Here is a 57,671-nt window from a genome sequence, read left to right on the forward strand (position 1 = left end):
AGGGTTCAGTAAAAGGAAAAAAACTATTACGAAAACGTATCTTCAGCCCTTTATCTCCAAAAAACTTATTAAGGAAGTGATGAATAGTAAATTTTAACTGGCCCATATTGACGTTTTCATCGACATATAACCCTTCTATCTGGTGAAACATAGGAGTATGAGTTGCATCAAAGTCATTTCTGTATACCCTACCAGGGGCTACTATTTTAATTGGGAATTTTTTTGTTTTTTCCATGGTTCTAATCTGTACAGATGAGGTGTGAGTGCGCAGTACCATTCTTTTATCATCTATTTTATTCTTTAAGTAGAAGGTATCTTGCTCCTCTCGTGCAGGATGATGACTTGGAGTATTCAGTGCATCAAATACATGAAATTCATCTTCAATGTCAGGGCCATCAACTGCCTTAAAACCCATATGTGCAAAAATAAGCTTTACTTCATTTAGAACCTTACTGAGTGGATGGACCTTGCCAATTTTTTCTGGCCTCGCAGGCAACGTGATATCAACTGCCTCGTTCTGCAATTTAAAGTTAACTTCTTCGGCTTTTAGTATATTCTCCTTATTCATTATAAGCTGATCTAGCTTATTACGTAAAACGTTGATAACTTCGCCTAAATTGCGCTTTTTTCCTGCGTCTTCTATCTCTTTTAAGTTGTCAAAATAAGCTTTAATTACACCCTTTTTTCCCAAATATGATAGCCTAACTTTTTCTAAATCTTGTAAAGAAGAAGCATTCTCAATTTCGGAAACTGCTTTATCTTCAAGTGAAAGTATGTCATCTAATAACTCTTTATTCATCTTAAAAACGCTGGCTTAAACTTTCATTATAGTGAAATTTTAAATATCATCAACAATCCGAAAAATTGCCCTATTCTGATTATTAATTTATTGACTGATTAATCTTTTTTATTTACCTTTGCGTTGATGAATTTGCTGTATCAACTATGCACAACAGTAATACTGAAACTAAGAATAAGTATAAAATAGAGGATTTACCTAAGCTCTTTAAGGAAAAATCCAGAAACATAAGTAAAGCATTTTCTAGCGAAACAATTAAGATCAGTACTATTCGCTCGAGAAGTATTGAAAGTAATATACAAGAATTTTCATTTGAGCTAACAGCAACAGATAAAGACACCTTTAATATAAGATTATTTCGAATAAACTCTTTAATTAATTTTTTCAAAATCTGCCTTTCCCGGGAAAAAAATTTTACAGCCAACATAAAAGTGCCCAAAGAAAGCAGTGAACTATATAATAACTACTGTAAAACTAACAGTTATAAAACTGTAGAAGAATTCGTAAATAGTGCTCCGCCTCAAATCCTTCTGCAGGGCACAACGATAACGCTACAAACAGACGTTGAAAACATTAACCTGGACAACTTGTACCAAATCGAGTTATTTCTAAATGAAAAGCTACAACATGCAGAAAAAACTGAAAATGAAGACAAAAAAGAACAGAGTGAAACTAACCAAAAAAATGCACAAAATAAACAAATCGTACCAGTTACAGGCTCATTTGGCTTCGATGTAACAAATAATGGAAAACAAGTTACACGTGTTTCGATAGTAGTTGCTGCAATGCATGAAAACGTTTTCTGGTTTAGATCTTTTTTCTGTCTACCCAATTTTTTTAATACGTCACAATTCTTTTCCCAACAATTGCCAAAATTTTCTATACAGAGCAACAATATACCATTTGGTGTTATTCCAGCGTTTGACCAGGAAAAAAGAAACATGGATCCAAGTAGTCAAGCTACTCGGATGACAGGGGGTAGTATAGAAAATCCAATACCTCAAGAAGCAGAACAGAATGTAGGTCAAACTACTTCGCACACAGAGTATTTTAAGGCTAACAGAAAAAAGAAGTCAAAAAAGCAGACCAAAGAACTATCAGAGAAAGAAAAACCATTAGCCATAAAACAAGCACAAAATGATGCTAGAGTAGCTATGATAGATAACCAAATTGAGCACAGGGGGAAAAAACTCGATAAAATATTTATTGAAGTGATGAGTGGATACAAAAATCAAGATCCAGAAACATTTTGCAATATTTTCAGCTCAGTATTCAATATTGTTTACTTTCAAGATAAACAATTACATGCAATATTAGAGCCAGGCGAGATATCAGAAGTATTACAGATACTCGAAAGGCCACAACCTCTTAGTAACTCACTTTTAGGTAAAGAATATTTACAAAAACAAGTATATAGAAAAAAAGAGCAATTGCTTAAATTAGTTTCAGGTGTTTATATACAACAACCTTCTCCACAACATGAAAATACTCCTCATAAATCTACAAACCCTTTACCAATTAAAGATCTTTCACCAGCAACAAATGAAGCTAAAACTCTACCACCTACTAACATTACACTCAAATCATCATTAAAAACTGTATTTTCCTCAAAAAAGGCTTATTTTTGTCTATTTATAATAGTAGCATCTGCATCAACACTTTGCTTATGGCATTTTCCGTTAGGAAAAGTGTCAATGTTAAAAGGATTAGTGCCACCAGAAAAAAGAGAAAGTATTGGGCTAGCATTGAACATAGGGTTACCAATATTAACTGCATTATGTGTTCTGAGTTTGGCTTATTTCATATATTCTGAATATTCTATAGAATCTATTGAACAAGTAAGTGAAAACGATCCCCTTTCTCGCGCCTATAGCTAGTGCAGGCTCAGTTTTCCTACGTCATACCGTCACGGTATCTCTAGATCCCGCTAACACGTAGCGGGATGACGAATTTGTCGTTTTTTAAATTGTCGGTAAACCAGAATTACTTTAACTATAACAAAATAGAAATAAGTTGTTGTAAAAAATTTTTCATGGTAAAATTATTTATTTTCACCATATGTTTAAAGGAATTATCACGGATATCGGGACTATAACTGATACTACCACTCACTCCAACTCTGATCAAATTTTCCATATCAAGACACAAAATTTATCCTCTATAAATAAAGGAGATTCAATAGCTTGCTCTGGTGTGTGTTTAACTGTTGTTGATATAATGAGCGATACATTTACAGTCCAAGCATCTCAAGAAACTATGAAGGTTGCTAACTTAAATACGTGGAGAATAGGAAAAAAAATAAATCTCGAACAAGCAATGAGATTAAGCGATAAGATCGATGGCCACCTGGTTCAGGGTCATGTTGATGGGATAGTAAAATTTTTAACAATTAATCAAAATTTAGATTCTCATGAAATCAAACTATCGTGCCCACAAGAATTAATTAAATTTGTTGCAAAAAAAAGCTCCGTTACACTAGATGGGGTTTCCCTCACAGTGAATTCAGTTATTAATCAGGAATTTACAGTAAATATCACTCCCTATACATGGGAAAATACAACTTTTCAGTACAACAAAGTAAATGATTATTTGAATTTAGAAATTGACATGATCGCTAGGTATTTAGATCAATTGATGCAGCATAAATACAATTAATTTTACAACCTTGTTATTTACAACTATTATATCTTGAAAACCATATAGATATAAAACATGCTTTTCGATAGCCTAATTATCTTCATTGTTGTTCTATGCGTAATAATCTCGGTAACTAGAGGCTTTATAAAAGAGCTATGCGCACTAATGTTTCTATTTTTATCGGTCTTTCTGACAGCTAATCACTATGATTTTTTCGCTCCAAATTATAGTAAATATTTTGATTCTAAAGTTACACTAAACATACTTTCTACAATCTCTGTATTTATTATACTTAATCTTATATTCATGATAATAAATAACTGGCTAATGTACATATTATCACCCATAAGGTTGGGGTTTATCGATAGAGTTACTGGAATCTTTCTCGGAGTGCTTAAAGGAATATTGCTCTCTTATGTATTATTTTTTGCTGTGCACTTATATTGCTACACAGTATATGACAAAAAAGAGGGAGAGTATAAAATAGAAGCAGAAGACATATTGCCTAATTGGATAATAAATTCACACTCTTATCAGGCTTTATTTGTGACAGCAGAAGAAGTAATTGACATGTATGTACCAGAGTCGTTGATACTAAAAATAAAAGAGATCGGTGGAGAAATGGTTGATCAAGAAAAACCTAAAAACAATAAAAAAGAAGAGTAAATATTTATTTATAAATATTTTCATTGGGAGTATTCAAAAAGCCATATGTGTCAGGTTAAGAGCACAGAATTTTTTACTGGAAATATTAATTTTGTTTTAGCAATAAATCAACTTAAGGTCATAATATCTTGACATTTATTTAATGTTGCTATATAATAGCTATGTACATTTTGTATACTATAGCAATAAAATTACCTTGTAATAGGTGTATTGGACCCGAGGGCAGTACTCGGCGCCTCCACCATGTTTTTTAATTATACGGGGGCGATTAAGGATCGACATGCATAGTAAAGATGGTAGCTTTGCTCGGTTAGACACCACCGCTAAGAGTTCATAATTTAAATGCAAACGATAATTTTGCTGCTGAAGACAATGTCGACGCAATAGCTGCTTAATTTAAGCACTATAACTTCATTGCTATAAGCACGGTTCAGGGAACGCCGGGTAACAGAAGTTCCCCAAAATTTACGTATGTGAAAGTTATATGGAGCAAACAGATTACAAAAAACTGCTTAATTCTGCTAAGTTTCAAGTTATCAAAAAGACTTTAGATGTTATATCAGGTAATGGTTTTATCCCTCACTTAGAAATATTATTTTTCACATATTTTAATGGTGTGACCATGCCAGATCGTTTGAAAAAGTCATACCCTACTCAAATGCTTATTATATTACAGCATCAATTCTATGATTTAAAAGTTTCTGAGGATAAATTTAGCGTCAGTTTGAGTTTTCAAGGAAAACAAGAGCGAATTACTATACCGTTTTTTGCTATTAGTGAGTTTCGTGATAAAATTTCAGGAGATGTTTTAATATTTGACAAAATCAGTATCGACTCTGATAAAGAATACAAAAGTGAAAAATGTACTGAAAAACTATCAAACGGTAGTATTATATCCATAGATCAACTGCGTGATGAGTAACTGCTCATCTTTATAAACAAAAAATATTAATAGAAAAAAGTGGTCTAACTTAAGTAATAGAATAGAGGGTAGATAAATATGCTAAATTTTTAATTATTTATTAACGCAGGTGGCAAAATTTTTCTTACGTATCATCAACTTTCTTTATTGAAAAATTAAAAAAAATGTTGTATACTTGTTACAGTAGTAGAGTTCGGTAAAACATATGGCAAATTCAGGCATTAACATAGCTCTTAGCGAAGAAACTTTAAAGCATCTTGCTGAATTATCTGAATTTACTAAACAGCCCGTTCAAGAATTAGCAGGAAAACTATTTAGAGAAGCAGTTGAGCTTGAAATGGAGGATTTTTTAGTATCTAAAATTTCTGATGAGCGTGATGTTGAAGGTGCAGAAACAGTTGATTTTGAAGATATTAAGTGGGATTAGAGCGTTACAAGGTTAAGTCTCTAAAGAGTGTTGTTGAAAAAGATTTACCAAACCTTCCAAAGATAATAAGGCTAAGAGTTCAAAAGGCTATAAAAGAACGTCTTACAGTTGACCCAATAAATTTTGGTGAACCACTACATCATAACTTAAAAGGATGTAGAAGGCTAAGAGTTAGTGACTATCGTGTAATTTACAGAGTAAATCAATTAGATCATATAGTAACTATCACAGAGATAGGACATAGAGATGATATTTATAAGAAATAAATATCAACATTAATATATATTATACACCCCTCCTTCCTTGTCCATTCTCTACTTTAGGTGGCTTTGCGCAGCTCAAAAAATGAAGTTTTTTTTGGTTCAGCAAAAACAACATTTTGAGTTTGAAAAGGCTAAATACTTGTCTTTTATATAACTTTCGTGTAATAGATATGTATGCATCCAATCATATATCTACTCAATACGTTACTTGATCTTTATAGCTTCATTCTAATATGTTGGGTTGTCCTAAACTGGCTGGTTAAACTTAATATGGTGAACATATATAATGAAACTGTCAGTAGCATAATGCACATCTTGAACCAATTGACATATCCACCACTAAAGATTATTAGAAGATATATACCACCGTTCAACGGATTAGATTTATCTATAATGATATTGCTAATAACAATTCACTTTGTAAAATATACAGTAGCTTACTACTTTAGGTAGATGTTAAAAAAATATCTAAAATCAGCAATATATCTATCCCTTTTAATATATATATATATATCAGTTTTTAGCTATAACTATAAAGATCCTTCCTTAAACACGGCTACAAATGAGGAAGTGACAAATTTAGGTGGAATAGTAGGTTCATATTTAGCTGATATATTGGTTCAATTTCTTGGATTAACTAGTGTTACAATAGCTACAACCATAGTTTACTTGTTGATCTTCAGGTCAGCAAAAATACTGCTGAAAATTCTCTATTTAATATTAATCAATTTAGGGGTATGTGCTATATTACCACAACTTTCGCTAGGCATCACAGCAAGGTACAGACACAGTGGAATGATAGGGAATGCACTCGTTAATAACTGCCCGTTTTATGTATTTGTGATAGTAACATTAATAGGTCTTGTAGGATCTGTTGGTTGGAAGAGAGCAATTTACTCTCTATTCTTCTTATGTAAAAAAATAGCTTGCTTATTTGTAAATGTTCCATTCTTCAGATCACATAAAACTACTGAGTATTCAATTGCACCATTAGTAGTAGAAGAAAAACATAAAACTAAAATCACTACTAAACAACAACCAAAAGAAAGACAGAAAAAAGCCACCAAAGAAATTTTCAGTGAGTTCGAATTTCCAAGCATTCATTTACTTTCCAAAGCAGAGGAGTCTTTGCAGAGAAAACAGCTGAATGAAATGGAGAGCAATAAAAATTTATCTCTGCTGGAACAAGTCCTGAGTGATTTTGGCGTGCAAGGAAAAATTATCAGTGTATGCTATGGGCCGGTTGTGACTTTATACAAACTTGAACCACAAGCTGGTACGAAATCTGCAAGAGTAATTGGCCTTGCAGATGACATTGCACGTTCGATGAGTGCACTCTCTGCACGTATTTCAATAATTCGTGGGCAAAATGCTATGGGAATAGAGTTGCCGAACAAGGAACGGGAAATTGTAATGCTGCGTGATTTGCTTGAATCACCAGAATACCAAAATGCAAACTTAAATCTTCCAATTGCGCTTGGCAAAGAAATAAGTGGAAAACCAGTTATTGCAGATCTAACTAAAATGCCTCACTTGCTCGTTGCTGGAACCACAGGGTCTGGTAAATCAGTTGCGATTAACACTATGATTCTTTCACTCGTTTATCGATTAAGTCCTGACGAATGCAAGATGATAATGATCGACCCCAAAATGCTTGAGCTTTCAATATATGATGCAATACCACATCTAATAACGCCAGTAGTAACAGAGCCAAAAAAGGCTGTAGTCGCTCTTAAGTGGATCGTGAAAGAAATGGAAAACCGCTATCGCATGATGTCGTATTTGAATGTACGCAATGTTATAAACTATAATCAAAAAATCACAGAAGCGATGAATAGTGGAATAGAATTGGAGCGCGTTGTGCAGATTGGCTTTAACTCAACAACAGGCAAACCTCTGTTTGAAAAAATACCAATCAAGATGGAAACATTTCCATATATTGTAGTGATCGTGGATGAAATGGCAGATTTGATGCTTGTTGCCGGCAAAGAAATAGAGTGCTCTATTCAACGCTTAGCTCAGATGGCTCGTGCTGCAGGAATACACATCATAATGGCAACACAACGCCCATCTGTGGATGTGATCACAGGTGTGATAAAGGCGAACTTTCCAACGAGAATCAGTTTTGCTGTTACTTCTAAGATAGATAGCCGTACAATACTTGGCGAACAAGGGGCTGAACAATTGCTCGGCATGGGTGACATGCTCTATATGGCCTCTGGTGGTAAGATCATTCGAGTTCACGGCCCATTTGTAAGTGATAATGAGGTGCAAGATATAGTTGATCATCTGAAAATGCAAGGTGAGCCAAACTACATGGAGGAAATCACTAAAGAAGATGAAAATTCTTCTACAGAGTCACACGATGAAACGGAGGATGAAGAAAATGACCTCTATAACCAAGCAGTGGCCATCATTCAAAGAGATCAAAAAGTTTCAACCAGTTACATTCAAAGGCAGCTTAGAATAGGCTATAACAGAGCAGCAAACATCGTTGAAAGAATGGAAAAGGAAGGTATTGTCAGCGCTCCAAATTACTCAGGGAAAAGAGAGATATTGGTTGAATAACAATCTTGTAATACCTTAATTTAAGTTTCCGCACTTTCAAAAAGCAAGTCAAACAAAATTATTAAAAGGTCAATACATAATGACAGTTAATTTAATAATAATTTAAACATTTGGAATGTAAAATTATAATATATTAATTAGCTAGGAGGTTAAAAATGTCTTTGTGGGAACGTATTATGTATAATTTTAAGGGTCTTGATAAGTTAGCAATAGAAGAATTGCAAAAAAGAGTGGGAGAACTAGAGAAGGTATCAGGGAACTTCGCAGGTTTGGAACAAGAAGTAATCAAACTGTCGGGTGAATTCACGGGAAATTTTAAAGAGCTATTAGGTAAATTCGACGGTTTGAACGATAAATTCGATGGTTTGCAAGAAAAGCTTACAGGCTTGCAAGAAAACTTCACAGGTTTAGAAGAAAAAGTGAAAACACTTACAGAAGCAGTAGCAGATCAAGAAAAAATAATGGCAACTTGTATCATAGTCAGTGCTGTTGCCGCAATAGCGGTCGCTTCTTTTGTTGCATTCTGTATCTATCAGGGAGTTAAGCTTGATAAAGAGAAGAAAAACGACTTATCTAAAGATACGCCAGACGCAAAACTTAGTAATGTAGATACTACCGATGGTACTGAAAAACTACAGAATAACTTAAAAGTTGCAAACATATAGCTGCATAACACTTTTCTTGAAAAGGTGTTACGCAACTTGTAACACCTTACTCTTCTCTTAGTCTGCGTAGGTTTTTTTGATAGCAAACATATCACTTTTTAGAAAAATATTTGTATTGTAAAGTTAGTAAAGATTCTGGTTTACTTAAAGTTTGTTAATTGCTATCTTTTAAAACACGATATTTACTATAGCACCATATGCTTAGGGTTTTTTCTAAAATTTTATTTATATTAATGTTTTTGGTTTCTAGCTTTTTTACTGTGCATAGTGCTGAAGCTAAATCTAAGCTCAGTAAGAGATACATACCTCCTGGTAACCCTGGTGGTGCAAACTTTCATACAGATGAGGATTTTGCTGAGTCATATAAACTGTATGAGAAGCGTAGGGAATTGCTCAAGAAAAAAAAATTACAAGATCGAGCTATAAATAAAGAAGATCTAATCAAAAAATTAAAAGAGAAAAAAATTGCTAGTCTTGATAATGAGCCAAATGACATGGAAGCTTGCATAGTCGACGATGAAGAGAGCACTATGATAAATCAGCATGGTATTAATATCGCACGTTTAAGGGGTGCTGTATTTATAGATCAAGAGTCAGTTTTCCAGTATGAAAATAAGCAGCATGAAAGTGAACAACAAGAAGAGAAGAAAGTTACTTCAACACGAGAAAAGAAAGTTTCTCCTATAAATGTCACTATAAAAGAAACTCCATCAAGAAGAACGTGCTCACATGATTCTATTGCTAATTTGGATAACGTAGATGCTTATAGTTTGAATGGTTCAAGTTCATTTGGCAGTGTAGCTGACACAGTAAAATAGTATCACAATATTGGCCATTAATAATATGCTAGATAAAGACCTGATATTGAATGATAATACATATGAATTATCGCAGATTTCCAGGCACAAAACTCATGTTGTAGAAGTTGGAAAAGTAAAGATAGGCGGAAATAATCCTGTAGTTGTACAATCTATGGCGCTTGGCGTGCATATAGATGCTGATAATATAAAAAGTAGCGCAAAACATTATGCAAAAGAGATAACAGAACTAGCGCGTACAGGTTCAGAATTGGTGCGAATTGCCTTGAACTCAGAGGAGGTAGCAAGAGCAATACCTTATATAGTAGAAGAGATAAATAAAGAAGGTTTTGACGGTAAAATATTGGTAGGCTGCGGTCAATATGAGCTAGATAAATTAGTTCAAGATTATCCAGACAACATCAAAATGCTGGGTAAAATTAGAATCAATCCAGGCAATATAGGCTTTGGCGACAAACGTGATGAGAAGTTTGAAAGGGTGATAGAGTATGCAATAATGCACGATCTTCCGGTTAGAATTGGGGTAAATTGGGGTAGTCTTGATAAATACCTTTTGCAAAAATTGATGGATGAAAACTCTTCGCTTAGTAATTCAAGGCCTTCTGATGTTATACTGCGCAAAGCACTTGTAATGTCTGCTCTTGATAGTGCAAAAAAAGCTGAAGAAATTGGTCTAAATTCAAACAAAATAATCATTTCATGTAAAGTTAGCAAAGTACAAGATTTAATTTTAGTTTATATGGCACTTGCAAAATCTTCCAATTATGCGCTGCATTTGGGTTTAACTGAGGCTGGTATGGGCAATAAAGGTGTGGTAAATACCGCAGCAGGGCTTACTTATTTATTGCAAAATGGCATTGGAGATACAATACGGGCTTCTTTGACTCAACGTCCTGGTGAATCGCGTACTAATGAAGTGGTGGTGTGTCAGGAAATATTGCAGTCTATAGGCTTGCGACACTTTAACCCTCAGGTTAATTCATGTCCTGGTTGTGGGCGCACGAGTAGCGATCGTTTTCGTATATTAACTGAAGAGGTGAATGGCTATATAAAAACTCATATGCCGATGTGGAAGAAAAAAAATCCAGGTGTAGAGCATATGAACATTGCTGTTATGGGATGCATAGTAAATGGTCCTGGAGAAAGCAAACACGCAAATTTGGGAATCAGCTTACCTGGATATGGAGAAAAACCTGTTTCAGCAGTCTACAAAAACGGCAAATATTTCAAAACTTTACAAGGTGATAATGTCTCTGAAGAATTTAAGGCAATTATTGATAATTATGTGAAGAAGCATTACACGTAACCTTTCACGGTTAATTAATAGATAAATCGCAAATAAAAAAGAAAATTAAACCTTGTTTTTCTTTTTTCGTTGGGAATGTTCAAAAAAGTGTGTCAAACCGAAAAAAAAGTAATAAATTGATATAAAAAAAATGGAGGTTTGACTGACCTTACCCAGAAAAAGTGGAGAGAAAGTTTGGAATGTTTTTCACAAAGAGAATGATGAATCAAAATGCTCAGGAATGCAATAGTTAATAGTGACGTTGTTTGTTATAAAAAATTTCTATATATTCAAATATAGCAGTTTTGATATGCTGTTTAGAGTGCCGAGAGGTGTCTATTGGTAACTCCCTTTTTAGAGAACTGAAGAAGCTTTCCACAACAGAATTGTCGTAACAACAACCTTTATAACTCATCTATGTTTTTTATGGATAAGAGATATTGATAACCTTGCGAAGTATATTGTGAACCTTGATCACTATGTAATAGTAGATTTTTGGCAGGTTTACGCTTGTTAACGGCCATTAATAAAGAGTCCATAACCAATTGTTTATTTATTGAACTGCTCATTAACTACCATGCGTGAATATAGATCGATTATTGTTGCCAAATATAGCCATCCTTCTTTGGTTTTTATATAAGTAATCCCATACTTTATTTGGTTGATCGACAATAAAGTTTTGGTCTAATATATTGGGAGCTACTGTCCGTTTGTTGTTTCTTAATTTTAAATTTTCTTCTCAATATAGCCTGAATACCATTTTTCTGCATAATACTTTGCACTGTTTTTAAGTTGCAACTTTTACCCAAAGCCTTCAATTCAGCATGAATTTTAGGAGCTCCATATCTACATTTAGAAACTTGATATATTTTTTGAATAGCTGCGAGTAGCTCTTTATTTGCTGATTCTCTACTGCTTATTTTTCTTGTGGTCCACTTATAGTAGCCACTAGCAGAAAATCCTACATAATTCCTGTACTTTATAGCAGTTACTATATAAAAAAATATTTTACTCTTTTTGACTGGCCAGGGCTTTTTTTTAAATGTCTCTTTCCCTTGTTACTCTTGCTAACTCTCTTTGTAAATCAAACCTCTCTTTGTCGTAAGGAGCCATGTTACCTCTACCTGGAAATGCATCTGCTGCCGACTTTTTTTCGTTGTGTTTCTTTATCCATTTTCCTAATAAACCACCCTTTATTCCTAAATCCTTTGCTATTTTTGTAATTGTTTGACCTGTCTTTCTTTGTTCATTTGCCAGTTTAACAGCTTCCAATTTGAATTCTGCCGTATATTCTCTTGCCATTTCTAATCCTCCAAAATTTTATTTTACCCGAAAAAACTCCTTTCTTTCTCTCCACTTTTTCTGGGTAAGGTCACTTGGCAACAGTTGCTCTACTTTCTCCTTCATCCAATGCTTCCATTGCTTTTTTCCTTAAGTCGTAACTATACGCTGCTGGCATACAAACCCCTCTACCATAAATCCATTCTTACCTTATTGGGATTATTATGAGAAGAGCTATAACTCTATGGGAGGGAAGCAAAATCTGGGATTCGGCCTTAATGGCATTAGCGTTGCATCAGCTTCACCCTCCCTGTGAGGTATTTTAGCTCTAATGCCTCACATCATAAAGATACAAGTGTCAAGCTACTTGGATGACAGGGGAGGGAGGCACTGGGATGACAGGAGAAGGTAGTGGGATGACACCCTGACAACCGTCATCCCGCTGCTTGTTAGCGGGATCTAGAGATACCGCGAATGAATCGCGGCATGACGTAGGACTGCTTTCATTCCAGTGCTTGACACTGGAATCCAGCCTTTCTGCAATCTCATCGAAAACGTTGTAACCACTTTCTATGCTAGTTTGCTTGTGAGCAACCTGGATTCCAGTGTCAAGCACTGGAATGACACCGTTATAAAGGAACCAGTGTCAGCTACTTGAATGACACAGTCTTTGCTTAAACCCGTAACGTTCGTACATTTTGCTAAAAGTTCAAATATCAACATCATGCACATTAAGTGCATTGCTATTAATAAAATCACGGCGTGGTTCAACTATATCACCCATTAATATTGAAAATATGGAATCAGCTTCTTCACAATCTTTTATTTCAACCTTTAATAAAGTTCTAGCCTCAGGATTTAACGTAGTATCCCATAGCTGATCAGCATTCATTTCACCAAGACCTTTAAATCTCTGCAGAGTTAAACCTTTTTTACCATAGTCCATTATTATTTTTGCAAGCGTACTTGGAGAAGTGATTCTTATTTCAGTTTCTTGTGACTTTAAAAATGAATCACCATTAAATAAATTACTTATACCATCAAGCAAACTTAATATGTTTTGCATATCTTTGCCTTCAAGCATACTAAGTGCAAATATATATTTGTCTGCCAATCCTTGAAACAATTTAGAGATATGAATTTCTTTTTCTTCATCTTTTATTTCCACTTCCCAAGTGTATTCGCTGTACATTAACTTCAAATACTTTAATATCTCATCAGCCGATGATAGAGCATTCTTTTTACTTAAAATTAGCAATGACTCTAAGAGATTTTGTGGTATTTCTCTATCATAATTTTTGCTAATATTAGAAGTGCTAACGCATTTATTCAAAATAAGGCGCAAGTTGTTAAATTCTGTAGCTGTACCACTTAGTGTTAATCTTTTAACTGCTGAGTTTATTATATACTCTTCAAAAGTTTCGTCATCTTTAATATAAGTGTCTTTGGCATTCTTTGTAACTTTATAGAGGGGTGGCTGTGCTATGTATAAGTAACCTTTTTCAATAACTTCACGCATATGTCTAAAAAAGAAAGTTAGAATCAAAGTTCTTATATGTGAACCATCAACATCTGCATCTGTCATGATGATAATTTTATGATATCTAGCTTTTTCAATATCGAAGTGTTCACTCCCTATTCCAGCACCAATTGCAGTAATTAAAGAGCCTATTTCTGCAGATGAAAAAATACGATCTAAACTTACACGTTCTACGTTTAGAATTTTTCCTCTTAAGGCAAGCACTGCTTGTGTTTTACGATTACGCCCCTGCTTTGCAGTACCACCTGCTGAATTACCCTCTACTATAAATAATTCCGATAACTCAGGAGCTTTTTCCTGACAATCAGCAAGCTTTCCTGGCAGAGTTGCAATATCAATATTGTTTTTGCTTTTAACTAGCTCGCGCGCTTTTCTTGCAGCTTCTCTTCCTTTTGCTGACCTGATTGCTCTTTCTACTATGCTTGCTGCCAATTTGGGATCAGTTTCAAGGATTGTGCTCAATTTATCAGAAACTATACTTTCTACAACTGCACGTGCTTCAGAACTAACTAGTTTATCTTTTGTTTGTGAAGAAAACTTAGGATCAGGCATCTTAAGAGATAAAACACAAGTTAAACCTTCTCTAACGTCCTCTCCAGTTAAATTTACTTTTGCTTTCTTTAAAAACCCTTCATTAGTTGCATAGGTATTGATACATCTAGTTAGTGCAGATCTAAATCCTGCCAAATGCGTACCACCATCTCGTTGCCGTATATTATTAGTGAAACACAACATATTCTCATAGTAGGAATCATTCCATTCCATCGATATTTCCAAGCTGATGCCAAGATCTTCTGCATCTCCTTTCATACTGGCAATTTTAGTTACATGTGTCTTATTCTTATCTAAATACTGCACAAAATTTGCTGTACCAAAATTGTCTTTAGATTGATTGCTCTGATTGAAATGAGATTCTGTATATGGTTCATTGCGCAGATCACGTAAAGTAATGTCGATATTTGAATTTAAAAATGCTAATTCTCTTATACGACTTTCAAGCGTTGAGTAACTGAAATTAATGCCATTAAAAGTCTCTGTTGATGGCATGAACGTGACTTTAGTTCCTCTTTTGTTTGTATTTTCGTTGACTACCTTTAAAGGTTCAATAGACTCACCATCTTCAAAACGCATAAAGTGTTCTTTCTTATTGCGCCAAATAATTAATTCCAACCAGCTTGATAATGCATTCACAACTGAGATTCCAACACCATGTAATCCCCCAGAAACTTTATAGGTATTGCTGTCAAATTTACCACCAGCATGGAGTTGAGTCATTATTACCTCTGCTGCTGATATTCCTTCTTCTTCATGAATGTCAGTTGGAATGCCACGACCATTATCAGTTACAGATACTGAACCATCTTTATTTATGCTAACTTCAATTTGATCACAATATCCAGCTAAAGATTCATCTATTGCGTTATCAACAACCTCATATACCATGTGGTGCAAGCCAGATCCATCGTCAGTGTCACCAATGTACATACCTGGACGTTTCCTTACAGCATCAAGACCCCTTAAGATTTTTATTGCATCGGCATTATAACTATTTTCCATGGTATTGCTTCGTTTATGAATGTTAATTAATATTACATTCATATATGCTGATTAGCAACATTTTTAAACTGATAACCCATATTAAAAGTACAACTTTACGAATGTTTATTTTTGAAGACAGCAAATAGTGTCATTCCAATGTGTCTTCCATAACTGTACGAACATTCATTTTTGAAGGTAAATTGCACAACAGATGATGTCATTCCAGTGCTTGACACTGGAATGGCTTTGTTGCATCGCTAGCTATGATGGATTAAAGATAAAAAAGATGGAGAATATCAGTAGCTTATTATTCTGGTATTTATAACAAGAACGGTCAGTGAATACCTAAATTTGAGTAAAAGAAATTTCACTACCACTCACTAATCCGGCTAAAATTCAAGAATTTCAATGCTTTAGCTATTTTCAATAGAATTAAATTTATTAATGTAAATAATAAATTACTATTCTTAAATTTGATCAGATTGATTGCAAAAAAACAAGATTTTCAATAGGTTACTTATAATCCTAACTATAGTTAGCCTTTCATAAGTAGCGATGCAACAAAGCCCACTGGAATCCAGAAATTTTGCTTATAACTGAGCTGATGAGCTAAAGGTAGTTGTCTTACGCTAAAACAAACGTTTTTAATTAAGTTGCATAGAAGCTGGATCCCAGTGTCTGGGCACTGGGATGACACCCCACTGGTGGGAATTGCTCCCAAACTACAACGTTCGTACAGTTGTGTGTGTCTTCCCATGGAGATTGCTCTCAAATCATAATGCTCATGCAGTTGCATGCTCGACTAATTAACAGAAAAATCTATAATTCAGTTTACGTATTTTCTTATCTCAGCCAAAATCTTATCAGATTGACTTTCGTCTGAATTTAAATCAGCTGCAAAGTGTGTAACATATTTTCCTCCAGGGCCAATAAGGTACATTATTGAAGAATGGTTGATTTCTTCTTCTCCACCAACTTTGCTAGCATATACTTTATACTTTGCAATTACTTCGTCTATTTTTTCTCTTTCACCAGTTAACATTTGTATTCTGTGGTCAAATTGCTGCTGAAATTCTTTAAGTCTTTCCGTGCTATCGCGCTCAGGATCGACTGTGATGAAGAATGTTTGTAGCTTGTTGTTAGTTTTCTCATCTAACTTTGCAAGTGTTTCTGAAATTATTCCAAGGTTCATAGGGCAAATTCTTTTGCATGAGGAAAACCCAAAGAAAATCATCATGTATTTATCTTTAAAATCACTACTGCGCAAGATCTGTCCGTCCTGATTAATTAAAGAAAAATCTCCGCCTATCTTAACTTCTGCGTTGTGAATCGCTGCTGGGGCAAATATGCCTTTTTTAGTGAAATAACAATAACCTAAAAAAACAACTGCTAATGCTGCTAGCACATTAGATAATAATCTTATAAACCTTACCATTAGAATGCTCTCAGTAAAATTGAATTGTATCTTTATTGGTTAACCTATTCAATATATTTATTCCAAAGTGTATTGTTAATTTTGTCTAACAGTTTCTTATGTTCATCAATTTCTTTACTATTTGGTAAATGTTCTCTGGGAGTTAGATTACGTACTTTATGCTGAACGAATGTGGAGTTACTGTCCTGATTGTATTCATTATCAAACAGAAAGGTTTGTAACCCTCCTGTAAGTTCAACATATACCTTTGCAAGCAATTGAGCATCAACTAGTGCTCCGTGCAATTCTCTATTCTCTAGCGATATATCAAAACGCTTACATAATGCATTCAAAGAAGCAGGTGATCCTGCGAATTTTTTCCTCGCAAGAGGTAATGTATCTAGCACTCTGTCTGAGGAAATTAACCTAGCATTCAGCTTGCTTAACTCCATGTTAAGGAACTTAACATCGAATTCAGCGTTGTGAATTACCAAAATATCATTAGATATAAAGTCAAGAAATTCAAGTGCAACATCTGAAAATAATGGTTTATCTTCTGAAAATTCTTCACTAATACCGTGAATCTTAAACGAGTGATAAGGTATATCTCTTTCTGGGTTAAGGTACCGATGGAATACTTTACCTGTTGGAATGCGGTTAATTAATTCCACACACCCTATTTCAATAATTCGATGACCAGATTCAGTGTCAAGACCTGTCGTTTCAGTGTCAAGTACTATTTCGCGTAGCTTGCTTTCCATTTCAAATAAAACTCATCTTACTTATCATTTGTCTTATCGTTACTTGTCTTTTTATAGTGAATAGAAACAAGCAACCAGCTTGGGTCTGATGAATTAACATTTTTTTTGAATTGCCATACATCCTCAACTTTATTAATAGTGGATGTACTACCTGATATTATATCTCCTTCATTGTTCTTAACGAAGTTAATTTGCTCTGAAAGGAAATATACTGCAATAAACACTGCGTTTTTTACTAGCTTTATTTCTAAAATCTTTTGTGAAACGATAGAAACAATTATAGACTCGTGCACCTCTTTACGATGTTTAATCTTCCCTGCAAAATTATCATATAAGTCTTTATCGAGAAGTGGTTTTAACTGAGACAAATTTCCTTGATTGAAACATTTTATTATTAATTCAAAAGCTATGCTTGAACCTTCTATAAAGTGGGAAATAGAAAAATCTTTGTTTTTTTTTAATATTTGTTTATAAGTAACTTTTATTGAATTTTCATCATTGCTATCAATGTAACCCTCAATGTTTTCTACTACATCTTCTCTACTTCGGCTTACATCCAATACATTAGTTAGCTTTTTTAGGTTGAGGTTGGCTGACCTTCCTAAAGAATTATACAAACGTGAAAAAATGAACGCCGCTAATAAAGCATATATTACAAGCTCTATCATAGTAACTCAACTCCTTGGCATATAAAGTATCCGAACATTATTAATTATTAATGAAAATATGTTTTTCATATCAACTTATAATCAGGTTTGCTATTCGTTTGTAAATGAATATATTATATAAGAAAGTATTAAATATCTCAACTTAATTAAAGGAGACGTAAGAAATGCCACAACAAAAAATGAGAATTCACGGTCAATATGTTAAAGATCTATCATTTGAGAATCCGAATTCGCCATTCCTTTCTTCTAGTAAAGCTCCAGATATTAATGTAATGGTTAATATCAATTCAGCAAAATTAGAAGGGACGAAAAACAAAGAAGAAGTGAATGAAGAAAAATCTTTTCATGAAATTACTTTGCATATAGAAGTCAAAGCAACGGTAAAAGATGAAGGCATAAAAGATGGTGTAGCTTTCATTTGTGAGACGAAATATTGTGGCATTTTTTCAATAGAAAATTTAAAAGAGTTGAGTGAGGAAGAGGTAAGACAAGCTTTGTTTATTGGCGGACCTACTTTTCTTTTCCCTTTTGCAAGAGAAATAATTGCAAGAGTTACAAGTAGTGGTGGATTTCCCCCACTGATGCTAGATCCTATAGATTTTGAAACTATGTATGAGCAGCAAGGTCAACAACAAAAAAGTAACGGTAGTAATTCCAATTTTAACTAATATAGTGTGATAGGATGAACAATTCTTTAAATGCAAAAACGACTTTAAACATTGACGGGAAGTCATACAACTATTTTAGCCTAAGTAGTGCTAGTGAATTTTTAGGAATAGATGTGACTAAATTGCCTTGCTCACTTAAGGTTCTGCTTGAAAGTTTATTGCGCAATGAAGATGGAGTAAACGTAAAGCTAGATGACATAAGAGTACTAGCAGACTGCGTTAATAAACACACTAATCACGAAATTAGCTATAAACCAGCAAGGGTGTTGATGCAAGATTTTACAGGGGTTCCTGCTGTTGTTGATCTAGCTTCAATGCGGGACTATGTTAAGAAAAATGGAGGAAACCCAAGCAATATAAATCCGTCTGTACCGGTTGATCTTGTGATTGACCATTCTGTTCAAGTAGATAGTTATGGAAGTGTTTCCGCATTCAGTAAGAATGTTGAGTTAGAAGTAAAAAGAAATTTGGAGAGATATCAATTTTTAAAGTGGGGAGAATCGTCCTTCACAAATTTTAGAGTAGTGCCGCCTGGCACAGGGATTTGCCACCAAGTGAATCTTGAATATTTAGCGCAAGTTGTGTGTAATAATGATGGAGTCATATATCCTGATACTTTAGTTGGTACTGACAGCCATACTACAATGGTTAACGGATTATCAGTTCTTGGTTGGGGTGTTGGAGGCATAGAAGCTGAGTCTGTGATGCTTGGTCAACCAATTAGTATGGTGATTCCAGAAGTAGTTGGATTTAAATTAATTGGCAGATTGTCGGAAGGAGTAACTGCGACCGATTTAGTGCTGATGGTTACCAATATCCTAAGAACAAAAGGCGTTGTTGGTAAGTTTGTAGAATTTTATGGTGATGGTTTAGATTATTTATCTTTGGCAGATAGAGCCACTATAGCAAACATGGCCCCGGAGTATGGCGCAACTTGTGGATTTTTTCCAATTGATCAAAAAACGCTAGATTATTTAAGCTTAACCGGAAGGCCAGAAAAGCTGATTAAGCTAGTTGAGGCTTATGCGAAAGAGCAAGGACTGTGGCGTAGTAGTGACGAGTTAGCATTTTTTGACACACTAGAGCTTAATTTATCAAGCGTGGAGCCAGTAATGGCTGGTCCCAAAAGACCACAAGATAAGGTTTTTCTTTCACAAGTGGCAGAGTCTTTTTCTAAATCATTTTTAGTTAATGAGTCAAAGGAAAGCGATAAACTCCAAGATGGAAGTGTAGTTATTGCAGCAATAACAAGCTGCACTAATACTTCTAATCCAAGTGTGATGATTGCTGCAGGTCTTGTAGCTCGTAATGCAATTAAACTTGGATTAAAATCAAAGCCTTGGGTTAAAACTTCTCTTGCTCCAGGGTCACAAGTTGTAACAGAATATTTAGAAAAGTCTGGATTGCAGGTAGATCTAAATGCTTTGGGTTTTAATCTAGTTGGATATGGTTGCACAACTTGCATTGGGAATTCTGGTCCACTTAATAAAGATATAGAAGATGGCATTAAAAACAAAAACTTAACCGTTGCTGCAGTTTTATCTGGCAATCGTAACTTTGAAGGAAGAATTCATCCGTTAGTCAAAGCTAATTACTTGGCATCTCCGCCACTTGTTGTTGCATATGCACTTGCTGGTACTGTGCAAATTGATCTGACAAAAGATTCAATATGCAAAGATAAGAATGGAAATGACGTCCATCTCAAGGATATATGGCCAACAAACAATGAAATCGAAGATTGTGTTAAAAATGTGGTAACACGTGAGATGTTTATACAAAAGTATAAGGATGTTTTTTCTGGTGATGAACATTGGCGAAAGATAAAGTGTGAAAAAAGTGAAATCTATAATTGGGATGCAAATAGCACTTACATACAAAATCCGCCCTATTTTGATAATTTATCACCTAAAAATAATAAAATCGATATAAAAGGTGCACAAATATTGGCAATGTTTGGCGATAGCGTAACCACTGACCACATTTCCCCTGCTGGAAATATTGCCTCAAGTAGTCCTGCAGGTATATATTTAAAAAATCTTGGAATTGAGCCACAGGACTTTAATTCGTATGGGTCTCGTCGTGGTAACCACAATGTAATGATGCGTGGGACTTTTGCTAACATTAGAATAAAAAATGAAATGGTAAGCATCGAAGGCGGCTATACAAAATATATTCCTTCTCAAGAAACTATGTCGATTTTTGATGCAGCAATGCGCTACAAGGAAGCTCTCATCATTGTGGCAGGAAAGGAGTATGGCACAGGTTCAAGTAGGGATTGGGCAGCAAAGGGTACTTTATTGTTGGGGGTTAAAGTTGTCATTGCAGAAAGCTTTGAGCGTATACATAGGTCCAACTTGGTCGGCATGGGTGTTCTTCCACTTATATTCCAAAATGGAATAACCAGAAAGATATTTGATGGTAGCGAGGTAATAAGCATAAAAGGTGAAATAGTGCCAGGTGGAAATCTAGAATGCATCATCAAAAGAAAGGATAATTCAAAGCAATCAATTCAACTCAAATGCTGTGTACAAACCGCAACTGAGACTAAATACTTGATGTGTGGTGGAGTGTTGAGCTACATACTTGCACAATCTTTTTGATTTAGTGAAGTTATTGCATGGACTTCTTTTAGCCAGCCCTGATCCCTTTGTAAATAGCAATTTGCTCTGCGCAAAGTTATGATATAATTTCACCATACATATGGTGTCGGAGTATTTTTTGGAGATAATTATATATGATAAGCTCTATACAAGAACCTAATGAACTCAGAAAACGTTTACAAGGATTTTATCGTACTGATGAAAAGAGTTATATACGTTATCTTGTAGAAAAAGCAGAGCTTTCGGCTGATTCAAAAAATAGAATTTATAATATTGCAAAACAAGTTATTGAAAAAATCAAACACAATAAATTAAGTATTGTAGATTCCTTTATGCAGCAATACTCGCTTTCCAATGATGAAGGAATAGCATTGATGTGCCTTGCTGAATCGCTACTTAGAATACCAGATGATTATACAATAGACGAGCTAATCAAAGATAAAATTGCCAATCAAGAATGGAGTAAATATTTAGGATATTCTTCTTCATTGTTCGTCAATGCTTCCACGTGGAGTTTAATGATAGGTAGCAGTATATTGAGAGATAATGAAGGCGATTCGAAGTTCTATTACGCAATTTCTAAGTTACTTAAGAATTTAGGAGAACCGATCATTCGCAAAGCAGTAAAACAAGCAATGTCTATGCTTGGTAATCATTTTGTTGTTGGAGAAACCATAGAAGAAGCTTTAAGGTACGCAAAACTAGATGACAATAGTAAGTTTTTATACTCTTTTGATATGCTTGGCGAAGCTGCTCACACAACTGAGGATGCAGAAGAGTATTTTAATTCATACATGCACTCAATAAAAGCTATAGGTGAATCCACTGAAATAAATGATTGTTTTAAATCCCATGGAATTTCAATCAAACTTTCTGCTTTACACCCACGTTATGAATTTAGTCAATTTGGCCGAATTGCTGGTGAGATATTCACTAAGGTTTTAGAGCTCTGCCGCGAGGCAAAAAAATACAACATTTCACTATGCATAGACGCAGAAGAAACAGAAAGGCTTGAAATTTCCTTAATCTTGTTTGAACAATTACGGCTTGATGAATCACTTTCTGAGTGGGAAGGGCTCGGCTTGGCTGTACAAGCATATCAAAAACGTGCTTTATCTGTTCTTGACTTTGTTGAAGATGTTGCTATCCGATCAAAGCACAAAATTATGGTGAGGCTTGTAAAAGGTGCATATTGGGATTCAGAAATCAAGCGTACGCAAGAATTGGGATTAAATGATTACTCAGTATTTACAAGAAAAAGCTATACTGACGTATCTTACCTCATGTGCGCACAGAAACTTTTGAGTAAACCAAACAGCTTTTACCCATGCTTTGGAACTCATAACGTCTATACTTTTGCTTCTATCATGGAACTTGCTGATAAAAACCACCCTGGATTTGAATTTCAACGCTTACATGGAATGGCAAAAGACTTATATGATTATGCAATGTCAGAGCTTGCAACAAATGTTAGCTGTCGTGTCTACGCACCCGTTGGGGAACATAGTGACTTGTTGCCTTATCTTATAAGACGCCTTCTTGAAAATGGAGCTAATAGTTCGTTTGTTAATCAAATAAGTGATCCTAACGTTAAAATCGATGAGTTAATTTCATATCCACTGGAAAAAGCTATAAATTTTAATTATGAACCTCATCCAGGCATTCCATTACCACAAGATATTTTGGGACCAGAAAGAAAAAATTCTTTGGGAATGGATATTAGTGATTCTGTGATAGTCTCACAATTTGCAGATGATATAAAGGGTTTTAGTGAAAAAAAGTGGCAAGTTGGACCAATAATTGATGGAAAGGCACTATTTGATAGTGCTGAATTTATCGAAGTAGTGAATCCTGCACATTTGGAAAATGTAATTGGAGAAGTGTCAAATACAACAAGTGTTCAAGCTTTAAACGCTCTTGAAATAGCACATAATGCTTTTACTGAATGGCAGAATGTTTCAGCAGTAGAGCGCGCTAAATGCCTTGAAAAAGCTGCAGATTTGCTTGAAGAAAGGATGAAAGAGTTGATTTATATTCTGATCGTAGAAGCAGGAAAAATTTTATCTGATGCAATAGCGGAAGTAAGAGAGGCAGTGGATTTCTTACGTTACTACGCAACGATAGCAAAAAATGAACTGAGCGACTGGAAAAAATTGCCAGGGCCAACAGGTGAAGATAACTTCATCTTTTTTGAAGGTAGGGGAGTTTTCCTGTGTATATCACCGTGGAATTTTCCACTTGCTATCTTCATTGGGCAGGTTTCAGCTGCACTTGCAGCAGGTAATGCAGTGCTGGCAAAACCGGCAGAGCAAACGCCGATTATTGCCTATGAAGCTGTTAAGATACTACATGAAGCTGGGATATCAAAAAATGTGTTGCACCTCATTCCTGGGGATGGTGGATATTTAGGCAAAATATTAGTTCCAGACAATAGAATTTCCGGTGTAGCTTTTACTGGTTCAACACAAACCGCTCAAATAATTAATAGAATGCTTGCAAATAGGGATGGTCCTATTGTGCCATTTATTGCTGAAACTGGCGGATTAAATGCTATGATTGTTGATAGCTCTGCTCTCTTAGAGCAAGTGACTACGGATGTTTTGCTTTCTGCGTTTCGCAGCGCTGGCCAACGCTGTTCTGCGCTTAGAGTGCTGTTTATTCAAGAGGACATAGCAGAGAAGCAGATAAAAATGATATGCGGTGCAGCGCAAGAACTCAAGATTGGTGACCCAATACAACTTAGTACTGATATTGGTCCAATAATTGATAAAGCATCTATCGATATGCTCACTCAACATACGCAAAAAATGTCAGAGGATAAAGATTCAAATCTGTTATTTAAAGTACCCATGGATACAAATTCTCATAATGGTTATTTCTTTCCTCCATATATTTATGAGATACAAAAAATTTCGCAATTAAAGCAAGAAGTATTTGGTCCTATTTTACATATCATACGTTTTAACAAGTCACAATTAAATGAAGTTATAAGTGATATAAATAGTACTGGATATGGGCTTACGTTTTCTTTGCAGAGTCGTATACAAAGTCAAATTGACACTATAAGTAAAAAAATATCAGTTGGAAATGTCTACATCAACCGTAACCAGATAGGTGCAGCAGTTGGGATACAACCATTTGGTGGTAGAGGACTATCTGGCACTGGGCCAAAAGCTGGTGGTCCTCATTATTTACAGCGTTTTTCTACAGAAAAAGTTGTAAGTGTTAACACTACAGCATTTGGTGGTAACACTACACTTATGTGTTTGGATTAATTTGCGGGCCCTAATTTTTCTTACCCCTAAACTAGACGTTCGTGCAGTTATGTACACAGCGCTAAAATCCGAAAAGGACCAGCTCATGCACTGAAATAAATCGTATCCGTTCAGCCAATGGCGTCAACTTAAGAACTTTCATTAGCAAACTCTCCTAAAGACATGATGGCGTTTAGGCTTATCTACTTTATTGCGGCTGTCCCGGTCGGATTTTAACTTTAGCGCGTATACTTAAAAAGGGCTTGAAAGTTTTTTGGCGCAATAAGTACCTGATAGAGTTTCTGTCTCATTACACTAAATAAAACTGAAAAATTTAAACGATACTCAGTAATTTGATCTGGGTTCCAAGGCCCTTGTGCATCACATATATGAAGCGATAATATATTGCACATGACCAAGTTTGCCCAAAATTCTTGTAATACAGCCTCTCCAGAAAAATTCTCTAACTCTGCTCCTACTTTGAGTCGTTTATAGCACTTCTCTATGTGCCACCTTAACACATAAGCTTTGCTCCAAAGTCTCGGTCAAAAACTCTGTTTCTCAGTTGGCTAATGTCAGCACTATAACTCTTACTTTCTGTCCTTTCATTTTATTTTTTAGCTTTTCATTTTCTAATATAAAATCAAAATCTAATTCGCCAGCGTTCCCATAGCTTACTATAATTTCTTTTTTGCAAGCGAAAAATAAAATCTACTTCCAAATTATAATGCTGCTGAATGAATTTTACTGAAGACGATCATAGATAAATAATAATTTCTCTTGATTTAATAAACGCATTTGAGTGATAACTTCGGGTAATTGCTCTGCCGCCAACGTTTGTTCACCTATATTCCAAGCTGCAAGACGAGCACTGCAAATCAATGAAGTACACAAATCAACAAACAAATTGCCAATGGTGCCTGTTGTTCCATTTGGTTCAAACTCGGATACAATTTCCCCAGAGCTGGGTAATCTCATACCAGAACCATCTGCTGCAATAAGTCTATAGCCTCTCCAACTCAGGTTCATCCTGATAGGCTGTTTGGATGCTTAGATTCTTGAAAGCCTGTATGGCAAATCTTATATCTTGCTTTAGAAAAAGCTTGCTTTGAGGGTACATGTCAATGGCTCCATAAGTTCACATTCTATTCCCAAACTTTTTTTAACTAACTTTAAAATCATAGAAAATACTGTCGAAAAAGGAAGTTTTCTTGTTCGTGTAAAACTCAACACAATGGATTTTCTGAAAAGTTTTCGAGTATATTATATTTTTAATTTGTAGAATAAGGTTTTTTCCTTTTTGCATATTTCACCTAAAAAGGACACATTTTAGACTTCTTTGTTGAAATAAAACAGAAACAAAAGTGCTGTCCCTTGCACTCTTTGGATAATTTAATGATAAAAAATTTGGAGAGAAATTTTATACACAATCTCTGACATTTTTCCTTAAGTTGACGCCATTGTGTGAACGGTTACGGTTTCCCGTCTTCACCATGCTATATAGAAAAAAGTCTGGATTCCAATTTGCATGACAATATGGAGTATCTGCTTCTTTCATCCCAGTGGGATCTTTTATTCCATTTTATCAACAGTTTGTTTTGCAGTATCAAACAATTTTAATCCTATAATCCCGAATGTAACTAAAATCAAGCATATTACTTCGAATAAATTAACTGGTTCATCAAATAGGTAAACTCCAAGTATCGAAGCTCCTATAGCGCCCACTCCAGTCCAAATTGCATAGCATACTCCGATAGGTATAGAACGTGTAGCGAGCGAAAGTAAATATGTACTAAGAGCCATGGAGAGTATGCTCATTATTGATGGTACGAGATGAGTAAATCCATAACTATGCTTAAGTGTTATGACCCAGAACACTTCAATTAGTGACGATAAGAGTAAATATATCCAATTCATGCATAAATTTTTAGGTTTAAATAGAGAGCTTTAGCCCTATGCTTCCTATTACAATTAAAACGATACATAAAACTTGAGATAAATTAATATTCTCTGTGAAAGTGGTTGCACCAATTATAGTTATTCCAATTGTGCATATTCCAGAGGAAACTGCATAGCATACCCTAATAGGTAGAAAGCATGCTGCAAGAGATAAAAAGTAAATGCTAATGATCATAATTACCAATGTTGCAATCGAAGGCACAACTTTAGTAAAACTGTTACTAAACTTTAGCGTTACAGCCCACAGTATCTCTAGGATACTAGACAGCAACAAATACAACCAGCACATTTTCGTAACATTTCAATCTTGTATTGTAACAGAAATTGTTAGTTAAAACTACACTAAAGTGCAATAGATCTCTCTTTCGGAATTGCTTTAATATCAAACTTAAAACAACATCCTAAAAAACTTTTCTACGAAATTCAATTCCTGCACGTCATTTGCTGCATAAAGTGGTGTAGTTTGTTGCTCAATACCTGGTATTTCTACAAAAACTTTGCCCACTTCTTGACCTTTTTTAATGGGTGCAGGTATCATATCTTTATATTCAATACGCACCTTAATTTGGTCATGCAATTTGCGGTTGTAAGTTATGGTAACATCGTTTGCAACTGTAATAGGCACTTTTCTATCTTTTCCATAGAGAACATTTACTTCCTCAACTACGCTGTCTTTAACGAATATTTTCTTAGTGTTAAAATGATTTAAGGAGTATTGTATCAATCTTTTTGCTTCTTCTATTCGCTCTTTCTCAGTGTTTAAACCATTTACGACAGCAAAAATTCTCCTATCATTTCGTTTTGCAGATGCTACAATGCCGTAACCACCAGCATTTGTATAACCGGTTTTTAAGCCATCAACCCCAATATCGTGAAAAAGTAGAAGATTTTTATTCTTTTGTACAATTTCATTATATGTCAAATATTGTTCGGAAAATAAATCATAATATTCAGGAAAATCGGTGAAAATCCTTTTTGCCAGCATTACCAAGTCTTTTGCGTTCATAAAATGATCTTCATCTGGCCACCCGCTTGAGTTGACAAAATGACTGTCATTCAGATTCAAATTTTGTGCAACTTCATTCATTTCAGCCACAAAATTCTCTTCTGATCCTGCAATGCCCTCGGCTAGTGTTATGCAGGCATCATTGCCTGAGACTATTGTAATTCCTTCAAGTAATTCCCTCACCGTAACGGATTGACCTTCTTTCAAAAACATAGAAGAGCCTCTCCTTTCCCACGCTTTTCTACTTACTCGAAATTTATCCTCCATGTGTATTATTCCAGCTTTTAGATAATCGAAGGCTATATATAAAGTCATTAGCTTGCTCATTGAAGATGGGGCCATTTTTTCATCAGAATTATGGTCAAAAATGAATGAGTCTGAAGCTAAATCTAAGACTACTGCTTGCTTTGCTTTGGTTCTAAACTGGTATGAGTATGAAGAAAAAGGAAGTATAAAAACTAATAGCAAAATTACCAATCTGCTTAACATATCTATAATTTTAAATTTATAGTGTACTAATTAATAGTATAATTTTACAGGGGCATTTCAATAGATCTCTTGCATAAAAATTCCTTGACAAACCTCACCAGCCCCCTTATCATGAAACTGAAGCTATTTATTTATCTTCTCTGTACAGATTAAATGACAAAAAAACTCACGTATCTGGCGTCTCATGTTTAATTTTTTGCACTATGTGCACCTTATGTCTTTATAAAATTTCTAGGTTTTTACCTAATATAAGCTAAAATGCGCTTATAAAGCATTTAAAACATAAAAAAACGCCAACTTAAAAAATGGATAGTGAATAACTAGCTACCCTAGGGTTTCTTTTGCCTTTTTTTCTGTTTAGTAAATTTCTTAAACATTTATGACTAAAGGTTAGTTGCATTAAAAAGCAGCTAAATCGCGGTTATTAAGCGTTTAGAATAAAAAAACGCCATACTTGAAAGTATAATGTAAGTAATTAGCCAACCACGGGGCTTCTTTTGCCTTTTTTTTCGTTTGGTAAATTTCTTAAATATTTATAGCTAAACGACAACCGTCATCCCGCTACGTGTTAGCGGGATCTATGTTAAGGTATGGCGGTTAAATAAGGGATCTATGTTAAGAGATACCGCGAATGAATCGCGGTATGACGGTTCGCGGCGGGATTCCAGTGTCTGGGCACTGGGATGACAGGAAAAGGGGCTACTTGGATTACAGCAGATCACCTCTTCACAAAGATTTTATCAGTAATACGCATATCAATTATACTCCAATTGCTGAAAGTAAAATCAGTTGTATTTTGCAAGTGGTTTAAATAGTCCCATGCACTATAAGGGTTATCTTCAGGCAGTTTTACTGTGGAATCGTTATCAAGTATGATATTCCATCTTCTATTCCCTATATAAGCAAAAGAAGAAATGTGGTCACTTAATTGAGTTTTACTCTCTAACACATCTTTAACAAATTCTAGGTTTGATAATGAGTTTTGTCCTGTAATTACAACAAGATCATCTACTAGATAGTCATCTACGATCACTTTACCTTCAAAATCAATTACCGAGGTTTTGTTATTATCTTTCCAGAGAGCAAACGGTTTATGCTCATCTATATTAATGTGTAGAGTATTGGGCAAAATTCTGTGAACTCTTACGTGTTTTATCCATCTGCTTACGGATTGTATGTTACCGGCAAGTTTTGAAAGTGATATATACAGGATAGGTTGCGTTCTATCTGTCAAACTTAGAATATCCTTTTTGTTTGTAAATTTATTGCCGCTCACGACTACTTCGTCGATTGAAAATCCACTACTGAGTAATAAACTAGATAGGCAGTCATTATACCAAGTAAAGTAGTAATTAAATCGATTTATTATTTTATCAAGTGAGCTGTAGAGTATTAGCGTAAGAAAAAGTGCTGTGATAATAACCAAGGCACACTTGCGCAAAAAACTCCTTTGGCTTCTAGTAATACTGCTCAACATGACTTAAATCCCTAATATTTTTGTGCTGCAAACTATCTTCAATAATAATTTTAACTAATTCATTAAAATTGATTCCTTTTGCCAATTTTGCAATTTCTGGCACTAACGATAACTCAGTAAAGCCAGGATGTGTATTAATCTCAAGCATTTTTAAAGTGTTATTTTTGGGATTATAACGGAAATCTGAGCGGGAAATAGTTTTGCATCCTAAAAATTGATGTATTTTCAGTGCGTGTTCCAAGGTCATTTTATATATATTGTCAGGAATTTTAGCAGGAAATATATGTTCTGCAAATCCATCTGTATACTTTGCTTCATAATCATAGAATTTATTTTTTGGTCGTACTTCTATAGTGCCAATTGCTTCATCCAGCAATACAGCAGTATGTAACTCTATGCCCGGTATGTATTCTTCTACGATCATCTTTTCCATTATAGTAGAACTATTATCTTTCAGTTCTAAGTAATCCTCGTGCGAGAAAATTATGTACACTCCAATACTTGAACCTTCATTAATTGGTTTTAAGACGTACGGATAATCGATTTTAATATTATTTTTTAGTACATCTTCTCGGCTAATTACATAACCTTTTGGAGTGTCGATATTAAGGGATCGAAATATATGCTTTGACATCACTTTATTTATAGCAACGGCAGAAGCCATAACTCCTGAGTGTGTATATTTTATACCTAAGATTTCCAATAAACCTTGAATGCAGCCATCTTCACCATAAGGTCCATGCAGAGCGATAAAAGCAAGGCCCGGATTAATTTTTTTAAGCTTTTCAGCAATATTGCTGTCAACATCTATTTCTATTGCATTATATGAAAGGCTATCGAGCGCCTTCTTTACTGCTTTTCCGCTCATAAGCGATATTTCTCTCTCACAAGAAAACCCACCACTTAAAATTGCTATAGTTGGAACCATAAGCATTCTATGTTTTACTATATAGCATATATAATGGTTACATTAAGCTTATTAAATACCTACTTTGGCTAACTATAAGACCTTCTTACTTTCTTCAAGCACTTTTTTTATCCACTTCAAATAGCGTGCTCGGCAACGGTAGTGGCGTGTTTGCTGCACCTTTATACTGTTCACAGATAAGCTTTTCTAAATCCTCAGCAGATTGTTCTTTTGCTTCTTCTTTTTTCACTACTCCACTAGTTACTAAATCAATTAAGGCTGTAGTGTGTATTATCATTCGATTATTTAGCTCAAATATCTTTTTTGTATCAAGTGAGGGGTTTCTAATTAAGGCAGATAGTGCATGCATATATTTGTCTATATCAGAAAGACTTTTGTTTGTATCATAGTTGCTAGCTAATATATATTCCTTCAAACGCTCAATTTCTTCTGGAGTAAACTTGTAAACTTCATCAAGTTTCCTTATTAAAGATATAGTAAGTATTCTACTTAAAACTCTCAATTCTCTAATAAATTGTATTCCTTCTCCTTCAGGATAAGACATTTCTTCTTTTTTATATTTCTTAAATAATTCTTGATCATAAGACTTTCTGAAATCTGACATCATTGCTAATGCTAACTCTTGTGAACCTAGCTTAAAAACTTCGTTGAAGCTGTTTGCGTTGGCATCTTGTGCACCGCCTGCAGTAATTCCACAACTATAAGAAATCTTTTCAGATAAGCTATGATACTCTTTTATCATCTCTTTCAGCAATATTTTAATATCATCTTCGGTTAACTCTACTGTTGATAATAGATCACATGTTTTTTCAAGATCACCATTCACTTGAAAAAGTAACCCTTCAATCTTTTTAATGGTTTCTCTTTTATTTATACTCACAACTTACCCCCAAGATTTGATGCTAATAGCTAATTTTATAATCAAATATTTCAAAAGTCAATAAGCCTTTTTCCTTAATCCTTAAGTTAATCGATACTAATTTATCAGCATAACAACTTAGATAACGCAACTATTTTCAGCAACCAAAAACAACAACCCTGAAATACAAAAAGTTTCTTTTCCTTCAGTAGCATTATTCTAAATTTTCATCAAAATAAGTTGTTTTATCCTTTTTTTCCTTATACTCTTCTGCAGTATAGAGAGGTTGTTTTTTAGCTGTGATATTTGGCCATTTTTGTGAGTATTCTACGTTTATGTTGTAAAATGACTTGAAAGTTTTTTGTTCGCTGCTCAGCAACTCTTCATCTAGTTCTAAAATATCTTTTATGGAATCATCAGTTACAATTGCATCCACCGGACACTCAGGTATGCACACTCCGCAATCAATACATTCATCTGGGTTAATCACGAGCATGTTTTTACCTTCATAGAAGCAGTCAACGGGACATACTTCCACACAGTCCGTATATTTACATTTTATGCATTTATCTGTAACAAAATGCGTCATAAAACACTGTATATTTGTATTATCTTGGGTACACTAAATTGATAAGAAATTCAAGTCTTTTATGAAGATAAATAAATTGAACAACAAAGAATTAGAAGTATGGTTAAGCTTGGCTAGAACTATAGGACCAATAAAGTTTTTTAGTATACTAAGAACACATGGATCGCTAGATGAGGTGTTGAAATATCTCAATAGGGTGGCTAATAATAAGGTGTATGGCATTCAAGATGCACGAGAAGAAATCAATAATGCAGAAAGAATTGGAGCTAAAATTATACCCGCATGTGACCCAGATTACCCTGATCTTTTAAGAAATATCCCTAGTTGTCCTCCTGTAATAACTGCGCTTGGTGATATATCATTATTAAGCCGTGAGATAATTGCAATAATCGGTGGGCGTAACTCTTCAATGAATGGAAGAAATTTTGCCAATAAGTTGGCACTTGATTTAAGTGAAGCTGGTTTTGTTATCATTTCTGGACTTGCAAGAGGAATTGATACTGCAGCAAACAGTGTAATATACAAAAATCACCCCACTATTGCTGTTACAGCAAGCGGAATTGATGTGGTGTATCCAAAAGAGAATTTTGATCTATACAAAAAAATCACTGGGAATGGTGGGTTGGTAATTACTGAGCTTCCATTTGCTACTAAACCAAAGCCTCAGTATTTTCCTCAAAGGAATCGAATTATATCTGGCCTATCGCTAGGTGTTGCAGTGATTGAAGCATCGAAACGTTCTGGCTCTCTAATAACAGCAGATTTTGCTTTAAATCAAGGGAGAGAGGTGTTTGCAGTTTCTGGTTTCCCTTTAGATTCACGCTGTAGTGGTAGTAATTATTTAATTAAAAACGGTGCTAAGCTTATCGAATCCGCTGATGACATAATAGAGAGTATTAGGTTTAGTTTACCTCCGCAGCAAAAAAACCTATTTGATGTTGAGCACCATTTTGTTAACCAAAAACAAGAAAAATTACAACAGGCAAAATCTGTTATAGTTGATCATATTAACTCTGTACCTGTTGATATAGATGAACTTATATTAGCAAGCGGACTTTCTACCAACATAGCTCTAATGGCTCTTTTGGAACTAGAGTTGGAAAACAAAATAGAGCGTTCACCGGGGAATAAAATATCGTTAATTTTCTAGATTACTTTAGCTATACTAGATGTTCGTACAGATATATGCTTGACACTGGAATGATGACATTTATCATAGGATTCTTAGTTGCTGATTTTAGAATTGATAAGAGAAAACTTTTTTTCAACTTGTTGTATAATTTTATAAAAGTGATCGAAATCTAAGCTTGCACTGCCAATTAAAACTCCTGATAAATTTGAAATATTTAACAAATTTTCTATATTTTCTGAACTAACTGAACCACCATATATAATGTGTTTTTTACCAGTACACAATTTTATTACCTCTATCACCTCAGTAATTGCATCATTATTTGGCATATGACCTGTACCTATTGCCCATATTGGCTCATATACTACGGTATATTTACCATGTGTTGGCAAACGGTTTTTACATTGATATTCTATTACTTCTTTTGTTTTTTCATTCTTATAATCTTCTGAATTTTCACCTACACAGATAATTGGGTGTAAGCCTGATTCTATTGCTATTTCCGACTTAAGTTTTATTTCACTATCTTTTTCATTAGCCCTTTCAGAATGCCCAAGTATTACGTAAGTACACCCTAGTTCTTTTAACATTTCTGCGCTAATTTCACCTGTGTAAGAACCGGACTTTTTCTGATGGCAATTCTGTGCTCCTATACTAATATTATTGCTTAGCTCTATACTATCTGGCAATGATGTAAAAGGAGGGCAAATCACTAGCTTAGAGGTAATTTCGTTGCTCTTGTTGTTAAGTTTGCCTATAAAGTCAACAAATGAAGAACGCATTCCATTCATTTTCCAATTTGCTACTATTAAAAAGGACATCAACTTTACTTATATGGGCGAGAGTGCCGGCTGTCGGACTTGAACTGACAACCTACTGATTACAAGTCAGTTGCTCTACCAATTGAGCTAAGCCGGCGTTAAACACATTAATAATATACAATTATCAATGAATTTTAGTCAACTAATTTTTAAAATACTGTATAATGAAAATAATATGAAAAAATTTTTACTGAAGCCAAAAAAGAGTCTAGGGCAAAATTTTATTTTATCGAGTGAGATAACAAAAAAAATCGTCGCTTTAGCTGGTAGTCTGGAAAATTTTAATGTCATTGAAATTGGTCCTGGATATGGTGCATTAACAAGAGAAATATTGGTGCATAATCCAAAGTCTCTACTTTCTATAGAAAAAGATAGAGATTTAGTAAAACACCATGACCAACTGCTAAATGAGCATCAAGGAAAGTATAGAATTATAGAAGCGGATGCACTGCATGTTACAGAAGAAGAGCTGATAGAGCGCCCAGTTAAAGTTATTGCTAACTTGCCTTACAATATCTCGGTAGTGTTATTTTTAAAGTGGTTAAATAATATAAAATTTTTTACGAACTTGACATTAATGTTTCAAAAAGAGGTAGCAGATCGCATTACGGCAAGACCCAATTCTAAAGATTATGGTTCCTTATCAGTGCTAAGCCAGTTGCTATGTGATATAAAAAAGGAATTTGATATTGAACCTAAAGAGTTTTTTCCAAGACCAAAAATACATTCTTCAGTAATTACAGTAAATCCTTTGCCTACCCCAAAGTTTGCAGTAAATTTGGAAACCTTAACAAGATTAACACGTGTCGTTTTTTCTCAAAGAAGAAAGATGCTGAGAAATAGCTTGCAAAATATAACGAACCACGCTGAAACTGTCCTTGAAAACGCTAAATTGAGCGGAAACCAGCGTCCAGAAAACTTAACTATTGAGCAGTTTTGTTTGCTGGCAAATAATGTAGAATGCTTATTTTGCAATAAAATGTATTAGCAACCATATAGCTCTTCTATCTCCTAAAAACAGTTAGAGCTATACAATTAAAGGCTCCTAGCTAATTTTGCCTATTGCAATTTAATTAATTGGCGTATAAGCTTTAAATAAAGCCTATGAAAAAAATGGAAGCTTGTTATTCGTTTGACGATATACTTCTTTTGCCAGCCTATTCTAATATATTGCCTTGCGATGCAGATACAAAAACTTATTTAACAAATAGTATAGAACTAAATATCCCTCTCATATCCTCTGCAATGGATACTGTTACTGAATCGGGCTTTGCAATAGCTATTGCCCAACATGGAGGGATAGGTTGCATACATAAGAATTTATCAATAGATGAACAAGTTTTAGAAGTGAGAAGGGTGAAAAAATATGAAAGTTGGATCGTGTATAACCCAATTACGATTTCACCGGATAAAACAGTTGCGGAAGCAATTTCATTAATGAGAGAGCACAATTATTCTGGCATTCCTGTAGTCGATCAACGCAAGTTAGTTGGAATTTTAACTAACCGAGATGTGAGATTTATTGAAGACCAGAACATGAATGTAAAAGTTTCCGAAGTGATGACAAAAGATAAGTTAGTGACAGTGCGGGAGCAGGGAGTGAATAGTGCCTCAGCAATGAAATTGTTGCATGAAAATAGAATAGAAAAGCTTTTGGTCGTAGATGAAAATTCTTGTTGTATAGGTTTAATTACGGTTAAAGACATTGAAAAATACAATAGATACCCAAATTCATGTAAAGACAGTAAAGGGCGTCTCAGAGTTGCCGCTGCAATTGGCACTGGTAAAAAAGATGGTATAGACAGATGTGAAGCTTTGATCGGAGAAGAAGTTGATGTAGTTGTTGTGGATACTGCTCACGGTCATTCCGAAAACGTTATCAATACCATTAGGGAAATAAAAAAGATGTATCCTAATACGCAATTAATTGGCGGAAACATTGCAACAAAGGAGGCTGCTGAAGCGTTGATTGATGCGGGTGTTGATGCAGTGAAGGTTGGAATAGGACCAGGATCAATCTGTACAACCAGAATAGTTACAGGTGTTGGTGTGCCACAATTCTCTGCAATCAAGAATGTTGCAGAGGCGTGTAGAGCAAGAAACGTCAGACTAATTGCTGATGGTGGGGTAAAATACTCAGGAGATGTTGCAAAAGCTATTGCAGCTGGTGCTGACTCTGTGATGATTGGTTCGATTTTTGCTGGCACTGACGAAAGCCCAGGTGAGATTATTATGTATAAGGGCAGAGCATATAAAGGCTATCGAGGAATGGGATCTATTAGTGCAATGAAACGAGGTTCAGCTAGCCGTTATTTTCAAGATAAAGATTCAAAACTCAAATTAGTTCCACAAGGAGTGGAAGGAAGAGTTCCATTCAAAGGTCCAGCTTCAGGAGTAATCCATCAATTGATTGGCGGATTGCAAGCTGCAATGGGGTATACTGGTAATAGGAATATAGAAGAGATGAAAAAAAATTGTAAATTTGTTACTATTACTGCATCAGGATTAAGAGAGAGTCACGCTCATGATATAGTCATTACACAAGAAGCTCCAAATTATGCTTATCAAACGTCCAATTTGTCAACCGATTCGGAGTAGTCCAGAAAAAGTAGAGAGAAAGTTAAAACGTTTTTGGAGTAAAATAAAACGTTTTTTCAAAATATGACAAATAGAAGAGAATATACAGCAGAATTCAAATTAGAAGCTGTTAAGCTGGTTAAAGAAACAGGTCAAGCAAGTACAAAAATAGCAAAAGATCTAGGTATAGATGGCAGTATGTTAAGTAAGAAAATATGATGGAAAAATGTCTGGAGCATACGCATTTCCAGGCAAAGGCTCCTTATGACAAAGAAAGATTTGATCTAAAAAAAGAGCTAATAAGAGAAAGAGACATCTTAAAAAAAGCCCTGGGCAAAGAAAAAGAGTAAAGTATTCTTTTATATAGAAATTGCTATAAAACACAGGAACTATGTAGGGTTTTGTACTGGTGGTATTGGTTGCTAAGGAAAAAAGCAGTAAAGAATTAGCAAAAGAAGGGCTTCTAGCAGATATTCAAAAAATAATCAAGCTTCTAAATGCAGATATGGAGCCCCTAAAATTCACGCTGAATTAAAAGCTTTAGGCAAAAATTAAAACAGTACAAAGTGTTATGCAAGAAAATGGCATTAAAGCCAAGTTTAGACGAAGGTTCAAAAATAAAAAACAGCAAATAAGCAACCGAGTTGTGGCTCCGAACACATTGGATCAAAATTTTACTACTGATCAGCCAAATAAAGTTTGGGATTACCTACATAAAAACTAAAGAAGGTTGTTGGCGGCAATAATTGACCTATATTCACGCATGGTGGTTAATGAGTAACATGATAATTAGTTATAGATTCTTTATTGATGGCCGTTGATAAACGCAAACCCGATAAAAATCTGCTGTTACATAGCGATCAAGGGTCACAGTATACCTCTCAAAATTACCAATTTCTATTGAATACAAAAAACATCATTTCCAGCATGAGCCATAAGGGCTGTTGTTACGATAACTCTGTTGCAGAAAAGTTCACTTAAAAGGGAGCTGCTTATTGATACTTCTCGCTCAACAAACCAGAACTACCATATTTGAATACATAGAAATCTTTTATAACAAATAACGTAGACATTCTACTATTAACTATTGCATTCCTGCACAATTTGTTCTCATGATAAAAACGTCTTAACTTTCTCTCTACTTTTTCTGGGTAAGGTCAAATAGAGAATTTTACAAAAATCTATTTTTAACTTACAATCAATTATTACAATTTTAAACCTACAACTTATGTATAACAGACTTATAGTCAAATCTTTTTCAGTATTATGCATCTGTTTATTTGCTTTATACATAACACTGCCAAATTTCTTTGATAATAAGCTTTTTATTTCGAAAAAAAGAATAAACTTAGGCCTTGACCTGAAAGGAGGGGCATCTTTGCTTTTAAACATAGACTTAGACTTCTATTTTAAGGAAAAGCTAAGCATGCTAGCTAACGAAATAAAAGAGACATTGCTAACAAAAAATATTGAATCTAACGTACAAAATAGCGTTATAACTTTAAATAATATTGATGATTATAAAAAAGCATCTGTGTTGATTAATGCGATAAATCCAAATTTAGAGCTAAATAGAAAAGATTCTTCAATTCTCATTTCGTATAAACCCCATTATAAAAATTCTTTGATCAGTGAAGTAGCTGCAGAATCAATAAACAATGTCCAGCGCCGTTTGGACAAACTTGGCACAAAGGAAGTCAGCGTTCAAAAACAAGGGCAGAATAAAATATTAGTGCAGGTGCCTGGAGTAGAAGATACCAAGCAGATAAAATCTCTGCTTGGCAAAACTGCTAAGCTAGCTTTTCATTTGGCAAACACTAACATAGCCAAGGTGCAGGATATAGACCATGAAACCACTGTCATGCTCAAGGATTCTTTAGGTAATTCTTATCCAATATTCCGCAAAACTGAAATAGGTGGTGATTCGCTGGTTAACGCATCAGTTAGATTTGGTCACTTAGGTAAACCAACAGTGCATTTTAAATTTGACAGCATAGCGAGTAAAAGATTCGCAAAAATCACTAAAGAAAATGTGGGAAAACCTTTTGCAATTGTTCTGGATAACACAGTCTTAACAGTACCTACAATACGTGAGCCAATTTTAAATGGAGAGGGAGAAATTAGCGGTAATTTCACTGAAAAACAAGCAAGCGAACTTGCAATACTTTTAAAATCTGGAGCACTGCCAGCACCACTTAAAATAATTGAAGAAAAAAACATTGGCCCAAGTCTTGGAGAAGAATCAATAAAGGCAGGGGAAATGGCAGCAACAATCTCTATTATAGCCGTGGCTTTATTTATAATCATCACTTACGGCAAATTAGGTGTATTGGCCTCTGTTGCACTTTTTTCTAATGTAGTTCTTATATTATCAATTCTCACTCTGCTTGAAGCAACTCTAACTTTACCTGGAATTGCCGGTATTGCACTCACTGTCGGTATGGCGGTGGATGCAAATGTTTTAATATTTGAGCGAATTCGTGAGGAAATCAAATCTGGCAAGAGAGTGGAACGTGCTATTGAAGAAGGGTTTAAAAACGCTATAAAGACAATACAGGATTCAAATATCACTACATTAATTGCTGCAGGAATAATGTTCATTATTGGCAGTGGAGCAATAAGAGGCTTTTCTGTCACTCTATCAATAGGAATTTTATGTTCGATGTTTTCTGCAATCACAGTCACAAAACTCCTGATAGAGTTGTGTATGAACCCGAAGGAACTAGTGCTTTGTTAGTCAACTACCTTCATTCCCACAACGTTATATCCTGAATCAACGTGCAAAATTTCTCCAGTAGTGCCACTACTTAAGTCGCTTAATAAGTATAACGCTGCCTTGCCAACATCCTCTATTGTAACATTGCGTCTGAGCGGAGAATTATTTCTATTCCATTCTGATATGGAGTGAAAATCGCTTATTCCAGAAGATGCTAAAGTTCTGATTGGACCAGCGGAAATGGCATTTACTCTGATATTTTGTGGTCCAAGATCACATGCTATATATTTTACACTTGCTTCAAGTGCTGCTTTACATAAACCCATAACGTTATAATTTGGCATAACTTTTTCAGCGCCATAATAAGATAAAGTAAGTAAACTACCACCATTTGACATCATTTTTTCAGCCCTTTGCGCTAAAGCAGTAAAAGAATAGCACGATATATGCATTGCATTGAGGAAGTTATCCAGTGAAGTATTGACATATTTGCCATTTAACTCATTTTTATCGGAAAACGCTATTGCATGCACCAAAAGGTCAAGGGTACCCCATTTTTTCTCTATTATTTTAAAAGCGTTATCTATAATTTTTTCATTTGAAACATCACAGTGTAATATTAGCTCCACATTTAATTCATCTGCTATTGGTGATAGTTTTTCTTTTATTATTTCATTCTGGTAGGTGATTGCAAGTTCTGCTCCGTGCTCTGAGAGAGTTTTTGCTATACCGTATGCTATTGATCTCTTATTTATTATTCCGGTTATTAATCCCTTTTTGCCTTGTAATAGACTTGTCGTCATAGAACTATCTGTTTTTTTATAATTTGGAATATTAACTAGGTAAAGTCAAGATATCACTATGTTTTAAAATATTTTTTGCAGTAACTTGAAGTCTATAAACAGTAATCTTGATTCTTCTACAACAAAGCCATCCCGTATGACATTTTGTCTATACCTAATTAAGCATATCAATAAGTAAGTAAATCTTAATATAATCTTATTATACTTATAAATACGCTGTATAGAATGAAAGTATGGATGATTTCATAACTGCAAGAAGAAAAGATGATGCTGTGGTATCTGTTTGTCAGGATAATAAGAAAAAAAACGTGTTAATTTTAGGGCTCAATCAAGCCGCAAGGAATTTGTTAAAATACGAGGAAGGGAATTTACTTAATAAGCCGTTAATCAATATTTTAAGTGCAAGAGCAGCTGACGACATGAAGAATTATTTAGAGTATACCGAAAATGGGCACGATTTACTTGATATATTACCTAAAGTGATAGATTTTTCCTTAACTGATGCTAAAGGAGAAGATATCAGGACAAAAGTAAAAGTTTTCCGCACTGCACAATTTGCCAGTAATAAAATAAATTATGAGCTATTAATACGTGATATCAGTTTGTCCCATAAACTAGGAATCTTTAGAGATAAATATCTAATGGGTAAAAAATATAAAAACCATGACTTATTCGATATACCGGGCAATGAGTCCACTATTCTAGAGTTATACGTTATATTAAATTTTGCCTTTCAACATCAAATTAATGCAGCTATAGGAGTGATTGGCTTAAATAGTAGCTGTAGTGAGACAAATAATGCACTGAAAGTTATCATAGAACATTTTTATAAAAATTGCCGTAGTGATGATTTTCTAGGGTATATTGATGAGAATAAAGTGCTTTTTGTTTTGATTAACTGCGATGTAAAAAGTACATCTAAAATAATTAATCGTATACATTCTGCCATTAATAAGCAGTTATTAAAGCGAAAATTACCAAGTGTATCAATAATTTATGGGAATATAGCTCAAAAACAGGCAGCAAAATCTACCAGCGGTGCCTTCTGAAAAGTTGTTTTTTATTTATATTGAGTTTAAACTTAAATTTTTATAAAGATTTAAGTTTATTTATGAAGTTAAAGTACTACCTGGTAGCACTGCTTTCATCATTGTTTTTGCAGAATAGTGCTAGCTCTAAAACAATTTTGGATAAGGAAATATTTTATGCAGAACTAGACGGAAAAATAGATTTGAGATTCGGCTACGCCTTCAACAGAGATTCTTTCAATGCTAAGCCTAAGGATAAAACTTCAAGTTATTCATACTTGCGCTTTCTTTATTTACAGCAAGTTTATCCAAATACTCAAATGGGGGTTAATGTTAAGGCAGGGGTTTCTGGTATTGCAAACCTAAAAGCGTTAGACATAGAAAAGTTAGACATGGAGGAATGGTATTTTATCATAAAAAACCAGGAACTTGGATCAATTGAATATGGTAAAAGAAGTTTAGTTGGTCAGAGCATGTTAATTAACACTTCAAAAATTTATGCAGCTGCTGGAGGAGTAAATGGTCATTGGACAAACTATGCAAATTTGCGCGGTGATCATAAAAAAGATGGTGACCCTGGATATGATCAAGACAAGGTGTTCTGGGTCAAGCCCAATATTTATAGCGATTATAATGAACTCGAACTAGGGTTAAAACAATCATCAATTAACTACATCTCCCCTGAAATCTATAACTTTCAACTCGGATTCAGTTATGTTCCAGGAAAAAATAACTTACAGTACAGCAATTTAATTGCTGCTGGCCTTTCCTATAAAAACAGCTTATCAGATGATATAGGTTTTACTACTGCCTTAACTGGTGAATTTGCAAGAGAAAATTTAACTGATTGCTCAGATGGGACTTCTAAAAATTATGAATGCCGCAATCAATTACTACACTGGAATTTTGGTTTGAAGCTAAAATTGTTCGATCTTGATTGCATTTTTTCGTATGGTAATGGTGGTAAATCTGGTGAGAAGCGTAATCCTGAAATAAATAATACGTATTATATGAATGCAGGTATCGCTTACCATTCTGATTCTTACAAATCAAGCTTAACATATTTTAGTAGTGGTAGGGATATTGCAGGCGAAGGTACAAACGAGTTAACATCATATGCTTTAAGCCTTGAAAATTCTCTTTTTTTAGGTACTTCATACTATTTCGATATTGTAAAGTTTAGTACAAAAGAGTCTAAAATAGAAAATAACAACTCTGGTTATGTGTTCTTGGCTGGACTGAAATTAAGTTTTTAATATTGCCTCCTTCCAACACTCTTTTCTGTCATCCAAGGTAACCGTTCACAGATTTCCACTTAATTTTTCAATCTCACTCATGGAGAGGCCAGTAAACTGACCTTACCCAGAAAAAGTGGAGAGAAAGAAAGGAGTTTTTTCGGGTAAAATAAAATTTTGGAGGATTAGAAATGGCAAGAGAATATACGGCAGAATTCAAATTGGAAGCTGTTAAGCTGGCAAATGAACAAAGAAAGGCAGGTCAAACAATTACAAAAATAGCAAAGGATTTAGGAATAAAGGGTGGTTTATTAGGAAAATGGATAAAGAAACACAACGAAAAAAAGTCGGCAGCAGATGCATTTCCAGGTAGAGGTAACATGGCTCCTTACGACAAAGAGAGGTTTGATTTACAAAGAGAGTTAGCAAGAGTAACAAGGGAAAGAGACATTTAAAAAAAAGCCCTGGCCAGTCAAAAAGAGTAAAATATTTTTTTATATAGTAACTGCTATAAAGTACAGGGATTATGTAGGATTTTCTGCTAGTGGCTACTATAAGTGGACCACAAGAAAAATAAGCAGTAGAGAATCAGCAAATAAAGAGCTACTCGCAGCTATTCAAAAAATATATCAAGTTTCTAAATGTAGATATGGAGCTCCTAAAATTCATGCTGAATTGAAGGCTTTGGGTAAAAGTTGCAACTTAAAAACAGTGCAAAGTATTATGCAGAAAAATGGTATTCAGGCTATATTGAGAAGAAAATTTAAAATTAAGAAACAACAAACGGACAGTAGCTCCCAATATATTAGACCAAAACTTTATTGTCGATCAACCAAATAAAGTATGGGATTACTTATATAAAAACCAAAGAAGGATGGCTATATTTGGCAACAATAATCGATCTATATTCACGCATGGTAGTTAATGAGCAGTTCAATAAATAAACAATTGGTTATGGACTCTTTATTAATGGCCGTTAACAAGCGTAAACCTGCCAAAAATCTACTATTACATAGTGATCAAGGTTCACAATATACTTCGCAAGGTTATCAATATCTCTTATCCATAAAAAACATAGATGAGTTATAAAGGCTGTTGTTACGACAATTCTGTTGCAGAAAGCTTCTTTAGCTCATTGAAAAGAGAAATACTTATTGATACTTCACAACACCCTGCTCAACAAACTAGAACTGCAATATTTGAATACATAGAAATTTTTTATAACAAACAACGTCACTATTAACTATTGCATTCCAGAACAATTTGATGCATCATTCTTTTTGTAAAAAACATTCCAAACTTTCTCTCCACTTTTTCTGGGTAAGGTCACTGACTCAATACCCAGTCAATATCCTTTCCACCAGTTCTTTTACTGCCGGTACGTAGCCATTCTCATAAAATGGATCTTGCTTAAATTTGTACACATTGTGCCCGGAAAACATGAGTTCGTTCTCAATATCACCATCGTGTATAACGTTTTGCAGTGTTTTTTGTATGCAAAAACTACGCGGATCTGGCTTTCGTCCTGTTGAATGGTCACCATGATCTTTCCAATTGCTAAACAAACAATGACTTAAGCATCCCATACAATTGATTTGATCTTGTCTTATCTCTGCAAACCTGCCTGGCGTCACAAAAATAACAGTTGTATCTGGAGTTTTCATTGCTTCTGTATACCCTGCTTTAGTCCATGTATTTGCCAGTTCTTTGTCTTTTGCAGTAAGGTAGATCTTTCTACCTCTGCTACCCATTGCAAATTCATTATTAAATTCTTCGCTAGCATTTTCTGAAAACTTTATTTGACGTGAATTCCGTTCCTGCAACTCACGTATGAAGTTATTTTTTACTGCAGATGAGTAAAACCCTGTTGGACTGAATTTATTTAAAAATACATCACCTTCTTCTAAAGTGAGTAGCTTCTTTTTCCACTCTGCAGAAATTGGGCTTTCTTTCGTCAAAAGTGGACGAGTGCCAAACTGAAAAGCTATTGGTCCAATTTGCAGATTGTCAAACCAATGTTCCCAATCTTTCAAATGCCACACTCCTCCTGCCATAACAATTGGTGTTTCTGAAAGACCGATCTCGTTCATGAAAGATCTAAACTCTGCAACTCTTTCAAATGGAGCCTGTGGTAGCTCTGGGTCTTCACTGTTACTCAGTCCATTGTGTCCTCCAGCAAGCCATGGATCTTCATACACTACTCCACCAAGCAAATAGGAAGATATTCTTTGGTAAGCACGCTTCCATAATGCTTTAAAAGCACGCACCGATGAGATAATAGGGTAATAATAAACCTGATATTTAGCTGCAATTTCTCCAAGCCTATAAGGCATACCAGCACCGCAGGTAATACCATGAATCAAACCTTTCGCTCCTTCTAATATGCCATGAAGCACGCGTTCTGCTGCTCCCATCTCCCAAAGTACATTCATGTGTATTCTTCCATGACCTTTTGATATTTCATTTGCTATTCTTGCCTGACTAATTCCAGCTTCAATACTATACTCAATCAATTCACTATGCTTTTCATTTCTTGTTTTGCCTTTATAAATTAGTGGCACTAACTCGCCATTATCATCAATAAGCTTAGCATTTGCACCAGAAAATGTACCCACAGCATCTGCTGCAGCAAATGCTCCGCTTGATCTTCCATCACTAACTGCAATGCCTTTGCCGCCCTCGATGATTGGCCACACTTCCTTTCCTGAAATTACTATCTTTTTTATCTTATTTTTCAAAACTTCCTCGCAATCTTTCACTCTATTTTACTTAATTACTAAAAAAATGATAGCTGTTTATTTTTTCTTGTATCATTAAAGCTTCTGTAGCTACTCATGCTGTTGTAGTTTGAGAGCAGTTCCCATCGGAAGGGTGTCATTCCAGTGCTTGACACTGGAATCCAGTTTTTGATCAAAAATGTTGCTATAGTGCACAATCAATTTTCCTGGATCCCAGTGTCTGGGCACTGGGATGACACCATAGGGGGCTACTTGGATGACAGGGGAGGGAGGCTGCTGGGATCCTGACAACCGTCATCCCGCTGCTTGTTAGCGGGATCTAGAGATACCGCGGCGGTATGACGTAGAGCTACGTGTTTAGGTTTAATGAATCCACTATATCTTTTACTTGAGAAAAAACATACTCTTTGCTTACACTGGTATCGATAATAAAGTCACTCATCTTCCTTTTCTCCTCAATAGATAACTGAACATCGGAGATTAGATTAAGCTTTTCTTTATCTATGTTGCGTTCGTTAAGTCTTTGAGCTTGCACAACGCTATCTGCATGAACAAAAACAATAAGGTCGCAATATAAATAAAATTTTGTTTCTAATAGAAGTGGCACATCTAAAACTAAAAGTTTTCTATCGATCTTTTTTTCCTTGGCAATAAAAAATTCTAATTCACGCAGCACAGCAGAGTGAACCAAAGATTGAAATTGTTTCCAATTTTCATCGTAGGCTAAGAAATATTTAGACAGTACTGTTCTATCTATTTCACCATTTACTACCACTCCAGGAAAATTTTTCTCTGCATAACTTATTATGCTTTTATCCACTTTATAAAGTTGGTGTACAACAGAATCAGCATCAAATACAACAGCACCAAACTCTTGAAAGCAATTAGCTACAAAGCTCTTTCCTACCCCAATTCCGCCTGTTAGACTTATAATCATATAACAAAATACATTCGACTTCTTTTGAAACTATAGCTAAGGTTTCTCTATATATATTAACTAGATTTTCTAGATCCCAGTGTCAAGCACATAACTATACGAACATTGCAATTTGTAGGTGGTGTTATTCCAGTCTGGAATCTAGCTTTTATGTTGTATAGTGCACAATCAATTTTCCTGGATCCAAGTAGTCAGGGCTACTTGGATAACACCCTACTTAACCGTCATACCGCCGCGGTATCTCTTAGCCACTAACACGTAGCGGGATGACGATTGTCGATAAATCTAAGTTACTTTAGCAACAGTTATTCTCCACTAAATTACTCTGAATTTTGGTTATATTATTTGCGGATTTCACTGCTGAAATCTCAAATTTTGAGCTTGTGTTCAAAAATGATTCAACTGACCTGCCAAAAAAATCATATCTCCATCCCTTGAATAATTTATCTGTCTGTCCAGATATTGACCCGGTTAACTCATCTTTTGAAGAAACTAATTTCCTTGATATGTTACTTTCTTTACATTTACTATCTAAAATAATTGAGAGTATATCAAGTACAGATTTGTCATAATTACTCGATAAGGTGTTGTTTTGCTGCATCCAATTTCTCTCATTTTCATTAAAAATATTCACAAACTCTAGTAAATCCGCATCTTTTATATTTTTTGTATTCCTCTTGAGATCATCTAAAATCTCATCAACATGCTCTACATTTTTTTCAATAAAATCAGCTATTACAGCATTATTGATTATTTTATTACGGTTCATATTATAGCGCTGTGCTAAGGTTTCTTGCCACTCACTAACTGCTTTAACAGTTAGTATCAATCTTGGATTTACTTCATAATTAAATTTAATCCTCTTCCATGCATCTTTTGGGCTATGTAAATACTTATTTATATCAACTATTGATTCCATCTCTTCTTGAAACCAACCCATCCTATTATTTTCTTCAAGTTTATTGCACAATATTTGGTATAGGTCATATAGGTGTACCACGTCGTTTACTGCATAATCTAACTGATCTTCGGACAACGGACGCCTTAACCAATCTGAATTTTTAGCTTTAATTTTATCCAGTGCTATTCCTTGATATTGCTCCACTACTTTTGAGTAACCAATAAAGTCATGATAATAATGACAAAACATAGCAGCAACTTGGGTATCAAAAATGGGAGTGGGAATACATTTAAACACAGTGAGTAAGGATTCTATATCCTGCCGGCAGCTATGAAACACTTTGGTTATCCCCTGATTTAGCATTATTTTCTTAATGAATGATAAATCAATTTCTGGCACTAATGCGTCTACAATAAAACTCTTCTCTCCGTAAGAAATTTGAATTAACGATAATTTTGGGTAGTAGATTAAATTATTTCTAATGAACTCCGTGTCAACTGCTATAAATTTCGGCTTTTTTGCTATTAACTTTTCACATGTATTCTCCAGTTCTGATGTTGTACTAATTAGCATATATTTTTTATTCAGTGGATTTATTTTATAATTTATATTAAATTTTTGCAATTAATGACTTCTTGCAGAACTTTCTATCACTCATTGGCATCACACAAATAGCCTTTTCCATCCCAATCCCAGTGCTTCCTTCTCCTGTCATCCCAGTGCCCTGACTACTTGGATCTAGCAAGCTTTGCTTGCAAATAAGTCTAATACGCGTCGCGTTTTATGCCAAAACACAATTGGAGTTACATGCAAAATAGATCCCAGACTGGGATGACAAAAAAAGGAGCACTGGGATGACAGCAGTCCTACGTCATACCGCCGCGGTATCTCTAGATCCCGCTAACAAGTAGCGGGATGACGATTGTCGTTTAGCTATAAATATTAAGAAATTTACCAAATAAAAAAAAAGGCAAAAGAAGCCCTGGGGTTATTATCCGCTTTAAAATATTGGCGTTTTTTATGTTTTAAACGCTTGACAAGCAAGATTAAGCTGCTTTTAATTGCAACTAACTTACGCTGCAAATGTTTAAGAAATTTACTAAGCAGAAAAAAAGACAAAGAATCCCCGAGTTAGCTAGTCTTTTACTATCTCTGTCGAGTATTGGCATTTTTTGATGTCTTGTAACGCTTTATAAGCGCGTTCAGCTTATTTAGATAAAAATCTAGATGTAGATGAAGTTTTGTAAAGACATACAGTATCTATATACTGCAAAAAATTGAACATAAGACGCCGATACATTAAGTAATCCTTACCTTTTAATCTGCAGATTGGCGAAAGCAAATACAATAGCTTCACTATCATGATAAGGGAGCTGGCGAAGGGTGTCAAGTAAGTTTTTCGTTTCTATAGCTACTACCACGATTGTATAGGTAATTCTTCACTTATAATAATGATTCAAGCCTTCAGCTCCTCAAACACTTCACTTGCTCTATTTAAAACAGAATCAGGAAAACCAGCAAGTTTTGCCACATGTATTCCATATGACTCATCTGCAATGCCTTCAATTACTTCATGTAAAAAGATAACCTCTCCGTTCCACTCCCTTATTTTTACACAAAAACATTTCACGTTCTTCAAGTATTTGCTTACTTTAGTTAATTCATGATAATGAGTTGCAAAAATGGCGCGGCACTTATTTACATTGTGAATATGTTCAATCACCGCCTGTGCAATAGATAATCCATCATATACCCCTGTGCCCCTACCAATTTCATCAAGTATCACCAAGGAACGGTCCGTTGCCTGATTTACTATCGTTGCTGTTTCGATCATCTCTACCATGAAGGTAGAATAACCAGCTGTTATATTATCCGTTGCGCCAACCCTGCTGAATATCTTGTCAATCACTCCAATATGTGCACTCTCTGCTGGCACAAATGACCCCATGTGAGCTAAAATTGCAATGAGAGCGTTTTGCCTCAAGAAAGTGCTTTTTCCAGCCATATTAGGACCAGTAATTAGATGTATACCAGCTAAATTGATGCTATTTGCAATGAATTTATCGTTAACTTCAACCACTGGATGTCTTCCGCTACAGATATTGAACTCTTTGCTGTCATCAATAATGGGTTTTACGTAATTATTTTGCACTGCAAGCTCTGCAAATGCGGTTCTAATATCAAGTTTTGCCAAAGCATTTGCAGCAAGAGCAATTTTTTCAGATTCTTTAGCGACTTCACTACACAGTTCACTAAAAATTTTCATTTCTAAGCCGATTGCAGCATCACGTGCCGTAAGAATTTTATTTTCTAGTTCTTTCAATTCATTAGTAGTGTAGCGCATGCTATTTGCTAAGCTTTGCCTATGAATAAATATATCCGAAGTTATTTTGTGATTTGCCGACACTTCAACGTAATAACCAAGTATGTTGTTGTGTAATATTTTGAGTGCGGCAATGTCAGTTAGGTCGCGATAAGATTCACGGAGTTTGGTTATTAGTTTATTACTATTATTTAATATGTAGGATAACTCAGATAATTCTGAGTTGTATTTTGAGTGAATAAATCCTCCTTCTTTCACGGAACTGAGGTTATTATCGAGTATAGCACTATTTAACAGTTCAAATAGGTCTTTATGATTGCCAAGGCTTTTATGTATTGTGCTTAGTTCACTCTCGTCACTACTTATCACCTGAGTGGTAGACACTGACTCCTTTTCTCTAGATTCCAGTGCCAAGCACTGGAATGACATCTGAGAGTTAGCTACTGGTTCTTCACTTAAACAATAATTATGCAAGGTAGACAGAAACTCAGACAACTCTAAAGTTTTTCCTAGGCCTATTTTCAATAGGTTCATATCCTTTGGTGAACCACGCCCTAGTATTAAGCGCGATAAAGACCTCTCAATATCCGGAATGTTAGATAATATCTCTCGTATTTTTCTGCGTGGCTCATGATTATTTACAAAAAATTGAGCGGTGCTGAGCCTCAAATTGATTGCCTTGGAGCAAGCAAGGGGTGAAGCGAGCATTTGTTTGAGCAGGCGTCCACCAGAAGCTGTAACTGTATGATCAATAACTGAAATTAGTGAACCTTTCTTTTCACCAAATTGAGTTGAAAACAACTCAAGATTTCTCCTTGCTGAAGCATCAATAAGCATGAAATTTTGTTGCTTATAGGTTTTTGGGAATTCAAGCCTTGGAATGGAGCCCCTTTGTGTTACTCTGAGATATTCAAGCAGTGCACCACACGCCATGATTTCTACTTTGCTGAAATTTCCTATACTCCCAAGTTCCCTGATTTTATAAAACTCGCATAATGTTCTGTGAGATTTACTATACTCAAAAAAGCTCTGTGCGTGTTGCGTAATTGATATTTTATAATTTTTTAAAATCGATCTAATTTTTTCATCCTCAGTGAATTTTTCAGAAATTAATAATTCTCTTGGTGATATACGCAATAAATCACTATCTAGAGCTTTCAAACTCGTTAAAGTGTGAAAAAATTTTCCCGTCGATAATTCAAGCCAACTAATAGCATATTCGTCATTTTGTTCAACTATGGATGCGAGATAATTATTGCTTTTATCCTCCAGTAGTGAATCTTCTATAATTGTACCTGGAGTTACAACTCGCACTACATCACGTTTTACTATGGATTTATAGCCCCTCTTTTTTGCTTCATCAGCAGTTTCTAATTGATCACAGATTGCTACTTTGAATCCTAAATCTATTAGCTTGTGCAGGTAAGATTCACTACTGTGTGCTGGCACTCCACACATTGGTATTTCTTGCCCACACGAATTACCTCTCTTAGTGAGCACTATATTCAGCAATTTCGCAGCTTTAATAGCATCATCGAAAAACAATTCATAAAAATCTCCTAGCCTATAAAATAGCAGATGATCTTTGTATTGAGCTTTCAGGTTCAAATACTGCTCCATCACAGGGGTGTTTTTTTCTTTTACGAAGCTCATAATATTTTTTAATATATTGTATTGATAAACGTTATTATAGATTATATTGCACATGTGAATAACATAAATTTTAAATAGGTGTATAGAGGGGAAAATTTAAAACAATTAAATTTCTTGGATCCAAGTAGTCAGGACACTTGGATGACATAAAGAGTAGGAGTATTTGATGACAAAAAAACAAAAACACAGTTGTCATTCCAGCGCGTGACGCTGGAATCCAGAATATCCTAATTACAAGGTTTATTATTTAGTTTGAAAAATACTATAGCTTTTTCTATGTAAGTTGTGGCCCCTTTTTACCATTTGCGACAGTTGTATCATCAACAGATATTTCAGAGCTAACAGTGCTAATAGTTTTTTCTATCGCTTTAGCCTGTTCATAGTCTTGACTCAAAAAATACATGGCCAGTCCAATAGCTATACTAGCAACAAGAGAAGATGCTATCATTACACCTAGTATCATACCACCAGAAAGACTTACTGCAACACACACACCAGCTCCAAGTACAACACCAAGAAAACCACCAATTATTACGCCAGGCACCAAACTGCCTACCATAGCGCTTTCTTTTTTCGTATTAGCTTGTTTTTTCATACTTTTAATAAGCACTTCTTTTGTTTTTCCTTGAGCTAAATCTGAAGGAACTTTATTATCCGCGTTTTGTATCAAAGGATTTGCACTATATGTAACAAGCAGGGTGGTTATTTCTTCAGTTTTATTACCTATAACTGCATGATGTAGTAATGTATTTCCCTCTTCATCTTTAAAGTTTATATGAGTACGAAATTCTTCATCTAGATTTCTTATTGGGTTGTTTTTTGCATATATCCTAGATTGTATTGCTCCATCTAAGTATTGTATTACTTGTTCTAGTGATTGCTCGCCAGGATTTTGTATAAAATGAAGCAGAATTTCGTGTACTATCGCTTCCTTTGTAGTTTGTGGGCATTGTAAAGCGTAATTAAATGTCTGTGTAGTAATAACTTCTTCTTTTCTTTTTTTAAGAACAACCCTTAAATCTTCAATCGCCTTTTCACCATCTTTTATTCCAAGAATTATTGAATCCAAATTATTTATCATGCTATCCTCCTTGGTTTGATTGCATTACTCATTAATAAATAATATAATAAATCCTGCTAAAAGTCAAGCAATTAATTAATAAGTTAATATAATCCTCCAAAAGGAGCTCCTTACTTTTTGTTCAGCATGTCCATTGGATCAGACTCTTTAAGCTTGCTGTTTGCTGAATTTATTCATCACAATAGCTACAATGTGCTATCGAAGTTCTCTGTAATCTTAGTTGGTTCTTCTAGAATATTCAAAATATCAGTTGCACAATAAACCCGATCTCTCTTTCCTTGAGAAGTTTGTGAAACGATGCCTAAATCTTCAAGCTTTACGATTGCTCTTTGGGCTGTTGTAAATACGACACCTAAGTTTTCAACCACTTTCCTTATAGTAAAGTAAGGGTTTAAAGACTATTCACTAAGTCATTGTCCCATTCAAATTTTGGTGGCAAGGGGCTTGGTATAAATGCCTGATAACCAGCGAATACTTTGCCTGATGGTGATCCTTTAATATACATTCATTCAACCTAGCACACTATTTTTATAGTATATATTATTTTCAAATAAAGTCAAAAATGAAAATAAGAAACTCTCTTATTATTGATTTTGCTCAAAAACGAAAATAGAAGAAGCTGCTGAACTTTATATATCCTGTTTTTCTGGAGAACTGCTATAAAACTTCTGAGTGAAGTCACTTAATTTTTACACATCTATTGTAGAGTAAGAAGAACCGAATTTGAAACAAAAATGCTAACTGATGCTTGGACTTTACTGACACTTACACTACTTGAAACTATACTTAGTGTAGACAATTTAATCTTTATTTCTCTAGCAATAGATAAGGTACCAAATGCGCTGAGAGAAAGAGTGCGCCTTATGGGCCTTGGATTAGCACTATTAATGCGTTTTGTAATACTATTTTTTACATCATCTATATTATCAATGCAAAAACCTATATTTCACACTGCATCAGCAAGGGATTTACTTATGATTGCAGGGGGATTATTCCTTATTGTTAAGAGCTCTATGGAGTTACGGGATGACATCTTTGTATGTAAGAAAAATAAAAAGAAAGCAAACGTTAAATCAAAATTTTTTTTAGTTGTGCTACAAATTATATTAATAGATTTAGTTTTTTCGGTTGATTCGATATTAACTGCTATAGCACTAACTTATAACATGGTAATAATTGCTACAGCATTTACATTTTCCATGCTAGCAATGCTGTTTTTATCAAGTTATACCGCCCAGTTAATCAAATCTAACCCAGGGTTAAAAATAATCGCCATTTTATTTGTTTTACTTGTCGGTGTGTACCTCATACTTCATGGATTTCATATAGAATTACCAAAAGGATATTTGTATTCTTCATTTATGTTTGCACTGCTTGTGGAAATTATAAGCAAAATAAAGAAAATTAACCGTCATACCGCGATTCATTCGCGGTATCTCTAGATCCAGCTAACAAGCAGCGGGATCTTTTTGATTTACTCCCACTCAATAGTTGCGGGTGGTTTAGAAGTGATATCATAAACAACTCTATTTACTCCGGGAACATTATTAACAATTATACTGCCGACATTGCGTAAAAAATCCCAAAATACTAGCAAGTGTTGATCCTTATCTTCAAATGGAAATGCATCGGCTGTCATACCATCAGATGATGTTACAGCCCTTAAAGCACAAACATATCCATACGTACGACCATCTCCCATAACGCCTACAGTTTTTATTGGTAATAATACAGCAAAAGCTTGCCATATCTTATCATATAGATCGTAATTTTTCATCGTATTAATATATATTTCATCTACTTCTTGCAATATTTGCACCTTTTCTTTATCGACTTCACTTATAATCCTCACTGCAAGTCCGGGTCCAGGAAATGGATGTTGAAATATTATCTCGTCTGAAAGCCCAATTTCTTTTCCAAGTAGCCTTACCTCATCTTTAAAGAGGTAACGTAAAGGCTCCACTAACTTCAGATTCATCTTTTCTGGCAACCCACCAACATTATGGTGAGACTTAATTGTACTAGTGTTGTCTGAGGCATGCCCTGACTCAACTACATCAGAGTAGATGGTACCTTGCATCAAAAAATCCACATCACCTATTTTTTTTGCTTCTTCTTCAAACACTTCAATAAAAGTGTTACCGATAATTTTTCGCTTTTCTTCTGGATCAGTTATTCCCTTCAACCTACTCAAAAATAAATTTGATTTATCAACGTAATTTATCGGAATCTCTTTCAACATAGCGATGGTTTGGTTCTTGCGTAACAACCCAGTATCGATAAAAATACAGTTCAATTGTTTTCCTATAGCTTTATGTGTGAGAGCCGCTGCAACGCTTGAATCAACCCCACCACTTACTGCAGCGATTACTTTTTTCTCTCCTACTACATTTTTGATTTTTTCCTTTTGCTCCTCAATAAACGACTTCATTGTCCAGTCTCTTTTGCAATTTGCAATATCCAAGAAGTTAGAGAGCAATTTACTGCCATTTGTTGTGGGCTTAACCTCAGGATGGAACTGAGTACAGTAAATCTTCCGCTGTTCGTTGACAATCATTGCAATTGTTTGATTTATCACACCTGATGCGATAACAGTAAATCCCTGTGGTATAGTATCAACACTGTCCGCATGGTTCATTAATACATCCACTTCAGAATTAACATCCCAGGTATCCTTTACAATGGGGGATTCTTTTAGTATCTTGATTTTAGTTCTACCAAACTCCTGTTTGAAACTCTCTTTTACTTTTGCTCCAAAATAATGACAAATGAGTTGCTGTCCATAGCATATTCCAAGTATAGGAACGCTTGTTGCCTCATTAAGTTTTATAATTTCATGTACTACTCTACTTGTTTCAGAACAATCATCATTTACAGATTGTGGTCCTCCAGAGAGAATAAACCCATTGAATTTTGATATTGTTTCAAAACTGATGTTGCTTGGAAATATCTCACAATAAACACCCATTCCTCTTACTTGTCTTGCGATAAGCTGTGTAAACTGTGAACCAAAATCAATAATGGCAATTGCTGACAATTTGCTCCTCCATATTATTTAAAATGATATCTGATAATAAAGAAAATAATGGAGTAAGTAAACCAAGACCTGTTTAAAAGCTTTAACGCGTGGTACAAGTTAGCTATATAGCTAATTTTCCTACACCATACCGCTACGACGCTAACACGTAGCGGGACGACGAGCTTATCGTCATACCGCGATTCATTCGCGGTATCCCTTAGCCGCTAACAAGTAGCGGGATTATCTTCATGCTGCCACGAACCGTCATACCACCGCGAACCGTCATACCGCGATTCATTCGCGGTATCTCGGCAATAGATCCCGCTAACAAGTAGCGGGATGACGATTGTCGTTTAGCCATAAATATTTAAGAAATTTACCAAATGAAAAAAAAGGCAAAAGAAGCCCCATGGTGGTTGGCTATTTACTATGTACTAAAATATCGGCGTTTTTTTTATTCTAAAACGCTTGATTAAGAGCGATTTAGCTGCTTTTAACTTGCAACTAACCTACACCGCAAGTGTTTAAGAAATTTACTAAGCAGGAAAAAAGGCAAAGAAACCGCGTAGTAGCTAGCATTCAAATTCTCCCTTGTCAATTTGACGTTTTTTGCTGTCTTAAACGCTTTGTAAGCGCGTTTCGGCTTATATAGGTAAAAACCTAAAAATTTTTAAAGACATGCGATGCACGTAGTGCGAAAAATTACACATGAGACGCCAAATACCCTAAGTTTTTTGTCATTAACCTGCACAGATTGCGAAGATAAATAAATAGCTTCAGTTTTATGATAAGGGAGCTGGCGGAGTTTGTCAAGAAAGTTTTTTCGTTTCTATTCCCAATAAAAGTGCGTTATATGGTTATGCAAGAAGTCTATTTACCCATTTGCTTAACTTTCTCTCTACTTTTTCTGAGTAAGGCCGCTATTGGCATGACAGACATTCATCGTAGTCAATATCTGTTTTTTGTTGCAATATTTCACTTTTTTTGAATATGTCATGCGAGACCTTATCGGCTCTCTGCATTGATTGTGATCTGCAGTAATATAAGCTCTTCAATCCTTTTTTCCAAGCAAGCATGTGTATTTTGTGCAAGTAACGTTTATGTACGTTGGCAGGTAAGAACAGATTTACTGATTGAGATTGACAAATATACGAAGTTCTATCACTTGCATGTTCTATAATCCATCTTTGGTCAAGCTCGTACGCTGTTTTAAATGTCAATTTTTCATGCTCACTAAGAAAATCTAAATGCTGAACGGAACCCTCGTTTGTTGAAATTGAAGACCATATTTTATCATTGTCTTGATTTTTTTCTGCTAATAGTTTTTGCAAGAATTTATTTCGCACTACAAATGAGCCTGTAAGTGTCTTTTGTATGAATACGTTTGCTGCGTATGGTTCTATTCCAGGGGAGGTATTACCTGCAATAATGGAGATCGAGGCAGTAGGAGCAATAGCGAGTTTGTGTGTAAACCTTTCCATTAGATCAACTTCTTTGGCATCAGGACATGCTCCCTTTTCTTCTGCTAATTTTTTAGAAACTATATCTGCTTGCTCGCGTAAATACTTAAATATTTTTTTATTCCATTGTTGTGCTGTTACTGATTCAAAAGGAACCATTTTGCTTTGTAAAAATGAGTGAAAGCCCATCACACCAAGACCAATACTGCGTTCTCTGGCTGCAGAATATTTTGCTCGCTGCATTTCATTCGGTGCTTTATTTATGAAATCTTCCAATACATTATCAAGAAAGCGCATTATATCTTCTATGAAGAGTTTATTGTCTTTCCATTCTTCGTAGTACTCAAGGTTTACGGATGATAGACAACACACAGCAGTGCGTGACTTATTCAGGTGATCATAACCTGTGGTTAAAGTTATTTCACTGCATAGATTTGACATCTTGATGTCTAAGTTGAGCTTTTTGTAAGATTCTGGCTTATTGTTATTTGTTGCATCAAGGAAAATAATGTAAGGTTCTCCAGTTTCAACTCTTGCTGTTAATATTTTGATCCATATATCCCGCGCTTTTACAGTTGAAATAACCTTATTGTTGTGAGGGCTTATTAAATTCCATTCTTGATCATTCTCAACAGCCTGCATAAATTTATCTGTTACTATTACAGCATGATGTATATTTAACGCTTTGCGATTTGGGTCACCGCCTGTTGGCTTGCGTAAATCTAGAAACTCTTCTATCTCCGGATGAGATACAGGAAGGTAGACTGCTGAACTTCCTCGCCTTAGGGATCCCTGACTAATTGCAAGCGTTAGAGCATTTTGCACTACAATAAATGGAACAATTCCTGATGTTTTGCCGCTACCCTTTACGCTTTCGCCTATTGAGCGTAAATTTCCCCAATAACTACCTATGCCTCCTCCACGTGCAGCAAGCCAAACATTTTCGTTCCATAGATCAACTATTCCCTGCAAGCTGTCTTCGGTTTCATTAAGAAAGCAAGAGATAGGTAACCCTCTCTTAGTGCCACCATTGCTGAGTATTGGTGTTGAAGGCATGAACCACAAGTTGCTCATGTAGTCATAAAGACGCTGCGCATGTTCTTTATTATCAGAATAGTAATTAGCAATACGTGCAAAGAGGTCTTGATAACTTTCATTTTCTATT

General features: G+C 34.9%; 60 protein-coding genes, 1 tRNA gene, 1 other RNA gene and 1 pseudogene (1 of these 63 running past the window's edge). 30 read left to right on the forward strand and 33 right to left on the reverse strand.

Features of this window, described 5'->3' with window-relative positions; all coding sequences use genetic code 11:
- Positions 1-799 (reverse strand): phenylalanine--tRNA ligase subunit alpha (locus tag AAGD76_RS00005; RefSeq protein WP_341820135.1); only part of this gene is annotated, 799 nt, incomplete at its 3' end.
- Positions 800-945: 146 nt separating this feature from the next.
- Between AAGD76_RS00005 and AAGD76_RS00010 the strand changes: the two genes are divergently transcribed.
- The 12 genes from AAGD76_RS00010 to ispG all read left to right on the forward strand — a co-directional run bounded on the left by AAGD76_RS00010 (position 946) and on the right by ispG (position 11,071).
- Positions 946-2,676: a hypothetical protein gene (locus tag AAGD76_RS00010; protein WP_138264796.1), complete on the forward strand. Its 1,731-nt coding sequence runs from the start codon at positions 946-948 to the stop codon at positions 2,674-2,676.
- A gap of 181 nt (positions 2,677-2,857) precedes the next feature.
- Positions 2,858-3,454 (forward strand): riboflavin synthase, encoded by a 597-nt coding sequence (locus AAGD76_RS00015; RefSeq protein ID WP_010082169.1) that lies wholly within the window; start codon positions 2,858-2,860, stop codon positions 3,452-3,454.
- A gap of 57 nt (positions 3,455-3,511) precedes the next feature.
- Positions 3,512-4,102 (forward strand): CvpA family protein, encoded by a 591-nt coding sequence (locus AAGD76_RS00020; RefSeq protein ID WP_010962383.1) that lies wholly within the window; start codon positions 3,512-3,514, stop codon positions 4,100-4,102.
- A 124-nt stretch (positions 4,103-4,226) separates the two neighbouring features.
- Positions 4,227-4,565, forward strand: a transfer-messenger RNA (tmRNA) gene (ssrA, locus tag AAGD76_RS00025).
- 21 nt (positions 4,566-4,586) lie between these two features.
- Complete coding sequence (locus AAGD76_RS00030) at positions 4,587-5,024, forward strand: ClpXP protease specificity-enhancing factor SspB (RefSeq protein WP_006279412.1); 438 nt, start codon at positions 4,587-4,589, stop codon at positions 5,022-5,024.
- Positions 5,025-5,229: 205 nt separating this feature from the next.
- A complete protein-coding gene (locus AAGD76_RS00035) occupies positions 5,230-5,451 on the forward strand; it encodes a hypothetical protein (protein WP_006279415.1) in 222 nt (73 codons plus the stop codon).
- Positions 5,442-5,717, forward strand: a complete 276-nt coding sequence (locus AAGD76_RS00040) for a type II toxin-antitoxin system RelE family toxin (RefSeq protein ID WP_209472686.1) — start codon at positions 5,442-5,444, stop codon at positions 5,715-5,717. Before AAGD76_RS00035 ends, AAGD76_RS00040 begins: the two co-directional genes overlap by 10 nt.
- 171 nt (positions 5,718-5,888) lie before the next feature.
- On the forward strand, positions 5,889-6,167 hold the full coding sequence (locus AAGD76_RS00045) for a YggT family protein (RefSeq protein ID WP_006279515.1): 279 nt from the start codon (positions 5,889-5,891) through the stop codon (positions 6,165-6,167).
- Entirely contained in the window at positions 6,168-8,282 is a 2,115-nt protein-coding gene (locus tag AAGD76_RS00050) for an FtsK/SpoIIIE family DNA translocase (RefSeq protein ID WP_341820136.1), read from the forward strand.
- A 155-nt stretch (positions 8,283-8,437) separates the two neighbouring features.
- Entirely contained in the window at positions 8,438-8,947 is a 510-nt protein-coding gene (locus tag AAGD76_RS00055; RefSeq protein ID WP_209472690.1) for a hypothetical protein, read from the forward strand.
- 197 nt (positions 8,948-9,144) lie between these two features.
- Positions 9,145-9,765 (forward strand): TRP75-related protein, encoded by a 621-nt coding sequence (locus AAGD76_RS00060; protein WP_070356736.1) that lies wholly within the window; start codon positions 9,145-9,147, stop codon positions 9,763-9,765.
- Between the two features lie 25 nt (positions 9,766-9,790).
- Positions 9,791-11,071: a flavodoxin-dependent (E)-4-hydroxy-3-methylbut-2-enyl-diphosphate synthase gene (gene ispG / locus AAGD76_RS00065; protein WP_070356735.1), complete on the forward strand. Its 1,281-nt coding sequence runs from the start codon at positions 9,791-9,793 to the stop codon at positions 11,069-11,071.
- A 229-nt stretch (positions 11,072-11,300) separates the two neighbouring features.
- On the opposite strand, the gene AAGD76_RS00070 is transcribed toward ispG, so the two are convergent.
- From AAGD76_RS00070 to AAGD76_RS00115, 11 genes are all read right to left on the reverse strand, one after another.
- A complete protein-coding gene (locus tag AAGD76_RS00070; RefSeq protein WP_080717620.1) occupies positions 11,301-11,465 on the reverse strand; it encodes an IS3 family transposase in 165 nt (54 codons plus the stop codon).
- Positions 11,455-11,619: a DDE-type integrase/transposase/recombinase gene (locus AAGD76_RS00075; RefSeq protein WP_156768648.1), complete on the reverse strand. Its 165-nt coding sequence runs from the start codon at positions 11,617-11,619 to the stop codon at positions 11,455-11,457. The genes AAGD76_RS00070 and AAGD76_RS00075 overlap by 11 nt, the downstream gene beginning before the upstream one ends.
- Positions 11,620-11,703: 84 nt before the next feature.
- Positions 11,704-12,057, reverse strand: coding sequence for an IS3 family transposase (locus AAGD76_RS06370; RefSeq protein WP_080717636.1), 354 nt, complete (start codon positions 12,055-12,057; stop codon positions 11,704-11,706).
- Between the two features lie 31 nt (positions 12,058-12,088).
- On the reverse strand, positions 12,089-12,352 hold the full coding sequence (locus tag AAGD76_RS00080; protein ID WP_341820137.1) for a transposase: 264 nt from the start codon (positions 12,350-12,352) through the stop codon (positions 12,089-12,091).
- A 337-nt stretch (positions 12,353-12,689) separates the two neighbouring features.
- On the reverse strand, positions 12,690-12,947 hold the full coding sequence (locus tag AAGD76_RS00085) for a hypothetical protein (protein WP_010962372.1): 258 nt from the start codon (positions 12,945-12,947) through the stop codon (positions 12,690-12,692).
- A 93-nt stretch (positions 12,948-13,040) separates the two neighbouring features.
- Entirely contained in the window at positions 13,041-15,428 is a 2,388-nt protein-coding gene (gene gyrB, locus AAGD76_RS00090; protein WP_264329768.1) for a DNA topoisomerase (ATP-hydrolyzing) subunit B, read from the reverse strand.
- 95 nt (positions 15,429-15,523) lie between these two features.
- Positions 15,524-15,646, reverse strand: coding sequence for a hypothetical protein (locus tag AAGD76_RS00095; RefSeq protein WP_010962370.1), 123 nt, complete (start codon positions 15,644-15,646; stop codon positions 15,524-15,526).
- Between the two features lie 299 nt (positions 15,647-15,945).
- Complete coding sequence (locus tag AAGD76_RS00100; RefSeq protein ID WP_010962369.1) at positions 15,946-16,206, reverse strand: hypothetical protein; 261 nt, start codon at positions 16,204-16,206, stop codon at positions 15,946-15,948.
- Positions 16,207-16,236: 30 nt separating this feature from the next.
- On the reverse strand, positions 16,237-16,845 hold the full coding sequence (locus AAGD76_RS00105) for an SCO family protein (RefSeq protein ID WP_010962368.1): 609 nt from the start codon (positions 16,843-16,845) through the stop codon (positions 16,237-16,239).
- Positions 16,846-16,889: 44 nt separating this feature from the next.
- Positions 16,890-17,585, reverse strand: coding sequence for a DNA polymerase III subunit epsilon (gene dnaQ, locus AAGD76_RS00110; RefSeq protein WP_341820138.1), 696 nt, complete (start codon positions 17,583-17,585; stop codon positions 16,890-16,892).
- 17 nt (positions 17,586-17,602) lie between these two features.
- A complete protein-coding gene (locus AAGD76_RS00115) occupies positions 17,603-18,253 on the reverse strand; it encodes a Tim44/TimA family putative adaptor protein (protein WP_341820139.1) in 651 nt (216 codons plus the stop codon).
- Between the two features lie 164 nt (positions 18,254-18,417).
- Between AAGD76_RS00115 and secB the strand changes: the two genes are divergently transcribed.
- From secB to putA, 3 genes are all read left to right on the forward strand, one after another.
- Complete coding sequence (secB, locus tag AAGD76_RS00120; RefSeq protein ID WP_006279761.1) at positions 18,418-18,921, forward strand: protein-export chaperone SecB; 504 nt, start codon at positions 18,418-18,420, stop codon at positions 18,919-18,921.
- Positions 18,922-18,935: 14 nt separating this feature from the next.
- Entirely contained in the window at positions 18,936-21,521 is a 2,586-nt protein-coding gene (gene acnA / locus AAGD76_RS00125) for an aconitate hydratase AcnA (RefSeq protein ID WP_209472702.1), read from the forward strand.
- A 134-nt stretch (positions 21,522-21,655) separates the two neighbouring features.
- The gene (gene putA, locus AAGD76_RS00130) at positions 21,656-24,796 is read left to right on the forward strand and encodes a bifunctional proline dehydrogenase/L-glutamate gamma-semialdehyde dehydrogenase PutA (RefSeq protein WP_341820140.1); all 3,141 of its coding nucleotides are present in this window, start codon (positions 21,656-21,658) and stop codon (positions 24,794-24,796) included.
- A gap of 141 nt (positions 24,797-24,937) precedes the next feature.
- On the opposite strand, the pseudogene AAGD76_RS00135 reads toward putA, so the two are convergent.
- From AAGD76_RS00135 to AAGD76_RS00170, 8 genes and pseudogenes are all read right to left on the reverse strand, one after another.
- A pseudogene (locus AAGD76_RS00135) lies at positions 24,938-26,081 on the reverse strand (transposase).
- Between the two features lie 266 nt (positions 26,082-26,347).
- A complete protein-coding gene (locus AAGD76_RS00140) occupies positions 26,348-26,692 on the reverse strand; it encodes a multidrug efflux SMR transporter (RefSeq protein WP_341820141.1) in 345 nt (114 codons plus the stop codon).
- Between the two features lie 16 nt (positions 26,693-26,708).
- Positions 26,709-27,023, reverse strand: a complete 315-nt coding sequence (locus tag AAGD76_RS00145; protein ID WP_010082606.1) for a DMT family transporter — start codon at positions 27,021-27,023, stop codon at positions 26,709-26,711.
- A 99-nt stretch (positions 27,024-27,122) separates the two neighbouring features.
- Complete coding sequence (locus tag AAGD76_RS00150) at positions 27,123-28,229, reverse strand: D-alanyl-D-alanine carboxypeptidase family protein (protein WP_010082605.1); 1,107 nt, start codon at positions 28,227-28,229, stop codon at positions 27,123-27,125.
- Positions 28,230-28,947: 718 nt separating this feature from the next.
- Positions 28,948-29,706: a cell division protein FtsQ/DivIB gene (locus AAGD76_RS00155; protein WP_264373875.1), complete on the reverse strand. Its 759-nt coding sequence runs from the start codon at positions 29,704-29,706 to the stop codon at positions 28,948-28,950.
- Complete coding sequence (locus AAGD76_RS00160; RefSeq protein WP_341820142.1) at positions 29,687-30,640, reverse strand: D-alanine--D-alanine ligase; 954 nt, start codon at positions 30,638-30,640, stop codon at positions 29,687-29,689. Before AAGD76_RS00160 ends, AAGD76_RS00155 begins: the two co-directional genes overlap by 20 nt.
- Before the next feature lie 88 nt (positions 30,641-30,728).
- Positions 30,729-31,514 carry a hypothetical protein gene (locus AAGD76_RS00165; RefSeq protein ID WP_264705763.1) on the reverse strand — a complete coding sequence of 262 codons (786 nt, stop codon included), beginning with the start codon at positions 31,512-31,514 and terminating at the stop codon, positions 30,729-30,731.
- A 193-nt stretch (positions 31,515-31,707) separates the two neighbouring features.
- A complete protein-coding gene (locus tag AAGD76_RS00170; protein WP_063630600.1) occupies positions 31,708-32,082 on the reverse strand; it encodes a ferredoxin family protein in 375 nt (124 codons plus the stop codon).
- Between the two features lie 61 nt (positions 32,083-32,143).
- Here AAGD76_RS00170 and dprA point away from each other — a divergent pair, with 61 nt between their 5' ends.
- On the forward strand, positions 32,144-33,232 hold the full coding sequence (dprA, locus tag AAGD76_RS00175) for a DNA-processing protein DprA (protein WP_341820145.1): 1,089 nt from the start codon (positions 32,144-32,146) through the stop codon (positions 33,230-33,232).
- A 74-nt stretch (positions 33,233-33,306) separates the two neighbouring features.
- Here the strand turns inward: dprA and AAGD76_RS00180 are convergent, their stop codons facing one another.
- Together AAGD76_RS00180 and AAGD76_RS00185 are read right to left on the reverse strand one after the other, a co-directional pair.
- Positions 33,307-34,035, reverse strand: coding sequence for a triosephosphate isomerase (locus tag AAGD76_RS00180; protein WP_341820146.1), 729 nt, complete (start codon positions 34,033-34,035; stop codon positions 33,307-33,309).
- A 24-nt stretch (positions 34,036-34,059) separates the two neighbouring features.
- Positions 34,060-34,132 (reverse strand) — tRNA-Thr (locus AAGD76_RS00185).
- A 78-nt stretch (positions 34,133-34,210) separates the two neighbouring features.
- Between AAGD76_RS00185 and rsmA the strand changes: the two genes are divergently transcribed.
- From rsmA to AAGD76_RS06375, 5 genes are all read left to right on the forward strand, one after another.
- On the forward strand, positions 34,211-35,023 hold the full coding sequence (rsmA, locus tag AAGD76_RS00190) for a 16S rRNA (adenine(1518)-N(6)/adenine(1519)-N(6))-dimethyltransferase RsmA (RefSeq protein WP_209472716.1): 813 nt from the start codon (positions 34,211-34,213) through the stop codon (positions 35,021-35,023).
- Between the two features lie 116 nt (positions 35,024-35,139).
- Positions 35,140-36,633: an IMP dehydrogenase gene (guaB, locus tag AAGD76_RS00195; RefSeq protein WP_065095043.1), complete on the forward strand. Its 1,494-nt coding sequence runs from the start codon at positions 35,140-35,142 to the stop codon at positions 36,631-36,633.
- 63 nt (positions 36,634-36,696) lie between these two features.
- Entirely contained in the window at positions 36,697-36,831 is a 135-nt protein-coding gene (locus AAGD76_RS00200) for an IS3 family transposase (protein WP_007548354.1), read from the forward strand.
- Positions 36,828-36,962 carry a hypothetical protein gene (locus tag AAGD76_RS00205; RefSeq protein ID WP_007548509.1) on the forward strand — a complete coding sequence of 45 codons (135 nt, stop codon included), beginning with the start codon at positions 36,828-36,830 and terminating at the stop codon, positions 36,960-36,962. Before AAGD76_RS00200 ends, AAGD76_RS00205 begins: the two co-directional genes overlap by 4 nt.
- Positions 36,963-37,407: 445 nt before the next feature.
- Positions 37,408-37,593 (forward strand): DDE-type integrase/transposase/recombinase, encoded by a 186-nt coding sequence (locus AAGD76_RS06375; protein ID WP_338062968.1) that lies wholly within the window; start codon positions 37,408-37,410, stop codon positions 37,591-37,593.
- A 129-nt stretch (positions 37,594-37,722) separates the two neighbouring features.
- Here the strand turns inward: AAGD76_RS06375 and AAGD76_RS00210 are convergent, their stop codons facing one another.
- Positions 37,723-38,004, reverse strand: coding sequence for a hypothetical protein (locus tag AAGD76_RS00210; protein ID WP_039964338.1), 282 nt, complete (start codon positions 38,002-38,004; stop codon positions 37,723-37,725).
- Here AAGD76_RS00210 and secD point away from each other — a divergent pair.
- Positions 37,991-39,349, forward strand: coding sequence for a protein translocase subunit SecD (gene secD / locus AAGD76_RS00215; RefSeq protein ID WP_341820147.1), 1,359 nt, complete (start codon positions 37,991-37,993; stop codon positions 39,347-39,349). The two genes, AAGD76_RS00210 and secD, sit on opposite strands and share 14 nt — an antisense overlap.
- Here the strand turns inward: secD and AAGD76_RS00220 are convergent.
- Positions 39,346-40,131, reverse strand: a complete 786-nt coding sequence (locus AAGD76_RS00220) for an enoyl-ACP reductase (protein WP_341820148.1) — start codon at positions 40,129-40,131, stop codon at positions 39,346-39,348. The genes secD and AAGD76_RS00220 overlap by 4 nt on opposite strands.
- A gap of 233 nt (positions 40,132-40,364) precedes the next feature.
- On the opposite strand from AAGD76_RS00220, the gene AAGD76_RS00225 reads away from it, so the two are divergent.
- The 6 genes from AAGD76_RS00225 (at position 40,365) to AAGD76_RS00245 (ending at position 43,637) form a co-directional block, all read left to right on the forward strand.
- A complete protein-coding gene (locus tag AAGD76_RS00225; protein ID WP_213863080.1) occupies positions 40,365-41,180 on the forward strand; it encodes a hypothetical protein in 816 nt (271 codons plus the stop codon).
- A 62-nt stretch (positions 41,181-41,242) separates the two neighbouring features.
- Positions 41,243-42,415, forward strand: a complete 1,173-nt coding sequence (locus AAGD76_RS00230; RefSeq protein ID WP_341820149.1) for a porin — start codon at positions 41,243-41,245, stop codon at positions 42,413-42,415.
- 170 nt (positions 42,416-42,585) lie between these two features.
- Positions 42,586-42,849 carry a transposase gene (locus tag AAGD76_RS00235; RefSeq protein WP_010082386.1) on the forward strand — a complete coding sequence of 88 codons (264 nt, stop codon included), beginning with the start codon at positions 42,586-42,588 and terminating at the stop codon, positions 42,847-42,849.
- Positions 42,850-43,018: 169 nt separating this feature from the next.
- Positions 43,019-43,234, forward strand: coding sequence for an IS3 family transposase (locus AAGD76_RS06380; RefSeq protein ID WP_353286574.1), 216 nt, complete (start codon positions 43,019-43,021; stop codon positions 43,232-43,234).
- Positions 43,235-43,318: 84 nt separating this feature from the next.
- Positions 43,319-43,483: a DDE-type integrase/transposase/recombinase gene (locus AAGD76_RS00240; RefSeq protein ID WP_156768648.1), complete on the forward strand. Its 165-nt coding sequence runs from the start codon at positions 43,319-43,321 to the stop codon at positions 43,481-43,483.
- Complete coding sequence (locus AAGD76_RS00245) at positions 43,473-43,637, forward strand: IS3 family transposase (RefSeq protein WP_341820150.1); 165 nt, start codon at positions 43,473-43,475, stop codon at positions 43,635-43,637. The genes AAGD76_RS00240 and AAGD76_RS00245 overlap by 11 nt, the downstream gene beginning before the upstream one ends.
- Positions 43,638-43,728: 91 nt before the next feature.
- Here AAGD76_RS00245 and AAGD76_RS00250 read toward each other — a convergent pair whose 3' ends face one another.
- Positions 43,729-45,132: an NAD(P)H-dependent flavin oxidoreductase gene (locus AAGD76_RS00250; RefSeq protein ID WP_341820151.1), complete on the reverse strand. Its 1,404-nt coding sequence runs from the start codon at positions 45,130-45,132 to the stop codon at positions 43,729-43,731.
- 144 nt (positions 45,133-45,276) lie between these two features.
- Between AAGD76_RS00250 and AAGD76_RS00255 the strand changes: the two genes are divergently transcribed.
- Positions 45,277-45,420, forward strand: coding sequence for a hypothetical protein (locus AAGD76_RS00255; protein WP_179947529.1), 144 nt, complete (start codon positions 45,277-45,279; stop codon positions 45,418-45,420).
- 61 nt (positions 45,421-45,481) lie between these two features.
- On the opposite strand, the gene coaE is transcribed toward AAGD76_RS00255, so the two are convergent.
- From coaE to AAGD76_RS00285, 6 genes are all read right to left on the reverse strand, one after another.
- Positions 45,482-46,069: a dephospho-CoA kinase gene (gene coaE, locus AAGD76_RS00260; protein ID WP_006280338.1), complete on the reverse strand. Its 588-nt coding sequence runs from the start codon at positions 46,067-46,069 to the stop codon at positions 45,482-45,484.
- Between the two features lie 295 nt (positions 46,070-46,364).
- Positions 46,365-47,543, reverse strand: coding sequence for a ribonuclease D (locus AAGD76_RS00265; RefSeq protein WP_341820152.1), 1,179 nt, complete (start codon positions 47,541-47,543; stop codon positions 46,365-46,367).
- Between the two features lie 37 nt (positions 47,544-47,580).
- Positions 47,581-47,715 carry a hypothetical protein gene (locus AAGD76_RS00270; RefSeq protein ID WP_010962423.1) on the reverse strand — a complete coding sequence of 45 codons (135 nt, stop codon included), beginning with the start codon at positions 47,713-47,715 and terminating at the stop codon, positions 47,581-47,583.
- A 711-nt stretch (positions 47,716-48,426) separates the two neighbouring features.
- Entirely contained in the window at positions 48,427-50,946 is a 2,520-nt protein-coding gene (gene mutS, locus AAGD76_RS00275; RefSeq protein WP_341820543.1) for a DNA mismatch repair protein MutS, read from the reverse strand.
- 274 nt (positions 50,947-51,220) lie between these two features.
- The gene (locus AAGD76_RS00280) at positions 51,221-52,027 is read right to left on the reverse strand and encodes an ankyrin repeat domain-containing protein (protein ID WP_010962425.1); all 807 of its coding nucleotides are present in this window, start codon (positions 52,025-52,027) and stop codon (positions 51,221-51,223) included.
- Between the two features lie 185 nt (positions 52,028-52,212).
- The gene (locus tag AAGD76_RS00285; RefSeq protein ID WP_006279522.1) at positions 52,213-52,395 is read right to left on the reverse strand and encodes a hypothetical protein; all 183 of its coding nucleotides are present in this window, start codon (positions 52,393-52,395) and stop codon (positions 52,213-52,215) included.
- A gap of 366 nt (positions 52,396-52,761) precedes the next feature.
- Between AAGD76_RS00285 and AAGD76_RS00290 the strand changes: the two genes are divergently transcribed.
- Positions 52,762-53,469: a TerC family protein gene (locus tag AAGD76_RS00290; protein WP_010082284.1), complete on the forward strand. Its 708-nt coding sequence runs from the start codon at positions 52,762-52,764 to the stop codon at positions 53,467-53,469.
- A 32-nt stretch (positions 53,470-53,501) separates the two neighbouring features.
- Here the strand turns inward: AAGD76_RS00290 and guaA are convergent, their stop codons facing one another.
- Both guaA and AAGD76_RS00300 read right to left on the reverse strand, forming a co-directional pair.
- Positions 53,502-55,064 carry a glutamine-hydrolyzing GMP synthase gene (gene guaA, locus AAGD76_RS00295; protein ID WP_010962427.1) on the reverse strand — a complete coding sequence of 521 codons (1,563 nt, stop codon included), beginning with the start codon at positions 55,062-55,064 and terminating at the stop codon, positions 53,502-53,504.
- Positions 55,065-55,966: 902 nt separating this feature from the next.
- Positions 55,967-57,671: the 3' portion of a ribonucleoside-diphosphate reductase subunit alpha gene (locus AAGD76_RS00300; protein WP_264373860.1), read on the reverse strand. The gene runs 80 nt beyond the window's last position; the window shows 1,705 of its 1,785 coding nt (coding positions 81-1,785); its start codon lies off the right edge, out of view — the gene reads right to left on this strand; the stop codon is at positions 55,967-55,969.

The organism is Wolbachia endosymbiont (group A) of Cydia strobilella (assembly GCF_964026745.1).
Classification (GTDB): Bacteria; Pseudomonadota; Alphaproteobacteria; order Rickettsiales; family Anaplasmataceae; genus Wolbachia; species Wolbachia pipientis.

Coding starts and splice junctions, on each gene's coding strand:
- AAGD76_RS00010 (WP_138264796.1), top strand. CDS start 946: ATGCACAACAGTAATACTGAAACTAAGAATAAGTATAAAATAGAGGAT.
- AAGD76_RS00015 (WP_010082169.1), top strand. CDS start 2,858: ATGTTTAAAGGAATTATCACGGATATCGGGACTATAACTGATACTACC.
- AAGD76_RS00020 (WP_010962383.1), top strand. CDS start 3,512: ATGCTTTTCGATAGCCTAATTATCTTCATTGTTGTTCTATGCGTAATA.
- AAGD76_RS00030 (WP_006279412.1), top strand. CDS start 4,587: ATGGAGCAAACAGATTACAAAAAACTGCTTAATTCTGCTAAGTTTCAA.
- AAGD76_RS00035 (WP_006279415.1), top strand. CDS start 5,230: ATGGCAAATTCAGGCATTAACATAGCTCTTAGCGAAGAAACTTTAAAG.
- AAGD76_RS00045 (WP_006279515.1), top strand. CDS start 5,889: ATGCATCCAATCATATATCTACTCAATACGTTACTTGATCTTTATAGC.
- AAGD76_RS00050 (WP_341820136.1), top strand. CDS start 6,168: ATGTTAAAAAAATATCTAAAATCAGCAATATATCTATCCCTTTTAATA.
- AAGD76_RS00055 (WP_209472690.1), top strand. CDS start 8,438: ATGTCTTTGTGGGAACGTATTATGTATAATTTTAAGGGTCTTGATAAG.
- AAGD76_RS00060 (WP_070356736.1), top strand. CDS start 9,145: ATGCTTAGGGTTTTTTCTAAAATTTTATTTATATTAATGTTTTTGGTT.
- ispG (WP_070356735.1), top strand. CDS start 9,791: ATGCTAGATAAAGACCTGATATTGAATGATAATACATATGAATTATCG.
- AAGD76_RS00070 (WP_080717620.1), bottom strand. CDS start 11,465: ATGAGTTATAAAGGTTGTTGTTACGACAATTCTGTTGTGGAAAGCTTC.
- AAGD76_RS00075 (WP_156768648.1), bottom strand. CDS start 11,619: ATGAGCAGTTCAATAAATAAACAATTGGTTATGGACTCTTTATTAATG.
- AAGD76_RS00080 (WP_341820137.1), bottom strand. CDS start 12,352: ATGGCAAGAGAATATACGGCAGAATTCAAATTGGAAGCTGTTAAACTG.
- gyrB (WP_264329768.1), bottom strand. CDS start 15,428: ATGGAAAATAGTTATAATGCCGATGCAATAAAAATCTTAAGGGGTCTT.
- AAGD76_RS00100 (WP_010962369.1), bottom strand. CDS start 16,206: ATGCAACTGCATGAGCATTATGATTTGAGAGCAATCTCCATGGGAAGA.
- AAGD76_RS00105 (WP_010962368.1), bottom strand. CDS start 16,845: ATGGTAAGGTTTATAAGATTATTATCTAATGTGCTAGCAGCATTAGCA.
- dnaQ (WP_341820138.1), bottom strand. CDS start 17,585: ATGGAAAGCAAGCTACGCGAAATAGTACTTGACACTGAAACGACAGGT.
- AAGD76_RS00115 (WP_341820139.1), bottom strand. CDS start 18,253: ATGATAGAGCTTGTAATATATGCTTTATTAGCGGCGTTCATTTTTTCA.
- secB (WP_006279761.1), top strand. CDS start 18,418: ATGCCACAACAAAAAATGAGAATTCACGGTCAATATGTTAAAGATCTA.
- acnA (WP_209472702.1), top strand. CDS start 18,936: ATGAACAATTCTTTAAATGCAAAAACGACTTTAAACATTGACGGGAAG.
- putA (WP_341820140.1), top strand. CDS start 21,656: ATGATAAGCTCTATACAAGAACCTAATGAACTCAGAAAACGTTTACAA.
- AAGD76_RS00140 (WP_341820141.1), bottom strand. CDS start 26,692: ATGAATTGGATATATTTACTCTTATCGTCACTAATTGAAGTGTTCTGG.
- AAGD76_RS00145 (WP_010082606.1), bottom strand. CDS start 27,023: ATGTGCTGGTTGTATTTGTTGCTGTCTAGTATCCTAGAGATACTGTGG.
- AAGD76_RS00150 (WP_010082605.1), bottom strand. CDS start 28,229: ATGTTAAGCAGATTGGTAATTTTGCTATTAGTTTTTATACTTCCTTTT.
- AAGD76_RS00155 (WP_264373875.1), bottom strand. CDS start 29,706: ATGTTGAGCAGTATTACTAGAAGCCAAAGGAGTTTTTTGCGCAAGTGT.
- AAGD76_RS00160 (WP_341820142.1), bottom strand. CDS start 30,640: ATGCTTATGGTTCCAACTATAGCAATTTTAAGTGGTGGGTTTTCTTGT.
- AAGD76_RS00170 (WP_063630600.1), bottom strand. CDS start 32,082: ATGACGCATTTTGTTACAGATAAATGCATAAAATGTAAATATACGGAC.
- dprA (WP_341820145.1), top strand. CDS start 32,144: ATGAAGATAAATAAATTGAACAACAAAGAATTAGAAGTATGGTTAAGC.
- AAGD76_RS00180 (WP_341820146.1), bottom strand. CDS start 34,035: ATGTCCTTTTTAATAGTAGCAAATTGGAAAATGAATGGAATGCGTTCT.
- rsmA (WP_209472716.1), top strand. CDS start 34,211: ATGAAAAAATTTTTACTGAAGCCAAAAAAGAGTCTAGGGCAAAATTTT.
- guaB (WP_065095043.1), top strand. CDS start 35,140: ATGAAAAAAATGGAAGCTTGTTATTCGTTTGACGATATACTTCTTTTG.
- AAGD76_RS00200 (WP_007548354.1), top strand. CDS start 36,697: ATGACAAATAGAAGAGAATATACAGCAGAATTCAAATTAGAAGCTGTT.
- AAGD76_RS00205 (WP_007548509.1), top strand. CDS start 36,828: ATGATGGAAAAATGTCTGGAGCATACGCATTTCCAGGCAAAGGCTCCT.
- AAGD76_RS00210 (WP_039964338.1), bottom strand. CDS start 38,004: ATGTTTAAAAGCAAAGATGCCCCTCCTTTCAGGTCAAGGCCTAAGTTT.
- AAGD76_RS00220 (WP_341820148.1), bottom strand. CDS start 40,131: ATGACGACAAGTCTATTACAAGGCAAAAAGGGATTAATAACCGGAATA.
- AAGD76_RS00225 (WP_213863080.1), top strand. CDS start 40,365: ATGGATGATTTCATAACTGCAAGAAGAAAAGATGATGCTGTGGTATCT.
- AAGD76_RS00230 (WP_341820149.1), top strand. CDS start 41,243: ATGAAGTTAAAGTACTACCTGGTAGCACTGCTTTCATCATTGTTTTTG.
- AAGD76_RS00235 (WP_010082386.1), top strand. CDS start 42,586: ATGGCAAGAGAATATACGGCAGAATTCAAATTGGAAGCTGTTAAGCTG.
- AAGD76_RS00240 (WP_156768648.1), top strand. CDS start 43,319: ATGAGCAGTTCAATAAATAAACAATTGGTTATGGACTCTTTATTAATG.
- AAGD76_RS00245 (WP_341820150.1), top strand. CDS start 43,473: ATGAGTTATAAAGGCTGTTGTTACGACAATTCTGTTGCAGAAAGCTTC.
- coaE (WP_006280338.1), bottom strand. CDS start 46,069: ATGATTATAAGTCTAACAGGCGGAATTGGGGTAGGAAAGAGCTTTGTA.
- AAGD76_RS00265 (WP_341820152.1), bottom strand. CDS start 47,543: ATGCTAATTAGTACAACATCAGAACTGGAGAATACATGTGAAAAGTTA.
- mutS (WP_341820543.1), bottom strand. CDS start 50,946: ATGAGCTTCGTAAAAGAAAAAAACACCCCTGTGATGGAGCAGTATTTG.
- AAGD76_RS00280 (WP_010962425.1), bottom strand. CDS start 52,027: ATGATAAATAATTTGGATTCAATAATTCTTGGAATAAAAGATGGTGAA.
- AAGD76_RS00290 (WP_010082284.1), top strand. CDS start 52,762: ATGCTAACTGATGCTTGGACTTTACTGACACTTACACTACTTGAAACT.